The sequence below is a fragment of the Parageobacillus sp. NEAU-HV-2 genome (assembly GCF_059115485.1).
Genome location: NZ_JBXUJJ010000014.1, coordinates 1 through 55,852 on the forward strand (window position 1 = coordinate 1; position 55,852 = coordinate 55,852).

At 44.2% G+C, this 55,852-nt stretch carries 71 protein-coding genes, 2 rRNA genes and 2 other annotated features (1 of these 75 cut by a window edge); of the genes, 72 read left to right on the forward strand and 1 reads right to left on the reverse strand.

The genetic code is table 11. The features are described from left to right. The 71 genes from AC1WMD_RS16455 to salA all read left to right on the forward strand — a co-directional run. Positions 1-230, forward strand: a 23S ribosomal RNA gene (locus AC1WMD_RS16455); the annotation flags it as partial. 346 nt (positions 231-576) lie between these two features. Further along, a 5S ribosomal RNA gene (rrf, locus tag AC1WMD_RS16460) occupies positions 577-693 on the forward strand. Positions 694-933: 240 nt separating this feature from the next. Beyond that, positions 934-1,395 carry a CtsR family transcriptional regulator gene (locus AC1WMD_RS16465; RefSeq protein WP_043903292.1) on the forward strand — a complete coding sequence of 154 codons (462 nt, stop codon included), beginning with the start codon at positions 934-936 and terminating at the stop codon, positions 1,393-1,395. A 14-nt stretch (positions 1,396-1,409) separates the two neighbouring features. Then, positions 1,410-1,958 (forward strand): protein-arginine kinase activator protein McsA, encoded by a 549-nt coding sequence (mcsA, locus tag AC1WMD_RS16470; protein ID WP_043903293.1) that lies wholly within the window; start codon positions 1,410-1,412, stop codon positions 1,956-1,958. A gap of 4 nt (positions 1,959-1,962) precedes the next feature. After that, a complete protein-coding gene (gene mcsB / locus AC1WMD_RS16475) occupies positions 1,963-3,051 on the forward strand; it encodes a protein-arginine kinase McsB (RefSeq protein ID WP_043903294.1) in 1,089 nt (362 codons plus the stop codon). Beyond that, the gene (gene clpC, locus AC1WMD_RS16480; RefSeq protein ID WP_043903295.1) at positions 3,051-5,486 is read left to right on the forward strand and encodes an ATP-dependent protease ATP-binding subunit ClpC; all 2,436 of its coding nucleotides are present in this window, start codon (positions 3,051-3,053) and stop codon (positions 5,484-5,486) included. Before mcsB ends, clpC begins: the two co-directional genes overlap by 1 nt. An 81-nt stretch (positions 5,487-5,567) precedes the next feature. Next, positions 5,568-6,941 carry a DNA repair protein RadA gene (gene radA / locus AC1WMD_RS16485; protein WP_494258039.1) on the forward strand — a complete coding sequence of 458 codons (1,374 nt, stop codon included), beginning with the start codon at positions 5,568-5,570 and terminating at the stop codon, positions 6,939-6,941. Positions 6,942-7,053: 112 nt separating this feature from the next. After that, on the forward strand, positions 7,054-8,148 hold the full coding sequence (locus tag AC1WMD_RS16490) for a PIN/TRAM domain-containing protein (RefSeq protein ID WP_043903297.1): 1,095 nt from the start codon (positions 7,054-7,056) through the stop codon (positions 8,146-8,148). Positions 8,149-8,170: 22 nt separating this feature from the next. Beyond that, complete coding sequence (gene ispD / locus AC1WMD_RS16495) at positions 8,171-8,857, forward strand: 2-C-methyl-D-erythritol 4-phosphate cytidylyltransferase (protein WP_494258040.1); 687 nt, start codon at positions 8,171-8,173, stop codon at positions 8,855-8,857. A gap of 16 nt (positions 8,858-8,873) precedes the next feature. Further along, positions 8,874-9,350, forward strand: coding sequence for a 2-C-methyl-D-erythritol 2,4-cyclodiphosphate synthase (gene ispF / locus AC1WMD_RS16500; RefSeq protein WP_043903299.1), 477 nt, complete (start codon positions 8,874-8,876; stop codon positions 9,348-9,350). 103 nt (positions 9,351-9,453) lie between these two features. Further along, positions 9,454-10,914: a glutamate--tRNA ligase gene (gene gltX, locus AC1WMD_RS16505; RefSeq protein ID WP_043903300.1), complete on the forward strand. Its 1,461-nt coding sequence runs from the start codon at positions 9,454-9,456 to the stop codon at positions 10,912-10,914. 45 nt (positions 10,915-10,959) lie between these two features. After that, positions 10,960-11,193 (forward strand) — a binding site (T-box leader). Positions 11,194-11,278: 85 nt separating this feature from the next. Next, the gene (gene cysE, locus AC1WMD_RS16510) at positions 11,279-11,950 is read left to right on the forward strand and encodes a serine O-acetyltransferase (protein WP_043903301.1); all 672 of its coding nucleotides are present in this window, start codon (positions 11,279-11,281) and stop codon (positions 11,948-11,950) included. Further along, on the forward strand, positions 11,928-13,328 hold the full coding sequence (cysS, locus tag AC1WMD_RS16515) for a cysteine--tRNA ligase (RefSeq protein ID WP_043903302.1): 1,401 nt from the start codon (positions 11,928-11,930) through the stop codon (positions 13,326-13,328). The genes cysE and cysS overlap by 23 nt, the downstream gene beginning before the upstream one ends. Positions 13,329-13,334: 6 nt before the next feature. Beyond that, the gene (locus AC1WMD_RS16520) at positions 13,335-13,754 is read left to right on the forward strand and encodes a Mini-ribonuclease 3 (RefSeq protein WP_043903303.1); all 420 of its coding nucleotides are present in this window, start codon (positions 13,335-13,337) and stop codon (positions 13,752-13,754) included. 2 nt (positions 13,755-13,756) lie between these two features. Continuing rightward, complete coding sequence (gene rlmB, locus AC1WMD_RS16525; protein ID WP_043903304.1) at positions 13,757-14,494, forward strand: 23S rRNA (guanosine(2251)-2'-O)-methyltransferase RlmB; 738 nt, start codon at positions 13,757-13,759, stop codon at positions 14,492-14,494. A gap of 3 nt (positions 14,495-14,497) precedes the next feature. Beyond that, on the forward strand, positions 14,498-15,010 hold the full coding sequence (locus AC1WMD_RS16530; protein WP_043903305.1) for an NYN domain-containing protein: 513 nt from the start codon (positions 14,498-14,500) through the stop codon (positions 15,008-15,010). Positions 15,011-15,103: 93 nt separating this feature from the next. Continuing rightward, entirely contained in the window at positions 15,104-15,730 is a 627-nt protein-coding gene (gene sigH / locus AC1WMD_RS16535) for an RNA polymerase sporulation sigma factor SigH (protein ID WP_043906457.1), read from the forward strand. A 94-nt stretch (positions 15,731-15,824) separates the two neighbouring features. Next, positions 15,825-15,974 (forward strand): 50S ribosomal protein L33, encoded by a 150-nt coding sequence (gene rpmG, locus AC1WMD_RS16540; protein ID WP_494258041.1) that lies wholly within the window; start codon positions 15,825-15,827, stop codon positions 15,972-15,974. Positions 15,975-16,013: 39 nt separating this feature from the next. Then, the gene (secE, locus tag AC1WMD_RS16545; protein ID WP_043903306.1) at positions 16,014-16,196 is read left to right on the forward strand and encodes a preprotein translocase subunit SecE; all 183 of its coding nucleotides are present in this window, start codon (positions 16,014-16,016) and stop codon (positions 16,194-16,196) included. Positions 16,197-16,324: 128 nt separating this feature from the next. Next, positions 16,325-16,858, forward strand: coding sequence for a transcription termination/antitermination protein NusG (gene nusG, locus AC1WMD_RS16550; protein WP_043903307.1), 534 nt, complete (start codon positions 16,325-16,327; stop codon positions 16,856-16,858). 270 nt (positions 16,859-17,128) lie between these two features. Then, positions 17,129-17,554 carry a 50S ribosomal protein L11 gene (gene rplK / locus AC1WMD_RS16555; RefSeq protein WP_017434030.1) on the forward strand — a complete coding sequence of 142 codons (426 nt, stop codon included), beginning with the start codon at positions 17,129-17,131 and terminating at the stop codon, positions 17,552-17,554. Positions 17,555-17,662: 108 nt separating this feature from the next. Further along, positions 17,663-18,364 (forward strand): 50S ribosomal protein L1, encoded by a 702-nt coding sequence (gene rplA / locus AC1WMD_RS16560; protein WP_043903308.1) that lies wholly within the window; start codon positions 17,663-17,665, stop codon positions 18,362-18,364. A 48-nt stretch (positions 18,365-18,412) separates the two neighbouring features. Further along, positions 18,413-18,566, forward strand: a sequence feature (ribosomal protein L10 leader region). A 44-nt stretch (positions 18,567-18,610) separates the two neighbouring features. After that, positions 18,611-19,111 carry a 50S ribosomal protein L10 gene (rplJ, locus tag AC1WMD_RS16565; protein ID WP_043903309.1) on the forward strand — a complete coding sequence of 167 codons (501 nt, stop codon included), beginning with the start codon at positions 18,611-18,613 and terminating at the stop codon, positions 19,109-19,111. Between the two features lie 48 nt (positions 19,112-19,159). Further along, entirely contained in the window at positions 19,160-19,528 is a 369-nt protein-coding gene (gene rplL / locus AC1WMD_RS16570) for a 50S ribosomal protein L7/L12 (protein ID WP_043903310.1), read from the forward strand. 100 nt (positions 19,529-19,628) lie between these two features. Then, positions 19,629-20,231, forward strand: a complete 603-nt coding sequence (locus tag AC1WMD_RS16575; protein ID WP_494258049.1) for a class I SAM-dependent methyltransferase — start codon at positions 19,629-19,631, stop codon at positions 20,229-20,231. 222 nt (positions 20,232-20,453) lie between these two features. Beyond that, the gene (gene rpoB / locus AC1WMD_RS16580) at positions 20,454-24,023 is read left to right on the forward strand and encodes a DNA-directed RNA polymerase subunit beta (RefSeq protein ID WP_494258042.1); all 3,570 of its coding nucleotides are present in this window, start codon (positions 20,454-20,456) and stop codon (positions 24,021-24,023) included. 106 nt (positions 24,024-24,129) lie between these two features. Next, positions 24,130-27,729 carry a DNA-directed RNA polymerase subunit beta' gene (gene rpoC / locus AC1WMD_RS16585; protein ID WP_043903312.1) on the forward strand — a complete coding sequence of 1,200 codons (3,600 nt, stop codon included), beginning with the start codon at positions 24,130-24,132 and terminating at the stop codon, positions 27,727-27,729. 130 nt (positions 27,730-27,859) lie between these two features. Further along, the gene (locus AC1WMD_RS16590; RefSeq protein ID WP_043903313.1) at positions 27,860-28,108 is read left to right on the forward strand and encodes a 50S ribosomal protein L7ae-like protein; all 249 of its coding nucleotides are present in this window, start codon (positions 27,860-27,862) and stop codon (positions 28,106-28,108) included. Positions 28,109-28,207: 99 nt separating this feature from the next. Beyond that, entirely contained in the window at positions 28,208-28,630 is a 423-nt protein-coding gene (gene rpsL / locus AC1WMD_RS16595; RefSeq protein WP_043903314.1) for a 30S ribosomal protein S12, read from the forward strand. A gap of 39 nt (positions 28,631-28,669) precedes the next feature. Then, the gene (gene rpsG / locus AC1WMD_RS16600) at positions 28,670-29,140 is read left to right on the forward strand and encodes a 30S ribosomal protein S7 (protein ID WP_043903315.1); all 471 of its coding nucleotides are present in this window, start codon (positions 28,670-28,672) and stop codon (positions 29,138-29,140) included. Positions 29,141-29,297: 157 nt separating this feature from the next. Then, positions 29,298-31,376 (forward strand): elongation factor G, encoded by a 2,079-nt coding sequence (gene fusA, locus AC1WMD_RS16605; protein WP_043903316.1) that lies wholly within the window; start codon positions 29,298-29,300, stop codon positions 31,374-31,376. Positions 31,377-31,516: 140 nt separating this feature from the next. Next, the gene (gene tuf / locus AC1WMD_RS16610) at positions 31,517-32,704 is read left to right on the forward strand and encodes an elongation factor Tu (protein WP_043903317.1); all 1,188 of its coding nucleotides are present in this window, start codon (positions 31,517-31,519) and stop codon (positions 32,702-32,704) included. A 314-nt stretch (positions 32,705-33,018) separates the two neighbouring features. After that, entirely contained in the window at positions 33,019-33,327 is a 309-nt protein-coding gene (gene rpsJ / locus AC1WMD_RS16615; protein WP_003247558.1) for a 30S ribosomal protein S10, read from the forward strand. Positions 33,328-33,347: 20 nt separating this feature from the next. Continuing rightward, entirely contained in the window at positions 33,348-33,983 is a 636-nt protein-coding gene (gene rplC, locus AC1WMD_RS16620; RefSeq protein WP_043903318.1) for a 50S ribosomal protein L3, read from the forward strand. Positions 33,984-34,012: 29 nt separating this feature from the next. Then, positions 34,013-34,636 carry a 50S ribosomal protein L4 gene (rplD, locus tag AC1WMD_RS16625; protein ID WP_043903319.1) on the forward strand — a complete coding sequence of 208 codons (624 nt, stop codon included), beginning with the start codon at positions 34,013-34,015 and terminating at the stop codon, positions 34,634-34,636. Beyond that, on the forward strand, positions 34,636-34,923 hold the full coding sequence (gene rplW, locus AC1WMD_RS16630) for a 50S ribosomal protein L23 (protein ID WP_043903320.1): 288 nt from the start codon (positions 34,636-34,638) through the stop codon (positions 34,921-34,923). Before rplD ends, rplW begins: the two co-directional genes overlap by 1 nt. Before the next feature lie 27 nt (positions 34,924-34,950). Beyond that, positions 34,951-35,781, forward strand: coding sequence for a 50S ribosomal protein L2 (gene rplB, locus AC1WMD_RS16635; protein WP_043903321.1), 831 nt, complete (start codon positions 34,951-34,953; stop codon positions 35,779-35,781). A gap of 57 nt (positions 35,782-35,838) precedes the next feature. Next, the gene (rpsS, locus tag AC1WMD_RS16640) at positions 35,839-36,117 is read left to right on the forward strand and encodes a 30S ribosomal protein S19 (protein WP_003247570.1); all 279 of its coding nucleotides are present in this window, start codon (positions 35,839-35,841) and stop codon (positions 36,115-36,117) included. 18 nt (positions 36,118-36,135) lie between these two features. Beyond that, positions 36,136-36,477 carry a 50S ribosomal protein L22 gene (rplV, locus tag AC1WMD_RS16645; protein ID WP_012748888.1) on the forward strand — a complete coding sequence of 114 codons (342 nt, stop codon included), beginning with the start codon at positions 36,136-36,138 and terminating at the stop codon, positions 36,475-36,477. A gap of 3 nt (positions 36,478-36,480) precedes the next feature. Continuing rightward, positions 36,481-37,137: a 30S ribosomal protein S3 gene (rpsC, locus tag AC1WMD_RS16650; RefSeq protein WP_017434013.1), complete on the forward strand. Its 657-nt coding sequence runs from the start codon at positions 36,481-36,483 to the stop codon at positions 37,135-37,137. Positions 37,138-37,139: 2 nt separating this feature from the next. Beyond that, complete coding sequence (rplP, locus tag AC1WMD_RS16655; protein WP_043903322.1) at positions 37,140-37,574, forward strand: 50S ribosomal protein L16; 435 nt, start codon at positions 37,140-37,142, stop codon at positions 37,572-37,574. After that, positions 37,564-37,764, forward strand: coding sequence for a 50S ribosomal protein L29 (gene rpmC, locus AC1WMD_RS16660; protein ID WP_043903323.1), 201 nt, complete (start codon positions 37,564-37,566; stop codon positions 37,762-37,764). Before rplP ends, rpmC begins: the two co-directional genes overlap by 11 nt. A 20-nt stretch (positions 37,765-37,784) precedes the next feature. Continuing rightward, positions 37,785-38,048 carry a 30S ribosomal protein S17 gene (gene rpsQ / locus AC1WMD_RS16665; protein WP_003247581.1) on the forward strand — a complete coding sequence of 88 codons (264 nt, stop codon included), beginning with the start codon at positions 37,785-37,787 and terminating at the stop codon, positions 38,046-38,048. A gap of 50 nt (positions 38,049-38,098) precedes the next feature. Then, positions 38,099-38,467: a 50S ribosomal protein L14 gene (gene rplN / locus AC1WMD_RS16670; protein ID WP_043903324.1), complete on the forward strand. Its 369-nt coding sequence runs from the start codon at positions 38,099-38,101 to the stop codon at positions 38,465-38,467. A 37-nt stretch (positions 38,468-38,504) separates the two neighbouring features. Then, a complete protein-coding gene (rplX, locus tag AC1WMD_RS16675; protein ID WP_043903325.1) occupies positions 38,505-38,816 on the forward strand; it encodes a 50S ribosomal protein L24 in 312 nt (103 codons plus the stop codon). A gap of 27 nt (positions 38,817-38,843) precedes the next feature. Next, entirely contained in the window at positions 38,844-39,383 is a 540-nt protein-coding gene (rplE, locus tag AC1WMD_RS16680; RefSeq protein ID WP_043903326.1) for a 50S ribosomal protein L5, read from the forward strand. A 34-nt stretch (positions 39,384-39,417) separates the two neighbouring features. After that, complete coding sequence (locus tag AC1WMD_RS16685) at positions 39,418-39,603, forward strand: type Z 30S ribosomal protein S14 (protein ID WP_003247599.1); 186 nt, start codon at positions 39,418-39,420, stop codon at positions 39,601-39,603. 33 nt (positions 39,604-39,636) lie between these two features. Beyond that, positions 39,637-40,035 carry a 30S ribosomal protein S8 gene (rpsH, locus tag AC1WMD_RS16690; RefSeq protein ID WP_017434008.1) on the forward strand — a complete coding sequence of 133 codons (399 nt, stop codon included), beginning with the start codon at positions 39,637-39,639 and terminating at the stop codon, positions 40,033-40,035. Positions 40,036-40,066: 31 nt separating this feature from the next. Next, positions 40,067-40,603: a 50S ribosomal protein L6 gene (rplF, locus tag AC1WMD_RS16695; protein ID WP_043903327.1), complete on the forward strand. Its 537-nt coding sequence runs from the start codon at positions 40,067-40,069 to the stop codon at positions 40,601-40,603. Positions 40,604-40,635: 32 nt separating this feature from the next. Then, positions 40,636-40,998, forward strand: a complete 363-nt coding sequence (rplR, locus tag AC1WMD_RS16700; protein ID WP_043903328.1) for a 50S ribosomal protein L18 — start codon at positions 40,636-40,638, stop codon at positions 40,996-40,998. A 19-nt stretch (positions 40,999-41,017) separates the two neighbouring features. Beyond that, positions 41,018-41,518, forward strand: coding sequence for a 30S ribosomal protein S5 (gene rpsE / locus AC1WMD_RS16705; RefSeq protein WP_043903329.1), 501 nt, complete (start codon positions 41,018-41,020; stop codon positions 41,516-41,518). 13 nt (positions 41,519-41,531) lie between these two features. Then, positions 41,532-41,720: a 50S ribosomal protein L30 gene (rpmD, locus tag AC1WMD_RS16710; protein WP_043903330.1), complete on the forward strand. Its 189-nt coding sequence runs from the start codon at positions 41,532-41,534 to the stop codon at positions 41,718-41,720. 23 nt (positions 41,721-41,743) lie between these two features. Next, complete coding sequence (gene rplO / locus AC1WMD_RS16715) at positions 41,744-42,184, forward strand: 50S ribosomal protein L15 (protein WP_043903331.1); 441 nt, start codon at positions 41,744-41,746, stop codon at positions 42,182-42,184. After that, the gene (secY, locus tag AC1WMD_RS16720; RefSeq protein WP_494258043.1) at positions 42,184-43,476 is read left to right on the forward strand and encodes a preprotein translocase subunit SecY; all 1,293 of its coding nucleotides are present in this window, start codon (positions 42,184-42,186) and stop codon (positions 43,474-43,476) included. Before rplO ends, secY begins: the two co-directional genes overlap by 1 nt. Positions 43,477-43,527: 51 nt before the next feature. Further along, on the forward strand, positions 43,528-44,178 hold the full coding sequence (locus AC1WMD_RS16725; protein ID WP_043903333.1) for an adenylate kinase: 651 nt from the start codon (positions 43,528-43,530) through the stop codon (positions 44,176-44,178). After that, the gene (map, locus tag AC1WMD_RS16730; RefSeq protein WP_043903334.1) at positions 44,178-44,924 is read left to right on the forward strand and encodes a type I methionyl aminopeptidase; all 747 of its coding nucleotides are present in this window, start codon (positions 44,178-44,180) and stop codon (positions 44,922-44,924) included. Before AC1WMD_RS16725 ends, map begins: the two co-directional genes overlap by 1 nt. A 103-nt stretch (positions 44,925-45,027) precedes the next feature. Continuing rightward, positions 45,028-45,246, forward strand: coding sequence for a translation initiation factor IF-1 (gene infA / locus AC1WMD_RS16735; RefSeq protein ID WP_003247618.1), 219 nt, complete (start codon positions 45,028-45,030; stop codon positions 45,244-45,246). A 34-nt stretch (positions 45,247-45,280) separates the two neighbouring features. Then, positions 45,281-45,394 (forward strand): 50S ribosomal protein L36, encoded by a 114-nt coding sequence (gene rpmJ, locus AC1WMD_RS16740; RefSeq protein ID WP_003247619.1) that lies wholly within the window; start codon positions 45,281-45,283, stop codon positions 45,392-45,394. A gap of 20 nt (positions 45,395-45,414) precedes the next feature. After that, complete coding sequence (gene rpsM, locus AC1WMD_RS16745) at positions 45,415-45,780, forward strand: 30S ribosomal protein S13 (protein ID WP_008881920.1); 366 nt, start codon at positions 45,415-45,417, stop codon at positions 45,778-45,780. A gap of 25 nt (positions 45,781-45,805) precedes the next feature. After that, positions 45,806-46,195: a 30S ribosomal protein S11 gene (gene rpsK, locus AC1WMD_RS16750; RefSeq protein WP_017433998.1), complete on the forward strand. Its 390-nt coding sequence runs from the start codon at positions 45,806-45,808 to the stop codon at positions 46,193-46,195. Positions 46,196-46,368: 173 nt separating this feature from the next. Next, positions 46,369-47,313 (forward strand): DNA-directed RNA polymerase subunit alpha, encoded by a 945-nt coding sequence (locus AC1WMD_RS16755; RefSeq protein ID WP_017433997.1) that lies wholly within the window; start codon positions 46,369-46,371, stop codon positions 47,311-47,313. A 137-nt stretch (positions 47,314-47,450) separates the two neighbouring features. Further along, on the forward strand, positions 47,451-47,813 hold the full coding sequence (gene rplQ / locus AC1WMD_RS16760) for a 50S ribosomal protein L17 (protein WP_494258044.1): 363 nt from the start codon (positions 47,451-47,453) through the stop codon (positions 47,811-47,813). A gap of 123 nt (positions 47,814-47,936) precedes the next feature. After that, positions 47,937-48,776, forward strand: a complete 840-nt coding sequence (locus AC1WMD_RS16765; RefSeq protein ID WP_494258045.1) for an energy-coupling factor ABC transporter ATP-binding protein — start codon at positions 47,937-47,939, stop codon at positions 48,774-48,776. Continuing rightward, positions 48,752-49,627, forward strand: a complete 876-nt coding sequence (locus AC1WMD_RS16770) for an energy-coupling factor ABC transporter ATP-binding protein (RefSeq protein WP_043903337.1) — start codon at positions 48,752-48,754, stop codon at positions 49,625-49,627. Before AC1WMD_RS16765 ends, AC1WMD_RS16770 begins: the two co-directional genes overlap by 25 nt. Then, a complete protein-coding gene (locus tag AC1WMD_RS16775; RefSeq protein WP_494258046.1) occupies positions 49,617-50,414 on the forward strand; it encodes an energy-coupling factor transporter transmembrane component T family protein in 798 nt (265 codons plus the stop codon). Before AC1WMD_RS16770 ends, AC1WMD_RS16775 begins: the two co-directional genes overlap by 11 nt. Before the next feature lie 13 nt (positions 50,415-50,427). Continuing rightward, positions 50,428-51,177, forward strand: a complete 750-nt coding sequence (truA, locus tag AC1WMD_RS16780; protein WP_494258047.1) for a tRNA pseudouridine(38-40) synthase TruA — start codon at positions 50,428-50,430, stop codon at positions 51,175-51,177. 152 nt (positions 51,178-51,329) lie between these two features. Continuing rightward, the gene (rplM, locus tag AC1WMD_RS16785; protein WP_043903340.1) at positions 51,330-51,767 is read left to right on the forward strand and encodes a 50S ribosomal protein L13; all 438 of its coding nucleotides are present in this window, start codon (positions 51,330-51,332) and stop codon (positions 51,765-51,767) included. A 21-nt stretch (positions 51,768-51,788) separates the two neighbouring features. Next, positions 51,789-52,181, forward strand: a complete 393-nt coding sequence (rpsI, locus tag AC1WMD_RS16790) for a 30S ribosomal protein S9 (RefSeq protein WP_043903341.1) — start codon at positions 51,789-51,791, stop codon at positions 52,179-52,181. 122 nt (positions 52,182-52,303) lie between these two features. Next, positions 52,304-52,744, forward strand: a complete 441-nt coding sequence (locus AC1WMD_RS16795) for a YbaK family protein (RefSeq protein WP_043903342.1) — start codon at positions 52,304-52,306, stop codon at positions 52,742-52,744. Positions 52,745-52,810: 66 nt separating this feature from the next. Further along, on the forward strand, positions 52,811-53,521 hold the full coding sequence (gene cwlD / locus AC1WMD_RS16800) for an N-acetylmuramoyl-L-alanine amidase CwlD (protein WP_494258048.1): 711 nt from the start codon (positions 52,811-52,813) through the stop codon (positions 53,519-53,521). A 96-nt stretch (positions 53,522-53,617) separates the two neighbouring features. Then, positions 53,618-54,634: an iron-sulfur carrier protein/transcriptional regulator SalA gene (salA, locus tag AC1WMD_RS16805; protein WP_043903344.1), complete on the forward strand. Its 1,017-nt coding sequence runs from the start codon at positions 53,618-53,620 to the stop codon at positions 54,632-54,634. Positions 54,635-54,677: 43 nt separating this feature from the next. On the opposite strand, the gene gerD is transcribed toward salA, so the two are convergent. Further along, positions 54,678-55,307, reverse strand: coding sequence for a spore germination lipoprotein GerD (gene gerD / locus AC1WMD_RS16810; protein ID WP_043903345.1), 630 nt, complete (start codon positions 55,305-55,307; stop codon positions 54,678-54,680). 140 nt (positions 55,308-55,447) lie between these two features. On the opposite strand from gerD, the gene AC1WMD_RS16815 reads away from it, so the two are divergent. Further along, positions 55,448-55,852: the 5' portion of a KinB-signaling pathway activation protein gene (locus AC1WMD_RS16815; protein ID WP_043903346.1), read on the forward strand. 201 nt of this gene lie beyond the right edge of the window; 405 of the gene's 606 nt are visible here — the first part of the coding sequence; its start codon is at positions 55,448-55,450; the stop codon falls past the right edge of the window.

Sequence of the window (55,852 nt, forward strand, 5' to 3'; positions counted from 1 at the left end):
GATGGACGCACCGCTGGTGTACCAGTTGTCCCGCCAGGGGCACCGCTGGGTAGCTATGTGCGGAAGGGATAAGCGCTGAAAGCATCTAAGCGTGAAGCCCCCCTCAAGATGAGATTTCCCATCGCGTAAGCGAGTAAGATCCCTCGAAGATGACGAGGTCGATAGGTCCGAGGTGGAAGCGTGGCGACACGTGCAGCTGACGGATACTAATCGATCGAGGACTTAACCACGAAAAGCGCAGGCGACTGGTTAGCCCCGCTGGGCGCTGGAAGACCTGCGAGGAGGCTGTCGCCGCCACAGCAGGTCTGAAGCGACCCAAGGGGCTAGGAGCCGGAGCTAGACATCAGAAAAGCGGAGGACGCCCGCCTATCGGCGAGGTGCGCTGGAGGGCCCGTGAGGAGGCTGTCGCCGCCGCAACGGGACCGAAGCGTCGCGAGCCGATGGCGTCCGGAGCTAGACAGCGCGCAGGCGCCCGGCTTCTTCCCAACAAACGGTTATCTAGTTTTGAAGGAATGAACTCCTTCTTGACAAAATCGATCAGATGAATATAATTATTTATGTCAATTGAACAACTTGCCTAGTGACAATGGCGGAGAGGAAACACCCGTTCCCATCCCGAACACGGAAGTTAAGCTCTCCAGCGCCGATGGTAGTTGGGGCCAGCGCCCCTGCAAGAGTAGGTCGTTGCTAGGCAGGATAAAGAAGCATGTCTTTCTTGTGAAGGGCATGCTTCTTTTTTTACCTCATTTGCTTATGTTTCCTTTCCTTGACCGTATGTAAAAACGATGTTGATGTTTCATTTTTTGCAAAAAAGGATATCCTATAACTAGTCGTTTTTATCGGTAACTCTTGCATTTTTTTATAATACACTATATAGTAGAAGTAAGGTCAAATATAGTCAAAGTCAACTTTGGTTGCTAAGGAGGAGGTAGAGTGCCAAACATTTCCGATATTATCGAGCAATATTTAAAACAAGTATTAAATATGAGCGACAAAGATATTGTCGAGATTAAACGCAGTGAAATTGCTAATAAATTTCAGTGTGTTCCATCACAAATTAATTATGTCATCAATACAAGATTTACGCTCGAGAGAGGATATATTGTCGAGAGCAAACGCGGAGGCGGCGGCTATATTCGCATTATGAAAGTGAAAACGAAAAGCGAGGCGCAATTAATTAATCAATTGTTGGAATTAGTGGGACACCGCATCAGCCAATCCAATGCGGAAGATATTATTGAACGCCTTGTCGAAGAAAAAGTCATCTCTGAGCGAGAAGCAAAAATTATGTTAAGCGTGATGGATCGCTCTGTTTTATATATCGATTTGCCTCAGCGGGATGAGTTACGGGCGCGCATGCTCAAAGCGATGCTAACATCGCTGAAATACAAATAGGGGAGGAGACCGCGTTGATATGTCAAGAGTGTAAACAAAGACCAGCGACGATGCATTTCACGAAAATTATCAACGGCGAAAAAACCGAATTTCATCTTTGTGAACAATGCGCGAAAGAGCATGGCGATATGTTTATGTTTTACGAAAACGATGCTTTTTCTTTAAACAATCTATTAGCTGGATTACTTAATTTCCAGGCACCGATGAAAAAAATGACCGCCAATACGTTCTCAAGCCCGGATATTTTACAATGTGAAACATGTAAAATGACCTACGATCAGTTCACCCAAATCGGGCGTTTTGGCTGCTCCAACTGTTATCAGACATTTGCGCGATATTTGCCCCCAATATTAAAAAGACTTCATAGCGGAAATACGACCCATTCTGGAAAAATACCGAAACGAAAAGGCGGAGTGCTTCATCTGCGCAAACAACTCTCCATCCTAAAACAAAAACTGCAAGAATTTGTAGCAAGAGAAGAATTTGAAAAGGCGGCAGAAGTCCGCGACCAAATTCGTTCTTTGGAATATCAGCTGCGTCAGCATGGAGAGGGGGAAATGTAGCGGTATGTCATTTGAAAAGTTTTTTAATACGGCCGTTAGTTCTTGGATGAGCCAAGAAGGTCCTGATTCCGATATTGTGTTAAGCAGCCGTATCCGTTTGGCACGAAACATCGTTGACTTCCGTTTTCCAACCGTGTTTAGCAACGAAGAAGCACAGCAAATTGTTTCCTTGTTTGAACGAACATTTGCCTATCGTTCTCACCGTTCAGTCGGTCGTTTTGAATTGTTGAAAATGTCGGAGCTTCAACCGATTGAAAAAAGGGTATTAGTAGAAAAACACTTAATTAGCCCACACTTAGCAGAAGATTCGCCATTTGGTGCTTGCTTGCTTTCGGAAAATGAAGAAGTGAGTATTATGATCAACGAAGAAGACCACATTCGCATTCAATGCTTATTTCCAGGGCTGCAATTAACCGAAGCATTAGAAGCAGCGAATGAGCTCGATGATTGGATTGAAGAATATGTGAATTATGCCTTTGATGAAAAACTCGGCTATTTAACAAGCTGCCCGACCAACGTTGGGACAGGGATGCGCGCCTCTGTGATGATGCATCTTCCCGCCCTCGTTTTAACGCAGCAAATCAATCGCATTATTCCAGCTATTAATCAATTAGGATTGGTAGTACGCGGAACATACGGAGAAGGTAGTGAGGCTTTAGGGAATATATTTCAAATATCAAATCAAATTACATTAGGAAAATCAGAAGAAGATATTGTCGAAGATTTACAAAGCGTCGTTCAACAATTAATCACCCAGGAAAGAATGGCAAGGGAGGCATTAGTCAAAACTTTAAACATACAATTAGAAGACAGAGTATTTCGCTCCTATGGAATATTGGCCAACTGCCGGATGATTGAATCGAAAGAAGCGGCGCAATGTTTGTCCGACGTGCGTTTAGGAATTGATTTAGGATATATTAAAAATATTTCACGCAATATTTTAAATGAGCTAATGATTTTGACACAGCCTGGGTTTTTGCAACAATATGCCGGCGGTGTACTAAGACCGGAGGAGAGGGACGTTCGCCGTGCGGCATTAATACGGGAACGTCTGAAAATGGAAGAGAGAAAAAATATGGAGGGTGATGAATAATGATGTTTGGCAGGTTTACAGAACGGGCGCAAAAAGTATTGGCGCTGGCCCAAGAAGAAGCCATCCGTCTTGGCCATAATAATATTGGCACGGAGCATATCTTACTAGGTCTAATTCGCGAAGGAGAAGGAATCGCAGCGAAAGCATTAATGGCGCTCGGCCTTGGACCAGAAAAAATTCAAAAAGAAGTGGAGTCGCTGATTGGCCGCGGACAAGAAGTTTCCCATACGATCCACTATACGCCGCGGGCGAAAAAGGTTATTGAATTATCGATGGATGAAGCAAGAAAATTAGGTCATTCCTATGTAGGTACCGAACATATTTTGCTCGGTCTTATTCGTGAAGGCGAAGGGGTGGCGGCCCGTGTGCTGAACAACTTGGGAGTCAGCCTGAATAAGGCGCGCCAACAAGTATTGCAGCTGCTCGGAAGCAGCGAATCGGTTTCGGGCCATTCGGGAAGCGGCGCTTCTCACGTCAGCACGCCAACATTAGATAGTTTGGCCCGTGATTTAACGGCGATTGCCCGTGAAGGTCGATTGGACCCTGTTATTGGCCGAAGCAAAGAAATTCAGCGCGTAATTGAAGTGTTAAGCCGGCGCACGAAAAATAACCCGGTGTTGATCGGGGAGCCTGGTGTAGGGAAAACGGCGATCGCTGAAGGGCTTGCACAGCAAATTGTCAACAATGAAGTGCCGGAAACGCTCCGCGATAAGCGGGTGATGACGCTGGATATGGGAACGGTCGTAGCCGGTACGAAATATCGCGGTGAGTTTGAAGATCGTTTGAAAAAAGTGATGGATGAAATTCGTCAGGCAGGGAATATCATTCTGTTCATTGACGAGCTTCATACCTTGATTGGCGCCGGCGGGGCAGAAGGCGCGATCGACGCATCGAACATTTTAAAACCGGCGCTTGCCCGTGGCGAACTGCAATGTATCGGTGCGACGACATTGGATGAATACCGCAAATATATCGAAAAGGACGCAGCACTAGAGCGCCGCTTCCAGCCGATTTATGTTGACGAGCCGACGGTGGAAGAATCGATTCAAATTTTACAAGGATTGCGCGACCGTTATGAAGCGCATCACCGCGTTTCTATTTCCGATGAAGCGATCGTTCAGGCAGTCAAATTATCTGACCGCTATATTACGGATCGTTTCCTCCCGGATAAAGCAATTGACTTAATTGATGAAGCTTGCTCGAAAGTCCGTCTTCGTTCCTTTACTGCACCGCCGAAATTAAAAGAACTGGAACAAAAACTGGAAGAAGTCCGGAAAGAAAAAGATGCAGCGGTACAAAGCCAAGAATTTGAAAAGGCGGCTTCCTTGCGCGATATGGAACAGCGACTGCGTGAAGAACTAGAAGAGACAAAACGGGCATGGAAAGAAAAACAAGGCCAAGAAAATTCGGAAGTAACGGTCGAAGACATTGCCATGGTCGTATCGAGCTGGACAGGAATCCCAGTTGCAAAATTGGCGCAAACAGAAACCGAGCGTTTGCTGAAACTAGAGGAAATTTTACATTCGCGTGTTGTTGGGCAAGATGAGGCCGTCAAAGCCGTAGCAAAAGCGGTGCGCCGCGCCCGTGCTGGATTAAAAGATCCGAAACGTCCAATCGGCTCATTTATTTTCCTTGGACCGACAGGGGTTGGAAAAACGGAGCTGGCCAGAGCGCTTGCCGAAGCGATGTTCGGCGACGAAGACGCCCTTATCCGCATCGATATGTCGGAATACATGGAGAAACACTCGACGTCCCGTTTAATCGGATCGCCTCCTGGCTATGTCGGATATGAAGAAGGCGGCCAGCTGACCGAAAAAGTGCGCCGCAAACCGTACTCAGTTGTATTGCTCGATGAAATGGAAAAAGCCCATCCGGATGTATTTAACATTTTGTTGCAAGTGTTAGAAGACGGTCGTTTAACTGATTCGAAAGGAAGAACAGTAGACTTCCGCAATACGATTATCATCATGACGTCGAATGTCGGCGCGAACGCGTTAAAACGGAATAAATACGTCGGCTTTAACGTCCAAGATGAAGAACAGAAGTATAAAGACATGAAAGGAAAAGTGATGGACGAGTTAAAGAAAGCGTTCCGTCCGGAGTTTTTAAACCGAATTGATGAAATTATCGTCTTCCATTCGCTCGAAAAACAACATTTAAAACAAATTGTTAAACTGATGGCAGACACATTGATCAAACGCCTAAAAGAGCAAGATATTGATTTAGAACTGACGGATGCGGCGATTGAAAAAATTGCCTCAGAAGGATATGACCCAGAGTACGGTGCCCGCCCACTGCGCCGCGCTCTACAAAAACATATCGAAGACCGTTTGTCGGAAGAGCTGTTAAAAGGAACGATTGCAAAAGGACGAAAAGTCGTTGTCGATGTTAAAGATGGAGAATTTGTTGTATTATCAGAACAAGCGGTAATGTAATCAAAGTTTTTACGAAAGGTATGCGGCAGCTCCATTGCCCATACCTTTTTGTTTCAATGTAAAAAAAGAGAGGGTTTTTCGATGGGAAAAAAGAAAACGAAATTTGTTTGTCAAGAATGCGGCTATGAATCAGCAAAATGGCTTGGAAGATGTCCGGGATGCAATACTTGGAATTCAATGGTTGAAGAAATCGAGCGAATAAAGCCGGCAACAAGAGGCGTATTTGTCCATTCTGCGCCTGATGCCATGGCTAAACCTGTGCCGATTACTACCGTAACAACCACACAGGAGCCGCGCATGCAAACGAATATGTCGGAATTTAACCGCGTATTAGGCGGAGGAATTGTAAGAGGTTCGCTCGTGTTAATCGGCGGGGATCCTGGTATTGGAAAGTCAACGCTTCTGTTACAAGTTTCTGCGCAGCTTGCCGCGATGCAGCATAAAGTATTGTATATATCAGGCGAAGAATCGATTAAGCAAATGAAGTTACGCGCTGACCGTCTCCATGTTGTCTCCGATCAATTGTATGTGTTAGCAGAGGCAGATTTGGAATATATTGTAGAAGCAATAGAAAATATCCACCCTGCTTGTGTGATCATTGACTCTATTCAAACAGTGTATCGCGCTGATATTACATCTGCTCCAGGAAGTGTGGCGCAAGTGCGCGAATGCACGGCAGAATTAATGAAAATCGCGAAAACGAAAGGAATTGCCATTTTTATCGTCGGGCATGTGACGAAAGAAGGGGCCATTGCCGGACCGCGAATTTTAGAGCATATGGTTGATACCGTTCTTTATTTCGAAGGGGAGCGGCATCATACGTATCGCATTTTGCGGGCGGTAAAAAACCGGTTTGGTTCTACAAATGAAATTGGCATTTTCGAAATGAGGGATGTAGGGCTTGCTGAAGTCGAAAATCCTTCGGAAGTGTTTTTAGAAGAACGCTCCCGCGGTGCAGCGGGTTCAACCGTTGTCGCGGCGATGGAAGGAACTCGTCCTGTATTAGTCGAAATTCAAGCGTTAGTATCTCCAACGAGCTTTGGCAATCCGCGACGGATGGCGACCGGTATTGACCATAACCGTGTTTCTTTATTGATGGCGGTGTTAGAGAAGCGGGTTGGTATGCTTTTGCAAAACCAAGATGCCTATTTGAAAGTAGCAGGAGGAGTCAAATTGGATGAACCGGCGATTGATTTGGCGATCGCCGTCAGCATTGCCTCCAGCTTCCGCGACCAGCCGACGAATCCGTCCGATGTGATTATCGGCGAGGTCGGTTTGACCGGGGAAGTGCGCCGCGTTTCCCGCATTGAACAGCGCGTACAAGAGGCTGTGAAATTAGGCTTTTCTCGTATTATTATTCCAAAAAATAATTTAATGGGCTGGAATCCTCCTAAGCATATAACGGTTATTGGTGTATCCCACGTTTCGGAGGCGCTCGAATATACGTTGCAGTAAAATCGTTACGAGCCTATGTCAAATGTTTAAAAAAACATTAAAAACTATGCTATCATTGGTTTCAAACATTGGAAACTGTTTATAATGTTAATAGGGAGGTGAAGATCAACACATGGTAAAACGGATCGTGCAACTATTTTTTCTTGTTGTCGGAGGAACATTAGGTGCAGTTTTTTTGCCTGATTTATTGCGGCTTATGCACATAAGCGATGTCCCGCTGTTAAATAATTCCTATACATTGGCAATATTAGGGGCAATTATTTTCTTTATGTTGACTTTTTGGCTAGTCGATTATGTGGTTGATATGATTCGTTGGGTGGAAGAATCGCTCGTTAAAGTACCTGTTGCCGATTTGTTGTTTGGCAGTTTAGGGCTTATTTTTGGTCTTATTATCGCATTTTTAGTTGTCATGCCGCTGCAATCGTTTCACATTCAAGTCGTCAATACGGTTCTGCCAATCTTTTTGACGATTTTACTTGGCTATTTAGGGTTTCGCGTTGGTTTTAACAAACGGCATGAATTAATGAATTTATTTTCGCTTTCTAACCGAATGGCAAAGAAAAAAAGCGGAGAAGGAGAAGCAGAGCCGCCAAAGGGTGGTTCAGTGAAAATTTTAGATACGAGCGTTATTATTGACGGTCGGATTGCGGACATTTGCCAAACTGGTTTTTTAGAAGGACCGATTGTCATTCCGCGCTTTGTGCTAGAAGAATTGCAACATATTGCCGATTCTTCCGATGTGCTGAAACGCAACCGCGGCCGCCGCGGGCTGGACATTTTAAACCGCATCCAAAAAGAATTAGATATAAAAGTAGAAATTTATGAAGGCGATTTTGATGATATTCAGGAAGTCGACAGCAAGCTGGTAAAGTTAGCGAAATTGATATCAGGGATTGTCGTTACGAACGATTTTAATTTAAATAAAGTATGTGAGCTGCAAAATGTGCGTGTTCTTAATATTAACGATTTAGCCAATGCGGTGAAACCGGTCGTTCTACCTGGGGAAGAATTAAACGTCCATGTAATCAAAGATGGCAAAGAGCATAATCAAGGAGTAGCGTATTTAGATGATGGCACAATGATCGTTGTCGAGGATGGAAAAGAGTACATTGGCAAACGGGTTGACGTATTGGTGACGAGCGTGTTACAAACATCTGCAGGGAGAATGATTTTTGCCAAGTTAAAGCTGTTGCAAAAAGCGCTATAAACAATGAATAGGGGAAACGGCAATGAAGTATGAGGTAGTTATTCCAGCAGCTGGGCAAGGAAAGCGAATGAGAGCGGGAGTGAATAAACAGTTCATTGAGCTTCGTCATGAACCGTTGATCGTGCGCACATTGAAAGTGTTTGACAGCGATGAATGGTGCGACGGCATCATTGTGGTGATTAACGAAGCGGAAAGATCTCAATTTGAACAATTATTTTCCCGCTTTCATCTCAACAAAATCATCGCACTGGTCAACGGTGGCCAAGAGCGGCAACATAGCGTGTACAATGGACTAAAAGCGCTCAAAAACAGCAATATTGTCCTGATTCACGACGGCGCCCGTCCATTCGTTACCGTGGAGCACATTCATGAATTAGTAACAGCGGCAAACGAGTACGGCGCAGCGGTTCCAGCGGTTCGCGTCAAAGATACGATTAAGAAAGTCCACGGACAGTTTGTGAAAGAGACGATGGAACGTTCTAGCTTGTGGGCTGTACAAACTCCACAAGCTTTTCATGTTTCTCTCATTTTACAGGCACATGAGCAAGCAAAAAAGGAAGGTTATATCGGCACGGATGATGCCAGCCTTGTCGAGCGAATCGGCGGAAAAGTAAAGATTGTGGAAGGCGATTACCGCAATATTAAATTAACGACACCGGATGATCTATTGTTTGCGGAAGCGATTTTATCGAGCCGCACCAGTTTGTAATGGGAGGGGGAACAACATGTTTCGCATTGGTCAAGGATTTGATGTGCATCAGCTTGTTAATGGGCGTCCTTTAATTATCGGTGGCGTTCGCATTCCATACGAAAAAGGGCTGCTTGGCCATTCCGACGCCGATGTATTGCTGCATGCGGTTGCGGACGCTTGTCTAGGAGCGATCGGTGCCGGCGACATCGGAAAGCATTTCCCGGATACGGACAACCGCTATAAAGACGCGGATTCCGCTTTATTATTAAAACATGTATGGGAGCTAGTCAAACAGCAAGGATACGTGCTTGTGAACGTCGATTGCACGATTATTGCGCAAAAGCCGAAAATGGCGCCATATATTCAACAAATGAAAGAGAAAATTGCCGAATTATTAGAAGGAGAGCCGTCACAAGTCAATGTAAAAGCAACAACGACGGAAAAGTTGGGCTTTACCGGACGGGAAGAAGGAATTGCCGCGCAGGCGGTCGTATTATTGCAAAAGCGGTAAGTTTCTGTTATTGACTGTATAGCGGAAAACAATCATTTTGAACTTTGCCGCGATAGAATGTACAATAGTGATACAAGCTTGATTATATTGGAGGTTATCGACGATGGCACAAGAAGTACGAGTGCGCTATGCACCAAGTCCAACCGGCCATTTACATATTGGCGGGGCGCGGACAGCATTGTTTAACTATTTATTTGCCCGTCATCATAACGGAAAATTTATTGTACGCATTGAGGATACAGATATTGAACGCAACGTAGAAGGCGGCGAACAATCGCAGCTGGAAAATTTAAAATGGCTCGGTATTGATTATGATGAATCCGTCGATAAAGACGGGGGATATGGTCCGTATCGCCAAACAGAACGTCTTGATATATACCGTAAATATATCGATGAACTTTTAGAAAAAGGACATGCTTATAAATGTTTCTGTACGCCGGAAGAGCTCGAAAAAGAGCGGGAAGCGCAAAGAGCAGCAGGCATCGCCGCGCCGCAATACAGCGGGAAATGCCGCCATTTAACGAAAGAACAAGTCGCCCAGTTGGAAGCGGAAGGAAAGCCGTATACGATCCGCATCAAAGTTCCTGAAGGAAAGACATACGAATTTGAAGATATGGTGCGCGGAAAAGTGACGTTTGAATCGAAAGATATCGGCGACTGGGTCATTATGAAAGCGAACGGCATCCCGACATACAATTTCGCCGTTGTCATCGATGATCATTTAATGAAAATCACGCATGTGTTCCGCGGTGAGGAGCACTTATCGAACACGCCGAAACAATTGATGGTATACGACTATTTCGGTTGGGAGCCGCCGCAATTTGCCCATCTAACCTTGATTGTAAATGAGCAGCGCAAAAAGCTTTCGAAACGCGATGAGTCGATTATTCAATTTGTTTCGCAGTATAAAGAGCTTGGCTATCTGCCGGAAGCGATGTTTAACTTTTTTGCCCTGTTAGGCTGGTCGCCGGAAGGAGAAGAAGAAATTTTCTCGAAAGAAGAACTTATCCGTATTTTTGATGTTTCCCGGTTGTCCAAATCACCGTCGATGTTCGATACGAAAAAGCTAACATGGATGAATAACCAATATATTAAAAATCTAGATTTAGACCGACTGGTGGAAATTTCTTTGCCGCATTTAATTAAAGCAGGACGCCTGCCGGAGCAAATGAGTGAAGAACAGCGGCAATGGGCACGCGATTTAATTGCCCTATATCAGGAGCAAATGAGTTATGGGGCGGAAATTGTAGAGCTATCGGAGCTGTTCTTTAAAGAAGAGATTGAGTATAATGAAGAGGCGAAACAGGTGTTGGCGGAAGAGCAAGTTCCGGATGTATTAAAAGCATTTTTAGAAGAAGTGAAGCAGCTTGAGCCATTTACGGCAGATAATATTAAAGCGGCGATTAAATCGGTGCAAAAGGCGACAGGACAAAAAGGGAAAAAATTGTTTATGCCAATCCGCGTCGCTGTAACCGGGCAAACCCACGGACCGGAATTGCCATTTGCGCTCCAATTACTAGGAAAAGAAAAAGTAATCAACCGATTAGAAAAAGTCATTGATTAACCATTTTTGTACGCTTTTCATATAGTAGGTAAAAATGAAAATATGGAAAAAGCGTTGACGAGGAGAAGTAGGAAACATTGGCATCCCAGAGAGAATCACCTTGGCTGGAAGTGATTCATGACCGATGTTCTCCGAAATGCCCCTCGGAGCCTCCTTTCGAACCGGAACAGAGACGTTCTGTAGTAGATGGGAGCGGAGTTTCTCCGTTATCAGACTAGAGCGAGCTAAACGAATCGTTTAGCTAAACAGAGTGGAACCGCGCCTAGAAGCGTCTCTGTGTCTTTGGCACAGAGGCGCTTTTTTCAATAGAAAACAAAACTGTTATCGATATAATACATTTTGATCATGGAGGAGGGAGGACTATATGTTTAAAACACTGAAGGAAGATATTGAAGTGATTTTTGAGCAAGACCCGGCGGCAAGAAGCTATTTAGAGGTGATTTTAACATACTCCGGTTTGCATGCGATTTGGGCGCACCGCATTGCCCATGCGTTATACAAACGAAAATTTTATTTTCTCGCTCGCTTGATTTCGCAAATCAGCCGCTTTTTTACCGGTATTGAAATTCACCCGGGAGCGAAAATCGGGCGCCGTTTTTTCATCGACCATGGTATGGGAGTGGTCATTGGCGAAACGTGCGAAATTGGCGATAATGTAACTGTATACCAAGGCGTGACATTAGGGGGAACTGGGAAAGAGAAAGGGAAGCGCCATCCGACGATCAAAGATAACTGCTTAATTGCGGCAGGAGCAAAAGTGCTTGGCTCGATTACGATCGGGGAAAACTCGAAAATTGGCGCCGGTTCGGTCGTCTTAAAAGACGTTCCGCCAAACTCGACCGTTGTCGGGATTCCGGGACGGGTGGTTGTCCGTGACGGGGTGAGAGTGAAAAAAGACTTAAACCATACCGATTTGCCAGATCCAGTAGCTGATCGCATTAAAGAGCTGGAAGCGGAAATCGCCAAATTGCGTAGCGAAATGGAGAGCTTAAAACAGGAAAGGAAGAGCGAACATGAGCAGCATTCGGCTTTATAATACGTTAACAAGAAAAAAAGAAACGTTTGAGCCGCTCGAACCGAATAAGGTGAAAATGTACGTATGCGGTCCGACGGTATATAACTATATTCATATCGGCAACGCCCGCGCTGCGATCGTATTTGATACGATTCGCCGCTACCTAGAGTTCCGCGGCTATGAAGTGACATACGTATCCAATTTTACCGATGTCGATGACAAATTAATTAAAGCAGCGCGGGAGCTAGGGGAAGATGTACCGACGATTGCCGAGCGGTTTATTCAAGCGTATTTTGAAGATATTACCGCTCTTGGCTGCAAAAAAGCGAACGTGCATCCGCGCGTCACCGAAAATATTGATATCATTATTGCGTTTATTCAAGCGTTAATCGATAAAGGGTATGCGTATGAAGTCGACGGCGATGTGTATTACCGTACGAGAAAATTTGCGGAGTACGGCAAACTCTCTCACCAGTCTATTGACGAGCTAAGAGCGGGAGCGCGCATCGAAATCGGGGAAAAGAAAGACGATCCGCTTGACTTTGCGTTATGGAAAGCAGCAAAAGAAGGGGAAATTTGCTGGGACAGCCCATGGGGAAAAGGCCGCCCTGGATGGCATATCGAATGCTCGGCCATGGCACGCAAATATTTAGGAGATACGATTGATATTCATGCGGGCGGCCAGGATTTGACATTCCCTCATCATGAAAATGAGATCGCCCAATCGGAAGCGTTGACGGGAAAACCGTTTGCGAAATATTGGCTGCATAACGGATATTTAAATATTAACAATGAAAAAATGTCAAAGTCGCTTGGCAACTTCGTGCTCGTTCATGATATTATCCGGCAAATTGATCCGCAAGTGTTGCGGTTCTTTATGCTTTCGGTTCATTACCGCCATCCGATCAACTATAGCGACGAGCTGTTAGAAAGCGCGAAAAAAGGATTAGAACGGTTAAAAACGTCCTATTTTAACTTAAAACATCGCTTGCAAAGCAGCACCAACTTAACCGATGATGACGAGCAATGGCTCGATCGGATTCAAAAGCAGCATGAGGCGTTTATCCGCGAAATGGACGACGATTTTAATACAGCTAATGGAATCGCCGTGTTGTTTGAGTTGGCGAAACAAGCGAATTTATATTTGCATGAGAAAAACACATCGGAACGCGTTATTCATGCGTTTTTACGTGAATTTGAACAGTTGCTTGATGTACTTGGCATTACGCTGCAAGAGGAAGAATTATTAGATGAGGAAATTGAAGCGCTCATCGAAAAACGGAATGAAGCGAGAAAAAATCGCAATTTCGCCTTAGCTGATCAAATTCGTGATCAATTAAAAGCGAAAAACATCATTTTAGAAGATACGCCGCAAGGAACAAGATGGAAAAGAGGATAAGAAGGGATGAGCTTGCTACAGCCGATCAAAGATGTCAAACAGCTAAACGGATTAGCGCTTGCTTACATCGGTGATGCCGTCTACGAAGTATACGTACGGCATCACCTTCTTGCCAATGGCAGCGTGAAACCGCACCAGCTTCATCGCCAAGCAATTCAATACGTATCTGCCAAAGCGCAGGCTAAAGTGTTGCTAGCTTTATTGGAAAAGGAATTATTAACGGAAGAAGAACAAGCCGTCGTCCGCCGCGGGAGAAACGCCAAATCCGGCACGATTCCGAAAAATACGGACGTGCAGACATACCGGTATAGCACGGCGTTTGAAGCATTGATTGGCTATCACTTTTTAGGGAAAAATGAAAAGCGGGTGGAAGAGCTAATTCGTTGTTCATTTGCGATTATTGAAAGTAAGGAAAGGACGTTGTAACGATGGATTTTATTATTGGGAGAAACCCGGTGATGGAGGCGTTGAAGTCGCAGCGGGAAATCAATAAAATTTGGATCGCGGAAGGGGTGCAGCGCCACTCCGTGCAGCCGATTATTCAGCTCGCCAAACAAAACGGCGTACTTGTGCAATACGTTCCGAAAAAAAAGCTCGATCAAATGGTAGAAGGGACACACCAAGGAGTGGTGGCTCAAGTTGCAGCATACCGTTACTACGAAGTCGATGATTTATTCGCCCGGGCATCGGAAAAAGGAGAACCACCGTTTTTTCTTATTCTTGATGAACTAGAGGATCCGCATAATTTAGGATCTATTATGCGAACGGCCGATGCTGTAGGGGCGCATGGCATCATTATTCCGAAACGGCGTTCTGTCGGCTTGACGGCGACGGTAGCGAAAGCTTCCACAGGAGCGATCGAGCATATTCCCGTTGCGAGAGTGACAAATCTAGCGAGAACGATCGACGAATTAAAAGAGCGTGGGGTATGGATTGTCGGGACTGATGCGAAAGCAAAAGACGACTACCGCTCCTTTGACGGAACAATGCCATTGGCTCTCGTAATTGGTAGTGAAGGAAAAGGAATCAGCAGACTTGTTTTAGAAAAATGTGATTTTCTCCTTCGTCTGCCGATGAGAGGACATGTGACATCATTGAATGCCTCCGTCGCTGCAAGTCTTCTCATGTACGAGGTGTATCGCAAGCGATATCCTTTAGGAGAATAAATGATGAATATTTTAATCGTCGATGGCTATAACATGATCGGTGCCTGGCCGGAACTCCGCAAACTAAAAGAAGAAAATGACCTTGCCGCGGCAAGGGATTTGCTGATTGACAAAATGGCGGAGTATCAAGGATTTACGGGAGACCGAGTAATCATTGTTTTTGACGCACACCTCGTACAAGGGAATGAGAAAAAATATAAAAACCATCAAGTCGAAGTAATATTTACAAAAGAACATGAAACAGCGGATGAACGCATTGAACGGTTGGCCAAAAGCTTAATCAATGTACGAACAAAGGTGTATGTTGCTACATCGGATTATACGGAGCAATGGACGATTTTTAGTCAAGGAGCGTTGCGCAAGTCCGCCCGTGAGCTTTTAGCAGAAATGGAGACGATCGAAAAAGATATTTCCAAAAAACTGCAAGACATACAACAAAAGACCCCAATGTCCAAAGTCCCGTTAACCGAAGAAGTTGCTAAAATTTTCGAAAAATGGAGAAGAGGGCAAAAATGAGTGGTTGACGCTGTAAAAATTTGTACTGTATAATAAATTCTAGCGATTTATGCGGTCGGGGGGATCAGCGTGGGCCATTGCTTCAAGGAAAAAATGTATAATGATTACAAAAATATGGAAGATGAGCGGCTAGTAGAGTTAGTACATCAAGGGGATGGGGATGCGTTAGATTTTTTAATTCATAAATACCAAAATTTTGTACGTGCCAAAGCCCGCTCTTACTTTTTAGTCGGCGCCGATCGGGAAGATATTGTTCAGGAAGGGATGATCGGTCTATACAAGGCGGTTCGCGACTTTAAAGGGGACAAGCTCTCCTCCTTTAAGGCGTTTGCAGAACTTTGTATCACAAGGCAGATGATTACGGCCATTAAAACGGCAACAAGGCAAAAACATATTCCGCTGAATTCATACGTTTCCTTGGATAAGCCTATCTATGATGATGAATCAGACCGCACGTTGATGGATGTCATTTCCGGCACAAAAGCGACGGATCCGGAAGAGCTTATTGTCAATCGCGAAAAAGTAGACGATATTGAGGTCAAAATGGCGGAACTTCTTAGCGATTTAGAGAGAAAAGTGCTTGCTTTGTATTTGGATGGACGTTCGTACCAAGAAATTTCTGAAGAATTGAACCGCCATGTCAAATCGATTGATAACGCTCTTCAGCGTGTTAAAAGAAAGCTGGAAAAATATTTAGAGTACCGCGAAATCAGCCTTTAAGATTTCTAGCATAGAGACACAAATCTGACGTTGACAGTGAAAATGAGGGTGTGGTAAATTTTTATGGACATCTTTATAGAACGGTGGGACATTCATGCGGAAAAAAGTGATTTTGGCTTGTAGTAAATGCGGCAGTCGAAATTATGTGACGATGAAAAAAATAGACCATGTAACAGAGCGCTTTGAAACGAATAAATTTTGTAAAATTTGCAACATGCATACACCCCACCGTGAGACGAAATAGTGCTATGTGGGCAGCTTTCTTTGTTGGAGGTTACTAATCATGCAGCGAATCATCAACTTTTTCAAAGAAGTAGTACGAGAAATGAAAAAAGTAAGTTGGCCAAATCGGAAGGAATTAGTTAATTATACAGCTATCGTATTAGCTACCGTTGCGTTTTTTACGGTATTTTTTGCCGTTATTGATTTAGGTATTTCCGAATTAATTCGTGTTGTTTTTGAATAAGTCTGCTGCCGATATGATATAATGAAAGATAATAATGTGAACGTCTGGCCCGGTAACGGGTTTTTGTTTTGCTTAAAAAAGGAAATGAAACCGATTTGGGGAGGGAAAGGACAGTTAAGTCCTAATCGATGGAAAAAAATTGGTATGTGATTCATACGTATTCTGGTTATGAAAATAAAGTGAAGGCCAACTTAGAAAAACGCGTCGAATCCATGGGGATGCAGGATAAAATTTTTCGCGTTGTCGTTCCCGAAGAAACAGAAACAGATGTGAAAAATGGCAAAAGAAAGACGACGAAAAAGAAAGTATTTCCAGGCTATGTGCTAGTGGAAATGGTGATGACCGATGATTCCTGGTATGTGGTGCGCAATACCCCTGGGGTAACGGGATTTGTCGGTTCAAGCGGGGCTGGCTCTAAACCAACGCCATTGATGGAAGAAGAAGTAAAAATGATTTTAAAACGGATGGGCATGCCATTGACAGACATCGAAATAGATTATGAACTAAATGAAACGGTAAGGGTAAAAGAAGGTCCTTTTACCAACTTTACTGGCAAAATAGAAGCGATCGATGTGGATAAGCGAAAAGTGAAAGTGCTTGTCAATATGTTCGGCCGCGAAACACCGGTGGAGTTGGAATTTTCACAGATTGAAAAAATATGATGGAAAATAACTTGCAATCAAAATCGAAAAGTGATAATATTTTAAAGTCAGTATGTCTCATAAACCGAGGCATATGCTAGAGCCTGCCGATTTCGATCGTGCAGGAGTTCAGAAGCAATGAACTTATACAAAAGTATAAGGGAGCGTTGCGGATTTTTAACACGCAGATCCTCTCAACCGAAACGGGAGATATGGAAAAAGGCTATTATGCCTTATGAGTGGGAGGGACAATCCCTAATACCACATCACGGACTTAAGGAGGTGTGTCTCGTGGCAAAAAAAGTTGTGAAAGTCGTCAAACTGCAAATTCCTGCAGGGAAAGCGAATCCGGCACCGCCAGTTGGTCCTGCATTAGGTCAAGCCGGTGTTAATATTATGGCGTTTTGTAAGGAGTTCAATGCTCGTACAGCAGACCAAGCGGGTTTAATTATTCCAGTTGAAATCACGGTTTTTGAAGACCGTTCATTTACATTTATCACAAAAACTCCGCCAGCTGCAGTATTGCTGAAAAAAGCGGCCGGCATTGAATCCGGTTCTGGTGAACCAAACCGTAATAAAGTAGCAACAATCAAACGCGACAAAGTGCGCGAGATTGCGGAAATGAAAATGCCGGATTTAAACGCAGCAAGCATTGAGGCTGCGATGCGCATGGTTGAAGGTACAGCCCGCAGCATGGGTATTGTTATCGAAGACTAATGTGCATAGTGTTGGCTGAGGAGGTTGCGACTACAAGGAGTGATCCTTTTCGCAACCTTTATTCGTGGGAGGTTATTCCGCTAAAACCACAATGAGGAGGAATGTTTTATGCCAAAAAGAGGAAAAAAATACTTAGAAGCATTGAAGCTTGTAGACCGCTTCAAAGCGTATCCAATCACAGAAGCGATTGAACTGGTGAAAAAAACGAACATTGCTAAATTTGATGCTACAGTGGAAGTTGCGTTCCGTTTAGGCGTCGATCCGAAAAAAGCGGATCAACAAATTCGTGGCGCGGTTGTATTGCCTCATGGTACAGGGAAAGTACAACGTGTATTAGTATTCGCTAAAGGGGAAAAAGCGAAAGAAGCGGAAGCAGCTGGCGCCGACTACGTTGGCGATACAGAATATATCAACAAAATCCAACAAGGCTGGTTTGATTTTGACGTTGTTGTCGCAACACCTGACATGATGGGTGAGGTTGGTAAATTAGGACGTATTTTAGGTCCAAAAGGATTAATGCCAAACCCGAAAACTGGTACCGTTACATTTGATGTAGCAAAAGCGGTGCAAGAAATTAAAGCTGGTAAAGTCGAATATCGCGTTGACAAAGCCGGCAACATCCATGTGCCGATTGGCAAAGTGTCGTTTGACAACGAGAAACTGGCAGAAAACTTCGCTACGATTTACGAAGCGATTTTAAAAGCAAAACCAGCCGCAGCAAAAGGTACGTACGTGAAAAACGTAACGGTTACTTCGACGATGGGACCTGGCATCAAAGTAGACCCATCTACAGTAGCGGTAGCGCAATAAAATATTGACTTCTTTCAATCCTTTTAGTAAAATATCTTTTGTCTGAAAAAATGAATATCATTTGTACCGTAGACAGTAGGTGCTCTTAGGAGCTTAATTTCCTACCGAGGTATTTGTACGATAGAAAAACGCGTTCAAGGTCGTTTTGCGCGTTTTACGATACCTCCATGTCTACGTGGCATGGAGGTTTTTTGCTGATGCGGTATAAGTGGTGTTTTCATTTTATCTTCTACAGGAGGTGTAAAAATGAGCAGCGCGATCGAACTCAAAAAACAAATCGTAGCAGAGATAGCTGAAAAATTCCGCGCCAGCAAATCTACGGTTATCGTAGACTACCGTGGCTTAAACGTAGCGGAAATTACAGAACTCCGTAAGCAGCTCCGCGAAGCGGGCATTGAGTTCAAAGTATATAAAAACACATTAACCCGCCGCGCGCTAGCAGAAGTTGGATTAGAAGGATTAAACGACGTACTTACTGGACCAAATGCGATTGCATTTAGCAATGAAGATGTCGTAGCGCCGGCGAAAATTTTAAGTGAATTTGCCAAAAGCCATGAAGCGCTTGAAATTAAAGCAGGTGTCATTGAAGGCAACATTGCAACGCTTGAAGAAATCAATGCGCTTGCAAAACTTCCTTCTCGCGAAGGCTTGCTTTCTATGTTGCTTAGCGTTCTTCAGGCGCCAATTCGCAACTTTGCGCTTGTTACAAAAGCAGTTGCGGAGAAAAAAGAAGAGCAAGGCGCATAATCTCGTATCCATATATGCATAAAATTATAAATTAAGGAGGAACTGACAATGACAAAAGAACAAATCATTGAAGCGGTTAAAAATATGACAGTATTAGAATTAAATGAATTAGTAAAAGCAATTGAAGAAGAGTTCGGCGTAACTGCTGCTGCTCCTGTAGTAGTTGCTGGCGGTGCTGCTGCTGGCGGCGAAGCTGCTGCTGAAAAAACAGAATTCGATGTTATCCTTGCTGACGCTGGTGCGCAAAAAATTAAAGTTATCAAAGTTGTTCGTGAAATCACTGGTCTTGGCTTAAAAGAAGCAAAAGACTTAGTTGATAACACTCCAAAACCAATTAAAGAAGGCGTTTCGAAAGAAGAAGCAGAAGAAATCAAAGCAAAACTTGAAGAAGTTGGCGCTAACGTAGAAGTAAAATAATCGCTGTTTACAAGAAAAAAAGCCCGCTGGTTTCAGCGGGCTTTTTTACTGCAAAAATGGGTATGATGGAAGATAGATGAGCGAAAGAAAGGTGATGAATTTGAGCGAACATTATTATTCTTCCACCCCGTCATCGGAACGCCATCCTCATACGTGGACGTTTGTATTGCGGGGCAACAAGCTTGTATTTACCACGGACAGCGGTGTATTTTCCAAACGAGAAGTCGATTTTGGCACGCGGCTGTTGATTGAAACGTTTACAGAACCGGATATAGAGGGCGGCTTTTTAGATATCGGCTGCGGATATGGTCCGATTGGCTTGGCGATTGCAAAGTCTTTTCCACACCGTCATGTAGACATGGTGGATATTAACAAGCGCGCGATCGAGCTGGCTATTGAAAATAAACAGGCCAACGATATTACAAATGTAACGATTTATGAAAGTGATTTATTTGAGCAAGTAGGCGATAAAAAATTTGCCGCAATTTTAACCAATCCGCCGATTCGCGCCGGAAAACGCGTTGTTCATACGATTTTCGAACAAAGCGCTGACCATCTTTGCGAAAATGGAGAGCTATGGGTTGTGATTCAGAAAAAGCAGGGGGCGCCTTCCGCGTTAAAAAAGCTGCAAGAAGTATTTTCGCATGTAGAAGTGGTGACGAAGAAAAAAGGATATTATATCATAAAGGCGAAAAAATGTTGACAGTGTTTTTTGGTTGTGATAACATTATACAATGCTAAATGTGTACATTTCCCTAGTAGGATAGGACGTATAATTTTGGTTATAATGGAAAAAATGATAAAATCAATAAATAGGTGAAAATATGGTTTTCTATCATAGAAACCATTTTCTTTTTTTCTCCATGAAAAGCATGGCTCCATGTTTACCTTCCAATTTGATTAATGTTTTTGAGGGGTGAATCACTTGACAGGCCGACTAGTTCAATATGGACGACACCGCCAACGAAGAAGTTACGCGCGCATTAGTGAAGTGCTCGAATTGCCGAATCTTATTGAGATTCAAACTTCCTCTTACAAATGGTTTCTTGATGAAGGATTGCGGGAAATGTTCCGCGAAATTTCCCCGATCGAAGACTTTTCCGGTAATCTTTCTCTGGAATTTATTGATTATAGTTTAGGGGAGCCGAAATACACGGTAGAAGAAGCGAAAGAACGCGATGTTACATATGCTGCACCGCTTCGCGTAAAAGTGCGTTTGATTAACAAAGAGACAGGTGAAGTAAAGGAACAAGATGTGTTTATGGGTGATTTCCCGTTAATGACAGAAACAGGAACGTTTATCATTAACGGGGCAGAGCGGGTTATTGTATCCCAGCTTGTCCGCTCCCCGAGCGTGTACTACAGCGACAAAGTGGATAAAAACGGAAAACGCGGCTATTCGGCGACCGTGATTCCGAACCGCGGCGCTTGGCTAGAATACGAAACTGACGCCAAAGATGTCGTATATGTTCGCATTGATCGCACACGTAAACTACCAGTTACGGTGCTTCTTCGTGCGCTCGGGTTTGGTTCCGATCAAGAAATTATTGATTTAATCGGCGACAATGAATATTTGCGCAACACGCTTGAAAAAGATAATACGGATAGCACCGAAAAAGCGCTCATTGAAATTTACGAGCGCCTGCGCCCGGGTGAACCACCGACAATTGAAAATGCGAAAAACTTGTTAATCTCTCGCTTTTTTGATCCGAAACGCTATGATTTAGCAAGCGTCGGACGTTATAAGATTAATAAAAAGCTTCATATTAAAAATCGCCTGTTTAACCAACGTCTTGCCGAAACATTAATCGATCCGGAAACAGGCGAGATTATTGCGGAAAAAGGAGCAATCATTGACCGCAGAACGTTAAATCGTTTGATGCCATACCTTGAAAACGGCATTGGCTTGCAAACTTATAAACCTGCCGGAGGCGTAGTAGAAGAACCGATTTCTGTGCAGTCGATTAAAATTTACTCGCCAAATGATCCGGACAACGAACAAGTGATCAATGTCATCAGCAATGGCTATATTGCTGAAGATGTCAAACATATTACCCCAGCCGATATTATCGCTTCGATCAGCTATTTCTTTAACTTGCTGCATGGGGTTGGCGATACGGATGATATCGACCATTTAGGAAACCGTCGTCTTCGTTCGGTCGGTGAATTGCTGCAAAACCAATTCCGTATCGGTTTATCGCGTATGGAACGGGTTGTTCGCGAGCGCATGTCCATTCAAGATACAAACACGATTACACCGCAGCAATTGATCAACATTCGGCCAGTCATTGCTGCGATTAAAGAGTTTTTCGGAAGCTCGCAGCTTTCGCAATTTATGGACCAAACGAACCCGCTTGCCGAATTAACGCATAAGCGCCGTCTTTCGGCGTTAGGACCAGGCGGGCTGACGCGTGAGCGCGCAGGGTTTGAGGTGCGCGACGTTCACTACTCCCACTATGGACGGATGTGTCCGATTGAAACGCCTGAGGGTCCAAACATTGGATTAATTAACTCGCTATCGACTTATGCGAAAGTCAATAAATTCGGGTTCATTGAAACGCCGTATCGTCGCGTCGACCCGGAAACAGGAAGAGTAACCGATCAAATTGATTACTTAACGGCTGACGAAGAGGACAACTATGTCGTGGCTCAAGCGAACGTCCCGCTCGCGGAAGATGGAACGTTCTTAGAAGAAAATGTGGTTGCACGTTTCCGCGGGGAAAACATTGTCGTCAAACGCGACCGCGTTGACTATATGGACGTTTCGCCAAAGCAAGTTGTATCGGCAGCAACGGCGTGCATTCCGTTCTTAGAAAACGACGACTCGAACCGTGCGCTGATGGGTGCGAACATGCAACGCCAAGCGGTTCCACTGTTAGAACCGGAAGCGCCAATTGTCGGTACAGGAATGGAATATGTATCAGCGAAAGACTCCGGTGCCGCTGTTATTTGTAAACATCGCGGTATTGTCGAGCGGGTAGAGGCGAAAGAAATTTGGGTTCGCCGTCTCATTGAAGTAGACGGAAAGGAAGTAAAAGGAGACCTTGACAAATATCGTCTGTTGAAATTTGTCCGCTCGAACCAAGGAACTTGCTACAATCAGCGTCCAATTGTGAAAAAAGGTGACATTGTTGAAAAAGGTGAAATTTTAGCAGATGGTCCGTCGATGGACAAAGGTGAGCTTGCGCTTGGCCGCAACGTGCTTGTCGCTTTTATGACTTGGGACGGCTATAACTATGAAGACGCGATTATTATGAGCGAACGCCTTGTCAAAGAGGACGTATACACATCGATCCACATCGAGGAATATGAAGCGGAATCCCGCGACACAAAACTAGGACCAGAGGAAATTACGCGCGATATTCCAAACGTCGGGGAGGATGCACTAAAGAATTTAGATGAACGCGGAATTGTCCGCATCGGCGCTGAAGTAAAAGACGGCGACTTGCTCGTCGGAAAAGTAACGCCAAAAGGAATGACGGAGCTTACAGCTGAAGAACGGTTGTTGCACGCCATCTTCGGGGAAAAAGCGCGCGAGGTTCGCGATACATCGCTGCGCGTTCCGCATGGCGGCGGTGGTATCGTTCTTGACGTAAAAGTGTTTAACCGCGAAGACGGCGATGAGCTTCCTCCTGGCGTCAATCAGCTTGTCCGCGTGTATATCGTGCAAAAACGGAAAATTTCCGAAGGCGATAAAATGGCGGGCCGCCACGGAAACAAAGGGGTTATTTCCCGCATCTTGCCGGAAGAAGATATGCCGTTCTTGCCGGATGGCACACCGATTGATATTATGTTAAACCCGTTAGGTGTCCCGTCGCGGATGAACATTGGGCAAGTGTTTGAGCTGCATCTCGGGATGGCCGCGAAAAAACTCGGTCTTCATATTGCGTCGCCGGTATTTGACGGCGCTACGGAAGAAGACGTATGGAACATCCTGGAGGAAGCGGGGATGCCACGGGATGCAAAAACAGTTCTATACGATGGCAGAACGGGAGAGCCGTTTGATAACCGCGTATCGGTCGGTATTATGTATATGATTAAGCTGGCGCACATGGTTGACGATAAGCTTCATGCTCGCTCAACGGGGCCATACTCGCTTGTTACGCAGCAGCCGCTCGGTGGGAAAGCGCAATTTGGTGGACAACGTTTCGGTGAAATGGAAGTATGGGCGCTCGAAGCTTACGGTGCTGCGTATACATTGCAAGAAATACTTACCGTCAAATCAGACGATGTGGTTGGCCGCGTGAAGACATACGAAGCGATTGTCAAAGGAGAAAACATACCGGAGCCAGGTGTGCCGGAGTCGTTTAAAGTGTTAATTAAAGAATTGCAAAGCTTAGGCATGGATGTAACGATTTTAACGAGCGATGAACAAGAAATTAATATGGAAAACTTCGATGAGGACGAAGACCATGCTGCCGATGCGATTGTTTCGGAAGTGAAGCCGGCAGAAAAAGAAAAAGCAGCTGAAAAAGACGCCGTCACGAAGGAATAAGCTTAACCGATAGTGATGGGGGAATGTTCCTCCATCACTATCAAGGTGTTATCCAACAAACAAGCAATTGAGGCAAAACCGATGGATAAAGAGGGAGGTATACCCCTTGCTAGATGTAAATAAATTTGAGTACATGAAAATCGGGCTCGCTTCACCGGAGAAAATCCGCTCCTGGTCGTACGGTGAAGTAAAAAAACCGGAAACGATTAACTATCGTACATTGAAGCCGGAAAAAGACGGATTGTTTTGCGAGCGCATTTTCGGGCCAACTAAAGACTGGGAATGCCATTGCGGAAAATATAAGCGCGTACGTTATAAAGGTGTTGTCTGCGACCGCTGCGGTGTCGAAGTGACTCGCTCGAAAGTCCGCCGCGAACGGATGGGACATATTGAACTAGCCGCTCCTGTTTCTCATATTTGGTATTTTAAAGGCATCCCAAGCCGTATGGGGCTTGTGTTGGATATGTCGCCGCGGGCGCTAGAGGAAGTAATTTATTTCGCCTCCTACGTGGTGACCGACCCAGGCGATACGCCTTTAGAGAAGAAACAGTTACTTTCCGAGAAAGAATATCGCGCCTATCGCGAAAAATACGGGCAATCATTCCAAGCTTCCATGGGGGCGGAAGCCATTAAAAAGCTTCTCCAAGATATCGACTTAGATAAAGAAGTAGCAACGTTAAAAGAAGAGCTGAAAACGGCGCAAGGACAGCGGCGCGCCCGTATTATCAAGCGCTTGGAAGTGTTAGAGGCGTTCCGCAACTCAGGCAACGATCCTGCGTGGATGGTGCTTGATGTACTTCCGGTTATCCCGCCTGAATTGCGGCCGATGGTGCAATTAGACGGCGGACGCTTTGCGACATCGGACTTGAACGATTTGTACCGCCGCGTGATTAACCGAAACAATCGTTTGAAACGCTTGTTGGATCTCGGCGCACCGAACATTATTGTGCAAAACGAAAAACGGATGCTGCAAGAAGCGGTGGACGCGCTGATTGACAATGGCCGCCGCGGCCGTCCGGTGACAGGACCTGGGAACCGTCCATTAAAATCATTGTCCCACATGTTAAAAGGGAAACAAGGACGATTCCGGCAAAACTTGCTTGGTAAGCGCGTTGACTATTCCGGCCGTTCCGTTATTGTTGTCGGCCCGAACTTAAAAATGTATCAATGTGGCTTGCCGAAAGAAATGGCGCTTGAGCTCTTTAAACCGTTTGTTATGAAAGAGCTGGTGGAACGCGGATTGGCGCATAACATTAAAAGCGCGAAACGGAAAATTGAGCGTGTTCATCCAGAAGTATGGGACGTATTAGAAGATGTCATTAAAGAACATCCAGTGCTTTTGAACCGTGCTCCAACGCTTCACCGTTTAGGCATTCAAGCGTTTGAGCCAACGCTTGTTGAAGGCCGCGCAATTCGCTTGCATCCGCTTGTATGTACGGCGTATAACGCGGACTTTGACGGAGACCAAATGGCGGTTCACGTTCCGCTCTCGGCGGAAGCACAAGCGGAAGCGCGCTTGCTCATGCTGGCTGCGCAAAATATTTTGAACCCGAAAGACGGAAAGCCGGTTGTTACACCTTCGCAAGACATGGTTTTAGGAAACTATTACTTAACGATGGAGCGCGAAGGGGCCATCGGCGAAGGTATGGTATTTAAAGATACGAACGAGGCGCTGCTTGCATATCATAATGGATATGTTCATTTGCATTCGCGCATTGCTGTTCATGCCGGCTCATTGAAAAACGAAACGTTCACCGAAGAGCAAAACAACAAATTATTGCTCACTACCGTCGGCAAATTGATTTTCAACGAAATTTTGCCAAACTCGTTCCCTTACATTAATGAGCCGACGACAGAAAACATTGAAGGGCGGACGCCGGATAAATATTTCCTTGATAAAGGCGTAAATGTGAAAGAAGAGATTCGCAAACGCGAACTTGTGTCGCCGTTTAAGAAAAAAGTGCTTGGACAAATTATCGCGGAAGTATTCAAGCGGTTTAAAATTACGGAAACGTCGAAGATGCTTGACCGCATGAAAGATTTAGGTTTCCAATATTCGACGAAAGCCGGTATTACGATCGGCGTCGCCGATATCGTAGTATTGCCGGAAAAACAAGAAATTCTTGACGAAGCACAAGCGAAAGTCGATACCGTATTGAAGCAGTTCCGCCGCGGTTTAATTACCGATGAAGAGCGCTATGAACGTGTCATTTCGATTTGGAGCGCAGCGAAAGACAAAATTCAAGACAGACTAATGAAATCGTTGGATAAACGCAACCCAATCTTTATGATGAGCGATTCTGGAGCGCGCGGTAACGCTTCGAACTTTACGCAGCTTGCCGGAATGCGCGGTCTCATGGCCAACCCGGCAGGACGCATCATTGAGTTGCCGATTAAGTCGTCGTTCCGTGAAGGATTAACGGTATTGGAATACTTTATTTCTACGCACGGGGCGCGCAAAGGGCTGGCGGATACGGCTCTGAAAACAGCGGACTCTGGCTATCTCACGAGACGGCTTGTCGACGTGGCGCAAGATGTGATTGTCCGCGAAGAAGATTGCGGTACAGATCGCGGTATTCTTGCAAGAGCGTTGACAGACGGCACAGAAGTGATCGTCAAATTAGAAGAGCGCCTTGTCGGCCGCTATGCGCAAAAAACGGTGAAACATCCGGAAACAGGCGAAATACTCGTTCGCAAAGATGAAATGATCACCGAAGATATTGCGAATGAGATCATTAAAGCAGGTATTACAGAAGTATGGATTCGCTCTGCCTTTACATGCAATACGCGGCATGGCGTATGTAAAAAATGCTATGGCCGCAACTTGGCGACAGGCGCCGATGTCGAAGTCGGCGAAGCGGTCGGTATTATCGCGGCCCAGTCGATCGGGGAGCCTGGTACGCAGTTGACGATGCGTACGTTCCATACAGGCGGTGTTGCCGGCGACGACATCACCCAAGGTTTGCCGCGTGTTCAAGAGCTGTTTGAAGCGCGTAATCCGAAAGGGCAAGCCGTCATTTCGGAAATTGATGGCGTTGTTGTTTCCATTAGCGAAACGCGTGATCATCAATATGAAATTGTTGTCAAAGGCGAAGTTGAAACGCGTTCATATGTTGCCCCTTACAACGCAAGACTAAAAGTTGAAGAAGGACAGCAAGTAGAGAGAGGTCAAGAGCTGACGGAAGGCTCGATCGATCCAAAACAGCTGTTAAGAGTCCGCGACGTTACATCGGTTCAAGAATACTTGCTGCGTGAAGTGCAAAAAGTATACCGGATGCAAGGGGTAGAAATTAGCGACAAACATATTGAAGTGATGGTTCGGCAAATGCTGCGCAAAGTGCGCGTCATTGATGCAGGGGACACGGACGTGCTGCCAGGAACGCTGTTGGATGTGCATCAATTTACAGACGTCAATGAAAAAGCGATTTTGGAAGGAAAACGTCCGGCAACAGCTCGGCCAGTATTGCTTGGTATTACAAAAGCATCGCTTGAAACAGACTCGTTCTTATCGGCTGCATCGTTCCAAGAAACAACGCGCGTGTTGACCGATGCGGCGATTAAAGGAAAACGCGATGAATTGCTTGGCTTAAAAGAAAACGTCATTATCGGTAAGCTTGTTCCAGCAGGAACAGGAATGGCGCGCTATCGTAAAGTCAAGCCGGTGGTCAAGAAAGAACAGGAAAGCGATGCCGTTACATCTAAATAATCTCTCGTTGCCAGCAAAGGACCTCCTTTGCTGGCAATAAATTGATCGAAAATATAGTTGACAATGTCTTGCAAAAATGATAGTATAACAAAGGTGTTCCAAAAACCTGGTACTTTGGAGGATATGTTACATGTCTTATGAAAAAGTATTACAGGCTGGAAAAATTGTTATTGGAACGAAACAAACAGTAAGAGCTCTGAAAGAAGGAAAAGCGCTCGAAGTCATCATTGCCGAAGATGCGGATCCATCCATTGTTGATAAGGTGATGGAAGCTGCAAAAGAGGCAAACGTTCCTGTTACGAAAGTAGATTCGATGAAAAAGCTTGGGAAAGCGTGCAAAATTCAAGTAGGAGCAGCTGCTGTAGCGATTCTTCGGTAAAAACCATTTTGGTTTTTATCTTAAAAACTTCGTTTGTATAAATAATGAACCGCCTGGATATGTGGGCTTAAGTTTATATGTGAAAGGAGGACATTCAATATGCCTACAATTAACCAATTAGTCCGTAAAGGACGCGAGAAAAAAGTAGTAAAATCCAAATCTCCTGCGTTAAATAAAGGGTACAACAGCTTTAAAAAAGTACAAACAAACGTTGCTTCGCCACAAAAACGCGGCGTTTGCACACGTGTTGGCACGATGACTCCGAAAAAGCCAAACTCTGCGCTTCGTAAATATGCGCGTGTTCGTTTATCGAACGGTATTGAGGTAACGGCTTACATCCCTGGTATCGGCCACAACTTGCAAGAACACAGCGTTGTATTAATTCGTGGCGGACGTGTAAAAGACTTGCCAGGGGTACGTTATCACATCATTCGTGGTGCCCTCGATACAGCAGGTGTGGCAAACCGTATGCAAGGACGTTCGAAATACGGTGCGAAAAAACCAAAAGAATCGAAAAAATAATAAAGTAAATCGGATTTTTTACTGAAAGGAGGAAAAACTATGCCACGTAGAGGTCCAGTTGCAAAACGAGACGTACTACCAGACCCAATTTACAATTCGAAACTAGTAACCCGTCTAATCAATAAAATTATGGTAGACGGAAAAAAATCAAAAGCGCAAAAAATTCTTTACACGGCATTTGATATTATCCGCGAACGTACGGGTAAAGATCCTATGGAAGTATTTGAACAAGCATTAAAAAATGTTATGCCTGTTTTGGAGGTTCGCGCACGCCGCGTCGGTGGGGCAAACTACCAAGTTCCTGTTGAGGTTCGTCCAGATCGCCGTGTGTCGTTAGGGCTCCGTTGGTTAGTGCAATATTCCCGTCTTCGCGGCGAAAAAACGATGGAAGAGCGTCTTGCGAATGAAATTATGGACGCGGCCAACAACACTGGTGCAGCGGTGAAAAAACGCGAAGATACGCACAAAATGGCGGAGGCAAACAAAGCGTTTGCACATTATCGTTGGTAATGATCGGTTAACGATCTGCATTAAGGAAATAGGTGATGGTGGCAAAATCAGCTTGCCGCCTATTCACCTATATTCCTATATTATGATTTTGTATTGTTTTATATTGGCTTGATTATTATACATGATACTTATTTGAAGGAAGGAGAAAATAACCACCATGGCAAGAGAGTTCTCCTTAGAAAACACTCGAAACATTGGGATTATGGCGCACATTGACGCCGGTAAGACAACAACAACAGAGCGCATCTTGTTCTACACAGGACGTGTTCATAAAATCGGTGAAGTCCATGAAGGCGCGGCTACAATGGACTGGATGGAGCAAGAACAAGAGCGCGGGATTACGATTACGTCTGCGGCGACAACAGCGCAATGGAAAGGTCATCGCATCAATATTATCGATACGCCAGGGCACGTAGACTTTACGGTAGAGGTAGAGCGTTCCCTTCGCGTGCTTGACGGTGCGATTACTGTTCTTGACGCGCAATCCGGTGTAGAACCGCAAACGGAAACAGTCTGGCGCCAAGCGACTACATACGGAGTTCCACGTATTGTATTCGTCAACAAAATGGATAAAATCGGCGCGGACTTCCTATATGCTGTAAAAACGCTTCATGACCGCTTGCAAGCAAACGCGCATCCAGTGCAATTGCCAATCGGCGCGGAAGACCAATTCTCCGGCATTATTGACCTTGTCGAAATGTGCGCTTACCATTATCATGATGAACTTGGCAAAAATATTGAGCGCATTGAAATTCCGGAAGACTACCGCGATATGGCGGAAGAATATCATAACAAGCTTGTTGAAGCGGTTGCCGAATTAGATGAAGAACTGATGATGAAATATTTAGAAGGGGAAGAAATTACAAAAGAAGAATTAAAAGCAGCGATTCGCAAAGCGACGATCAGCGTAGAATTCTTCCCTGTATTCTGCGGCTCCGCATTTAAAAACAAAGGTGTTCAATTGCTGTTAGATGGGGTCGTAGATTATTTGCCGTCTCCAGTCGATATTCCGCCAATTAAAGGGGTCGTACCGGATACGGAAGAAGAAGTTGTTCGTGAAGCAAAAGACGACGCTCCATTTGCGGCGTTGGCATTTAAAATTATGACAGACCCTTATGTTGGTAAATTAACGTTCTTCCGTGTGTACTCTGGCACGCTTGATTCTGGTTCATATGTTATGAACTCGACGAAACGCAAACGCGAACGTATCGGTCGTCTCCTACAAATGCATGCGAACCACCGTCAAGAAATTTCGACAGTATATGCCGGTGACATCGCGGCAGCTGTAGGTTTAAAAGATACAACAACAGGCGATACTCTATGTGATGAAAAGAGCCTTGTTGTATTAGAATCAATGGAATTCCCAGAACCAGTTATTTCGGTAGCAATTGAACCGAAATCCAAAGCAGACCAAGATAAAATGAGCCAAGCATTGCAAAAGTTACAAGAAGAAGACCCGACATTCCGCGCTCATACAGATCCAGAAACTGGCCAAACGATCATTTCTGGTATGGGTGAGCTCCACCTAGACATCATCGTTGACCGTATGCGCCGTGAATTCAAAGTGGAAGCGAATGTTGGTGCTCCACAAGTTGCATACCGTGAAACGTTCCGCCAATCGGCGCAAGTCGAAGGAAAATTTATCCGTCAATCCGGTGGTCGTGGTCAATACGGTCACGTTTGGATCGAATTCTCGCCAAACGAACGCGGAAAAGGGTTCGAATTTGAAAATGCGATTGTCGGTGGGGTTGTTCCGAAAGAATATATACCGGCAGTCCAAGCAGGTCTTGAAGAAGCAATGCAAAACGGGGTTCTTGCCGGATATCCAGTGGTCGACATTAAAGCGAAACTATTTGATGGTTCTTACCATGATGTCGACTCGAGTGAAATGGCGTTCAAAATCGCAGCTTCTTTAGCATTGAAAAACGCTGCGACTAAATGTGACCCTGTACTGCTTGAGCCAATCATGAAAGTCGAAGTAGTTATTCCAGAAGAATATCTTGGCGATATTATGGGCGACATCACTTCTCGCCGCGGCCGCGTTGAAGGAATGGAAGCCCGCGGTAATGCACAAGTCGTCCGCGCGATGGTTCCGCTTTCGGAAATGTTTGGATATGCTACTTCACTACGCTCTAATACACAAGGACGCGGAACGTTCTCGATGGTATTTGACCACTATGAAGAAGTTCCGAAAAACATTGCAGACGAAATCATCAAAAAAAATAAAGGTGAATAATTGATTTCTCTGCATAGTTTCGCTATAAATACTTATGTAAGAAACTTGGGAACAAATACAATCTGTATTTGTTCCCAGGCATCCTATAATTTATATAACCATATAAAAATTATATTCTAATTTTAAGGAGGATATTTCTCATGGCTAAAGCGAAATTCGAACGTACGAAACCACACGTCAACATTGGTACTATCGGCCACGTTGACCATGGTAAAACGACGTTGACTGCTGCGATTACAACGGTTCTTGCTAAGCAAGGTAAAGCAGAAGCTCGTGCTTATGACCAAATCGACGCAGCTCCAGAAGAACGTGAACGCGGTATCACAATCTCTACTGCGCACGTTGAGTATGAAACTGACGCTCGTCACTATGCGCACGTTGACTGCCCTGGCCACGCAGACTACGTGAAAAACATGATCACAGGTGCAGCGCAAATGGACGGCGCAATCCTTGTTGTATCTGCAGCTGACGGCCCAATGCCGCAAACTCGCGAACACATTCTTCTTTCTCGCCAAGTAGGTGTACCATACATCGTTGTATTCTTAAACAAATGCGACATGGTAGACGATGAAGAATTGTTAGAACTAGTTGAAATGGAAGTTCGCGATCTATTATCTGAATATGACTTCCCTGGCGATGAAGTACCTGTTATCAAAGGTTCTGCATTAAAAGCGCTTGAAGGCGATCCTGAATGGGAAGCAAAAATCATTGAATTGATGAACGCGGTTGACGAATACATTCCAACTCCGCAACGTGAAATCGACAAACCATTCATGATGCCAATTGAAGACGTATTCTCGATCACTGGCCGTGGTACGGTAGCAACTGGCCGTGTAGAACGCGGTACGTTAAAAGTTGGTGACGCGGTAGAAATCGTTGGTCTTGCTGACGAGCCAAAATCTACAACAGTTACTGGTGTAGAAATGTTCCGCAAGCTTCTTGACCAAGCAGAAGCTGGTGACAACATCGGTGCGCTTCTTCGCGGGGTATCTCGTGATGAAGTAGAACGCGGTCAAGTACTTGCGAAACCAGGCTCTATCACACCACATACAAAATTTAAAGCACAAGTTTACGTTTTAACAAAAGAAGAAGGTGGACGTCATACTCCATTCTTCTCTAACTACCGTCCACAATTCTACTTCCGTACAACAGACGTTACAGGTATCATCACGCTTCCAGAAGGCGTAGAAATGGTTATGCCTGGCGACAACGTTGAAATGACTGTAGAATTAATCGCGCCAATCGCGATCGAAGAAGGTACAAAATTCTCGATCCGTGAAGGCGGACGTACAGTAGGCGCAGGTTCTGTATCTGAAATCATCGAATAATGGCGCTTGCGTCCTATCTCGAAAACAAGCAGGTTTGCTGATCGGCAAACCTGCTTTTCTTTTTTATGTAATTTTTCGACAGGTTGAAAATGGACAGTTGGCTATGTATAATTAAGAAGTGCGTAGAAAAACGAAGAAATAGCTTGCAATCTCGTTTACATATCTGTATAATATACAATGTTGGTCTTTGACCGCTTTGACTGCGATGAAGTGGAAGGTTGCTGACACACCCGGTCGCTTTGCCATGGCGAGTGTGCAGGAAATTTCCATGGAGAATGTCTATTTTGAAAATAGGCGAAGAAGGAGGGAAAACAATGGCAAAAGAAAAAATTCGTATCCGTTTAAAAGCTTACGATCATCGAATTCTTGATCAATCTGCGGAAAAAATCGTAGAAACAGCAAAACGTTCCGGCGCAAAAGTATCCGGTCCGATTCCGTTGCCAACGGAAAGAACTGTTTATACGATTTTGCGCGCTGTTCACAAGTACAAAGATTCTCGTGAACAATTCGAAATGCGTACACACAAACGCTTGATCGATATCGTAAACCCTACTCCACAAACAGTAGATTCTTTAATGCGCCTTGATTTGCCATCTGGCGTTGATATTGAAATTAAACTTTAATTAAACAGGAGGTGTGACGAATGACCAAAGGAATCTTAGGGAGAAAAATCGGTATGACGCAAGTATTCGCGGAAAACGGCGATTTAATTCCTGTAACCGTCATTGAAGCAGCTCCAAACGTGGTATTGCAAAAGAAAACGATGGAAAAAGACGGTTATGAGGCAATCCAATTAGGTTTTGAGGATTTAAGCGAAAAACGCGCCAATAAGCCGCAAATCGGCCACGCTGCGAAAGCGAATACTGCACCTAAGCGCTTCATCCGCGAAATCCGCGGCGCAAATATTGATGAATATGAAGTTGGTCAGGAAGTCAAAGTAGATATTTTTTCTGAAGGCGATATTGTCGATGTGACTGGAATTTCAAAAGGGAAAGGATTCCAAGGTGCGATCAAACGTCATGGTCAATCTCGCGGACCAATGGCACACGGTTCTCGTTATCATCGCCGTCCAGGTTCGATGGGTGCGATTGCGCCAAACCGCGTATTTAAATCGAAAGAATTGCCAGGCCGCATGGGTGGCGAACGTGTAACGATCCAAAACTTGAAAATCGTGAAAGTGGATCCGGAACGCAACCTTCTTCTTATCAAAGGAAACGTACCTGGTCCAAGAAAAGGTTTAGTGATCGTAAAAAGCGCAGTAAAAGCGAAAGCAAAATAACATTTTGCTAGGAAAGGAGGAACTATCCAATGCCAAAAGTAGCATTGTATAACCAGAACGGAGAAACAATCGGTGAAATTGAACTGAACGATTCCGTTTTTGGTATTGAGCCAAATAAATATGTGTTATTCGAAGCGGTCATTATGCAACGTGCTTCGTTGCGTCAAGGAACGCATAAAACAAAAAATCGTGCGGAAGTAAGTGGCGGCGGCCGCAAACCATGGCGCCAAAAAGGAACAGGTCGCGCTCGTCAAGGTTCGATTCGCGCTCCACAATGGCGGGGTGGTGGTACAGTATTTGGTCCAGTTCCGCGCAGCTACAGCTATAAGTTGCCGAAAAAAGTCCGTCGCTTAGCAATTAAATCGGCATTATCTTCTAAAGTTCTCGAAAACAACATTGTTGTTTTAGACAGCTTAACATTAGAAGCGCCAAAAACAAAAGAAATGGCGAAAATCTTAAATAATCTTTCTGTTGATCGCAAAGCGCTAATTGTAACCGATGATGTGAACGAAAATGTTGCACTATCTGCGCGCAATATTCCAGGCGTTACGGTGGTTACAGCGAACGGCATTAACGTTCTTGATGTGCTAAACCATGATAAGCTCGTAATCACGAAAGCGGCCGTGGAGAAAGTAGAGGAGGTGCTTGCATAATGAAAGATCCTCGCGATATTATTAAGCGCCCCATCATCACGGAAAACACGATGAATTTAACAGCGCAAAAAAAATACACGTTTGAAGTAGATGTAAAAGCTAATAAAACTGAAGTAAAAGACGCTGTTGAAAAAATCTTTGGCGTAAAAGTAGAGAAAGTCAACATTATGAACTATAAAGGAAAATTTAAACGCGTTGGCCGTTACAGCGGTTATACAAACCGTCGCCGCAAAGCGATTGTAACGTTAACGCCAGACAGCAAAGATATCGAACTGTTCGAAGTATAAGTTTAAAAGCGAAGGAGGGAAACCAACATGGCGATTAAAAAATATAAACCGACATCCAACGGTCGTCGTGGCATGACAGTGCTTGATTTTTCAGAAATCACAACAGATCAGCCGGAAAAATCGCTGCTCGCGCCATTAAAGAAAAAAGCGGGTCGCAACAACCAAGGGAAAATTACAGTACGCCATCAAGGCGGCGGTCATAAACGTCAATACCGTATCATTGACTTTAAACGCGACAAAGATGGAATTCCAGGCCGCGTTGCTACAATCGAGTACGATCCAAACCGTTCCGCAAACATCGCGTTAATTCACTATGCAGACGGTGAAAAACGTTATATTATTGCACCGAAAAACCTTAAAGTAGGCATGGAAATTATGTCTGGACCAGATGCAGACATCAAAGTCGGCAATGCATTGCCGCTTGAAAACATTCCAGTTGGTACGCTTGTGCACAATATCGAGCTGAAACCAGGAAGAGGCGGACAGTTAGTTCGTGCAGCTGGTACATCCGCACAAGTGCTTGGGAAAGAAGGAAAATATGTCATCATTCGTCTTGCATCTGGCGAAGTGCGCATGATTTTAGGTACTTGCCGGGCAACGGTTGGTGAAGTAGGTAACGAACAGCATGAACTGGTCAACATCGGTAAAGCAGGTCGTGCTCGTTGGTTAGGTATTCGTCCAACGGTTCGCGGTTCGGTTATGAACCCTGTTGATCACCCACACGGTGGTGGTGAAGGTAAAGCGCCAATCGGACGCAAATCACCAATGACTCCTTGGGGCAAACCAACACTTGGCTTTAAAACACGCAAAAAGAAAAATAAATCGGATAAATTCATTATCCGCCGTCGTAAAAAATAACGGGGTTGAACTACGGTTCTTAAGAACCGTAGCACAATCACGAAGGGAGGTTCATTTATGGGTCGCAGCTTAAAAAAAGGTCCGTTTTGTGATGAGCATTTAATGAAAAAAATCGAAAAATTAAATGAAACTGGACAAAAACAAGTGATTAAAACATGGTCTCGTCGTTCCACAATTTTCCCGCAATTTGTTGGTCATACGATCGCCGTATATGATGGACGCAAGCATGTACCAGTTTATATTACAGAAGACATGGTCGGACACAAACTTGGCGAGTTCGCACCGACGCGTACGTTCCGAGGCCATGCTGGCGACGATAAGAAAACAAAACGTTAATGAGAGGAGGTCCAACACATGCAAGCTAAAGCTGTCGCAAGAACAGTGCGTATTGCTCCTCGTAAAGCACGTTTAGTGATTGATTTAATTCGAGGAAAAGAAGTTGGTGAGGCAGTTGCCATTCTTCGCCACACACCAAAAGCTGCTTCTCCGATTATTGAAAAAGTGCTAAAATCCGCAGTGGCAAACGCTGAACATAACTATGACATGGACGTGAACAAACTAGTCATTACGGAAGCATATGTGGACGAAGGTCCAACGCTGAAACGTTTCCGTCCGCGCGCAATGGGACGTGCAAGCGCGATTAATAAACGCACAAGCCATATCACCATCGTTGTTTCAGAAAAGAAGGAGGGATAATAAGTGGGTCAAAAGGTGAATCCGGTCGGTCTCCGCATCGGCATTATTCGTGACTGGGACTCTAGATGGTACGCTGAAAAAGATTATGCGGACCTTTTGCATGAGGATCTAAAAATCCGTGAGTATATTAATAAACGTTTGCAAGATGCTGCAGTATCTCGCATTGAAATCGAACGTGCGGCAAACCGTGTTAATGTTACGATTCATACGGCTAAACCAGGCATGGTCATCGGTAAGGGCGGCTCGGAGGTAGAAGCGCTCCGTAAAGCGTTAACGCAATTAACTGGTAAACGCGTTCACATTAACATCGTTGAAATCAAAAAACCAGATTTAGATGCGAAACTAGTTGCGGAAAACATTGCGCGTCAACTTGAAAACCGCGTTTCGTTCCGTCGTGCGCAAAAACAAGCCATTCAACGTGCTATGCGCGCAGGTGCAAAAGGGATTAAAACGATGGTATCTGGTCGTCTCGGCGGTGCTGATATCGCTCGTTCGGAACATTACAGCGAAGGAACTGTTCCACTCCATACACTTCGCGCTGACATCGATTATGGAACGGCAGAAGCGGATACAACATACGGAAAAATCGGCGTAAAAGTATGGATTTATCGTGGAGAGGTCCTTCCGACAAAAAAGAAAACTGAGGAAGGAGGAAAATAATTATGTTAATGCCAAAACGCGTAAAATATCGCCGTGAACATCGCGGACGCATGAAAGGTCGCGCAAAAGGCGGCACGGAAGTACATTTTGGTGAATACGGATTGCAAGCGTTGGAATCCGCTTGGATTACCAACCGTCAAATCGAGGCAGCTCGTCGTGCGATGACTCGTTATATGAGACGTGGCGGTAAAGTGTGGATTAAAATTTTCCCTTCTAAACCATATACAGCAAAACCGTTGGAAGTGCGGATGGGTTCCGGTAAAGGTGCTCCTGAAGGTTGGGTAGCTGTCGTTAAACCAGGTAAAGTAATGTTTGAAATTGGCGGTGTTTCGGAGGAAGTAGCGCGTGAAGCATTGCGTCTTGCTTCTCACAAACTTCCGATTAAATGCAAATTCGTAAAACGCGAAGAAATTGGTGGTGAAGCAAATGAAAGCTAAGGAAATTCGTGATCTTACCACTGCCGAAATTGAACAAAAAATTAAAGCATTAAAAGAAGAGTTATTCAACCTTCGCTTCCAATTAGCAACAGGACAATTAGAAAACACAGCACGCATTCGCCAAGTACGTAAAGATATCGCACGCATGAAAACGATCATCCGTGAAAGAGAGATCGCTGCCAATAAATAATTTGAGAGGAGGTTTGCGACATGAGTGAACGCAATCAACGCAAAGTATACGTAGGCCGCGTTGTATCCGACAAAATGGACAAAACGATTACCGTTCTTGTTGAGACATACAAAAAGCATCCGCTTTACGGCAAACGCGTGAAATATTCGAAAAAATATAAAGCGCATGACGAAAATAACATTGCAAAAGTTGGCGATATCGTAAAAATTATGGAAACTCGCCCACTTTCGGCAACAAAACGTTTCCGTTTAGTGGAAATTGTTGAAAAAGCAGTTATTGTTTAATCATCACAAGGTTTGGTTCGGTGATATAATTCCGAAAGGAGGTTTCGTCGATGATTCAACAAGAATCTCGTTTAAAAGTAGCTGATAACTCAGGTGCACGGGAAGTGCTTGTTATTAAAGTTTTAGGTGGTTCTGGTCGCCGCTACGCAAACATTGGCGATGTCGTTGTTGTGACGGTCAAGGATGCGACACCAGGTGGCGTTGTTAAAAAAGGTCAAGTCGTAAAAGCAGTGGTTGTCCGTACAAAACGCGGTGTTCGCCGTTCGGATGGTTCTTACATTCGCTTTGACGAAAATGCTTGCGTCATCATTCGCGATGACAAAAGCCCGCGCGGTACGCGTATTTTCGGACCAGTCGCTCGTGAATTGCGCGATAAAGACTTTATGAAAATCATTTCCTTAGCTCCAGAAGTAATTTAACGGACAGGAAAAGCCTTTTAAGGAGGTGCGAACTGCAATGCATGTAAAAAAAGGTGATAAAGTACAAGTAATCTCCGGTAAAGATAAAGGAAAACAAGGCGTTATTCTGGCGGCATTTCCTAAGAAAAACCGCGTGATTGTTGAAGGTGTCAATATCGTCAAAAAACATGCGAAACCATCACAAGCAAATCCACAAGGCGGTATTATTACAAAAGAGGCACCGATTCACGTATCGAAAGTAATGCCTTTAGATCCAAAAACGGGGACTCCAACCCGCGTTGGATATAAGATTGTCGACGGCAAAAAAGTACGTTATGCGAAAAAATCCGGTGAGATTTTAGATAAATAATCGTGATGTCAGAAAGGAGGTACTCTTATGAACCGCCTGAAAGAGAAATATGTAAATGAAGTGGTACCTGCTCTTATGAGCAAGTTTAACTATAAATCTATAATGCAAGTCCCAAAAATTGAAAAAATCGTCATCAACATGGGTGTTGGCGATGCAGTACAAAATCCGAAAGCACTTGACAACGCAGTAGAAGAATTAACATTAATCGCTGGTCAAAAACCAGTTGTAACTCGCGCGAAAAAATCAATTGCTGGTTTCCGCCTTCGTGCAGGAATGCCGATCGGCGCGAAAGTAACATTGCGCGGAGAACGCATGTATGAGTTTTTAGATAAACTGATTTCCGTATCGCTTCCACGCGTCCGTGACTTCCGGGGCGTATCGAAAAAATCGTTTGATGGCCGCGGCAACTACACGCTAGGAATTAAAGAACAATTAATTTTCCCTGAGATCGACTATGATAAAGTCAATAAAGTGCGCGGTATGGATATCGTCATTGTTACGACAGCCAACACGGACGAAGAAGCACGTGAACTTTTAACATTGCTCGGCATGCCATTCCAAAAATAATGAATCCCATCCGTAAAGCAAGGGAGGCGAAATCGTGGCTAAAAAATCAATGATCGCGAAACAAAAACGTACGCCAAAGTTTAAAGTAAGAGCGTATACCCGCTGCGAACGCTGCGGCCGTCCGCATTCCGTTTATCGCAAATTTAAACTTTGCCGTATTTGTTTCCGTGAACTAGCATATAAAGGTCAACTTCCAGGTATTAAAAAAGCAAGCTGGTAATAAACCCATGAATTGGGAAGGAGGTAAAACATAATGGTGATGACAGATCCAATTGCAGATATGCTTACTCGCATTCGTAATGCGAACATGGTACGTCACGAGAAGCTTGAAGTGCCGGCTTCGAAAATGAAACGTGAAATCGCGGAAATTTTAAAACGCGAAGGCTTTATTCGTGATTACGAATACATTGAAGACAACAAGCAAGGCATTCTTCGCATTTTCTTAAAATACGGTCCAAATAACGAACGTGTAATCACTGGCTTAAAACGCATCAGCAAACCAGGTTTGCGCGTTTATGTTAAAGCCCATGAAGTGCCTCGTGTATTGAACGGATTAGGAATCGCAATTCTTTCTACATCGCAAGGCATTTTAACGGATAAAGAAGCACGTCAAAAAGGAACTGGCGGCGAAGTAATCGCATACGTATGGTAATTCATTTTGTTAAGAATGGAGGTGTTTGTACATGTCACGTGTCGGTAAAAAGCCAATTGAAATTCCTTCTGGTGTAACAGTAACGGTGAACGGCAATACCGTTACAGTAAAAGGGCCAAAAGGTGAATTAACTCGCACTTTTCATCCAGATATGACAATCAAAGTAGAAGATAATGTGATCACAGTTACTCGCCCAAGCGACGAGAAACATCATCGTGCGCTTCATGGTACAACTCGCAGCTTGCTTGCAAACATGGTAGAAGGCGTATCGAAAGGATACGAAAAAGCGCTCGAGCTCGTTGGTGTCGGATACCGTGCGGCGAAACAAGGCAAAAAACTTGTCCTTAGCGTCGGTTATTCTCATCCGGTAGAAATGGAACCGGAAGAAGGATTAGAAATTGAAGTTCCTTCGCAAACAAAAATCATTGTAAAAGGTGCAGATAAACAACGTGTTGGCGAACTTGCTGCGAACATTCGCGCAGTGCGTCCACCTGAGCCATACAAAGGTAAAGGAATTCGCTACGAAGGTGAAGTTATACGTCTTAAAGAAGGTAAAACTGGTAAATAACGCGGCTTAGCGAAATGAAAGGAGTGACATAAATGATCACGAAAGTTGATAGAAACGCAGTTCGTAAAAGAAGACACGCACGCGTTCGTAAAAAAATATTTGGAACTGCTGAACGTCCACGCTTAAATGTGTTCCGTTCCAATAAACACATTTATGCGCAAATTATTGATGACATGAAAGCAGTAACGATTGTCAGCGCTTCTACATTAGATAAAGAATTTGACTTAGAATCGACTGGAAATATTGAAGCGGCTAAAAAAGTCGGTGAATTAGTAGCAAAACGGGCATTGGAAAAAGGTATTAAAAAAGTGGTATTTGACCGCGGCGGATACTTATACCATGGACGGGTAAAAGCACTTGCCGATGCTGCTCGTGAAGCTGGCTTGGAATTTTAATCATAAAGGAGGGACAAAGATGCGTCGTATCGATCCAAATAAACTTGAACTCGAAGAGCGCGTAGTAGCGGTGAACCGTGTTGCAAAAGTAGTAAAAGGTGGACGTCGTTTACGCTTTTCTGCATTAGTCGTTGTCGGCGATAAAAACGGTCATGTCGGTTTTGGTACAGGGAAAGCACAAGAAGTTCCGGATGCGATTCGCAAAGCGATTGAAGATGCAAAGAAAAATTTAATTGAAGTGCCGATGGTTGGCACAACGATCCCTCACGAAGTGATCGGCCATTTTGGCGCCGGAAAAATCATTTTAAAACCTGCATCCGAAGGTACAGGGGTTATCGCCGGTGGTCCGGCACGTGCCGTATTGGAGTTAGCAGGTATCAGCGATATTCTTTCCAAATCGATCGGTTCAAACACGCCAGTAAACATGGTGCGCGCTACAGTGGACGGATTAAAACAATTAAAACGTGCTGAAGATGTAGCGAGATTGCGCGGCAAAACAGTTGAGGAACTGTTAGGATAAGGAGGGAAATACAGTGGCAAAAAAATTAGCGATTACCCTCACTCGCAGCGTTATCGGTCGTCCGGAAGATCAACGGATTACCGTTAAAACATTAGGCTTACGGAAAATGCATCAAACTGTCATTCATAACGATAATCCTGCGATTCGCGGGATGATTAACAAAGTTGCACACCTTGTCCAAGTAAAAGAAATTGAAGAATAACGATCATAAGGAGGTGCTTCGCCATGAAACTTCATGAATTACAACCAGCGCCGGGTTCCCGGAAAGAACGTAATCGTGTCGGTCGCGGTATTGGTTCTGGTAACGGCAAAACGTCCGGCAGAGGTCAAAAAGGTCAAAACGCCCGCTCTGGCGGTGGGGTACGAATTGGTTTTGAAGGTGGTCAAACTCCTTTATTCCGTCGTCTTCCAAAACGCGGTTTTACCAACATCAATCGTAAAGAATATGCGATTGTCAACCTTGATAAATTAAATCGTTTTGAAGACGGAACAGAAGTAACACCTGAGTTGCTGCTTGAAACAGGAGTTATCAGCAAATTAAAATCGGGCGTGAAAATTTTAGGCAAAGGACAAATTGAGAAAAAATTAACGGTAAAAGCTCACAAATTCTCCTCTTCGGCGAAAGAGGCAATCGAAGCTGCTGGCGGTAAAACTGAGGTGATTTAATGTTTCGGACAATCTCCAACTTTATGCGCGTCGGTGATATAAGAAAAAAAATTATCTTTACTCTTCTTATGCTCGTTGTGTTCCGAATTGGAACATTTATCCCCGTTCCGAATGTGAATGCGGACGTCTTAAAAGTGCAGGATCAGCTAAACGCTTTTGGCGTTCTCAACATATTCGGCGGCGGGGCATTGAAAAACTTCTCCATTTTTGCGATGGGCGTCATGCCATATATTACAGCATCCATCATCATACAGCTGTTGCAGATGGATGTTGTTCCTAAATTTACGGAGTGGTCAAAACAAGGTGAGGTTGGACGACGTAAATTAGCTCAGTTTACCCGCTATTTTACGATCGTTTTAGGTTTTATTCAGGCGCTTGGAATGTCGTATGGTTTTAACCGTATGGCGTCAGGAGCGCTCATAAAAGACCCTGGCATACCAACCTATTTATTAATCGCAACGGTTTTAACAGCCGGAACGGCATTTCTTATGTGGCTTGGTGAACAAATCACTGCCAAAGGTGTAGGAAACGGCATTTCGATTATTATTTTTGCTGGGATCGTTTCCGGTATCCCTGCTGTGCTCAACCAAATTTACGCGCAGCAATTTGAAAATGTTGGCGAAGATTTGTTTTTGCGTATTGTGAAGCTTCTGCTTGTTGCGTTAGCGGTAGTTGCCGTTATCGTTGGCGTTATTTACATCCAACAAGCATTGCGGAAAATTCCGATTCAATATGCTAAACGACTGGAAGGACGGAGCCCAGTTGGCGGGCATTCCACCCATTTGCCGCTGAAAGTCAATCCAGCGGGAGTTATTCCAGTGATTTTTGCTGTGTCGTTTCTTATTGCTCCACCGACAATTGCATCGTTCTTTGGATCGAATGATGTAACATTGTGGATTCGAAAAACATTTGACTATGCACACCCAGTTGGTATGGTCATTTACGTGCTATTAATTATCGCCTTTACGTATTTCTATGCCTTTGTTCAAGTCAATCCTGAACAAATGGCGGACAACTTGAAAAAACAAGGTGGTTATATCCCAGGGATACGTCCAGGGAAAAATACACAGGAGTATGTCACCAAAATTTTATACCGGCTTACCTTTGTCGGTTCGATATTCTTAGCAGCAATCGCGATTCTTCCTGTGTTCTTTGTCAATTTTGCTAATTTACCGCCTTCCGCTCGTATCGGCGGGACCAGTTTGCTCATTGTCGTCGGTGTTGCGCTCGAGACAATGAAACAGCTAGAAAGCCAGCTTGTGAAACGTCACTATCGAGGTTTTATTAAATAAAGAGGTTAGGAGCAACCGCCTCTTGCCTCTTAGAGCTGAGGGGGAGCGAGGATGAATTTAGTACTAATGGGTTTGCCTGGTGCCGGAAAAGGTACTCAAGCGGAAAAAATTGTTGAAACATACGGAATTCCGCATATTTCCACTGGTGATATGTTCCGTGCGGCCATTAAAGAGGGGACACCATTAGGATTGCAAGCAAAAGAATATATGGATCGCGGCGATCTTGTTCCGGATGAAGTAACCATCGGCATCGTTCGCGAACGTTTAAGCAAAGACGATTGTCAAAAAGGGTTTTTGCTAGACGGATTCCCACGGACGGTTGCCCAAGCGGAAGCGTTAGAAAACATTCTTGCCGAATTAAACCGCTCGATTGATTATGTCATTCATATTCATGTAGATAAAGATATTTTAATGGAACGGCTGACAGGAAGAAGAATTTGCAAAAATTGTGGCGCAACGTACCATCTAGTATTTAATCCGCCGGCAAAGCCAGGCGTTTGCGATAAATGCGGCGGCGAACTATACCAACGCGCCGATGATAACGAAGAGACGGTAGCCAACCGGCTCGAAGTAAACGTCAAACAAACGCAGCCGCTGCTGGATTTTTACGAGAAAAAAGGATACCTACGCCACATCAACGGACAGCAAGATATTGAAAAAGTATTCGCCGATATTCGTGAGCTTCTCGGAGGATTACAATAATGATTATTTGCAAAACTCCGCGTGAAATTGAAATCATGCGCGAGGCCGGGAAAATCGTGGCGCTGACCCGAAAAGAGTTAGAAAAACATATTCGTCCTGGGATTACAACGAAAGAGTTAGATGCGATTGCTGAAAAAGTGATACGCCAATACGGTGCCATTCCTTCGTTTAAAGGATACAACGGATTTCCAGGAAGCATTTGCGCTTCTGTCAATGAAGAGCTTGTTCACGGAATTCCTGGCGACCGGGTATTAAAAGAAGGCGATATTATTAGCATTGATGTCGGGGCCCAATATAATGGTTATCATGCTGACTCTGCATGGACGTATCCTGTTGGAGAAATTGCAGAAGAAACGAAAAAACTTCTTGAAGTAACGGAAAAATCCTTATATATAGGATTAGAGGAAGCAAAACCAGGTGCTCGTTTGTCCAATATTTCGCACGCGATTCAAACATATGTGGAATCTCATCATTTTTCGATTGTTCGCGAGTATGTTGGACATGGAATTGGTCAAGACTTACATGAAGACCCGCAAATTCCGCATTATGGTCCGCCGAATAAAGGACCGCGTTTAAAACCAGGAATGACGTTGTGTATTGAACCGATGGTCAATGCGGGCAGCCGCTATGTAAAAACACTTGCTGATAACTGGACCGTCGTTACAGTAGACGGAAAGATGTGTGCCCATTTTGAGCATACGATCGCCATTACAGAAAATGGCTATGAAATTTTGACAACCCTCTAATATAATCATGATGGACACGGATTGTAGAGCTGTTGGCGAATATGGTGTTCATTCAGTTTTTCGTAACACTATGTTACTCATTCGAAGGAGGGAGAGCCGCTCGATGGCTAAGGACGATGTAATTGAAGTGGAAGGTACTGTAGTCGAAACATTGCCAAACGCGATGTTTCGTGTAGAATTAGAAAATGGTCATACTGTATTGGCGCATGTTTCTGGTAAAATTCGCATGCATTTCATTCGGATTTTACCTGGAGATAAAGTTACGGTAGAATTATCTCCGTATGATTTGACACGCGGTCGAATCACGTATCGTTATAAATAATGAAAGCACTCCGTTTGACAGGGAGGTAAAAGACATGAAAGTAAGACCATCTGTAAAACCTATTTGCGAAAAATGCAAAGTTATTCGTAGACGTGGTAAAGTTATGGTGATTTGCGAAAATCCAAAACATAAACAACGACAAGGGTAATCTTTAAGGAGGTGTACAATATGGCACGTATTGCAGGTGTAGATATTCCTCGTGACAAACGTGTAGTCATTTCGTTAACATATATCTACGGAATCGGCAAACCAACCGCACAAAAAATCTTGAAAGAAGCAGGCGTTTCCGAAGATACACGCGTTCGTGACTTGACAGAAGAAGAATTAGGAAGAATTCGCGAGATCGTCGGCCGCTTGAAAGTGGAAGGAGATCTTCGTCGCGAAGTATCGTTAAATATTAAACGTTTAATGGAGATCGGATGCTATCGTGGCCTTCGCCACCGTCGCGGCTTGCCAGTTCGCGGTCAAAATACGAAAAACAATGCTCGCACACGTAAAGGTCCACGCCGTACTGTAGCGAACAAGAAAAAATAATTAAGCAAAGGAGGTAATTCCACGAATGGCACGTAAAACAAATACACGCAAACGCCGTGTAAGAAAAAATATTGATACGGGTATTGCTCATATTCGTTCCACTTTTAACAATACGATCGTAACGATTACAGATGTTCACGGAAATACGATTGCTTGGTCCAGCGCTGGAGCGTTAGGTTTTAAAGGTTCCCGTAAATCGACACCATTTGCGGCGCAAATGGCAGCGGAAGCAGCCGCAAAAGCTTCGATGGAACATGGAATGAAAACAGTAGAGGTAAACGTAAAAGGACCTGGTGCTGGCCGTGAGGCAGCGATCCGTGCATTGCAAGCAGCTGGATTGGAAATTACAGCGATTAAAGACGTAACTCCTATCCCGCACAATGGATGCCGTCCGCCAAAACGTCGCCGTGTGTAATATCCCTGTATAGAATTTGTATCCTTGTCAATAATGGGATATGATAAGTATCATTATATACAGGGAAAACATTAGCCATTTACACATTTGGGAACTTATTCATGGGGGAATTTCGATTAGGCGTGTATCGTTTGGTCGGGGTCTCGACGTTTTGAAGGAGGGTATAATAATCGATGATTGAAATTGAAAAACCGAAAATCGAAACGGTTGAAATCAGCGAAGATGCCAAATACGGCAAATTCGTCGTCGAACCGCTTGAGCGTGGATATGGTACAACTTTGGGTAACTCCTTACGTCGTATCCTATTATCTTCACTCCCTGGTGCTGCTGTGACATCGGTACAAATAGATGGTGTACTGCATGAGTTCTCAACGATTGATGGCGTCGTAGAAGATGTGACAGCAATCATTTTGAACATAAAAAAATTAGCGTTAAAGATTTATTCCGATGAAGAAAAAACGTTGGAAATTGATGTACAGGGTGAAGGAGTTGTCACAGCTGCTGATATTACTCACGATAGCGATGTGGAAATTTTAAACCCGGACCTTCATATTGCTACGTTGGCAGAAGGCGGACGTTTGCGCATGAGAATGACCGCCAAACGGGGACGTGGGTATGTTCCAGCTGAGGCCAACAAGCGCGAGGATCAGCCAATAGGCGTTATCCCTATCGATTCGATTTATACACCTGTTTCACGCGTTTCTTATCAAGTAGAGAATACGCGTGTCGGACAAGTGACGGACTATGATAAGTTAACCATTGATGTGTGGACAGATGGAAGCATTGGACCGAAAGAAGCCATTTCTCTCGGTGCGAAAATTTTAACCGAGCACTTAAATATTTTCGTCAGCCTGACAGATGAAGCGCAAAATGCGGAAATCATGGTGGAAAAAGAAGAAGATCAAAAAGAAAAAGTGCTCGAAATGACTATTGAAGAGCTTGATCTTTCCGTCCGTTCCTACAACTGCTTGAAACGTGCCGGCATCAACACGGTTCAAGAACTGACGCAAAAAACAGAAGAAGATATGATGAAAGTGCGCAATCTTGGTCGCAAATCTCTCGAAGAAGTAAAAGCGAAGCTGGCTGAACTCGGACTTAGCCTGCGGAAAGATGACTAGTTAACGTTGTTTAACTAGTATTTTCATGTTACAAAAGTATATACCACGAAAGCCCGTAACTTAAGTCATTGGGATGAAGTGGAAAACGGTTTTTGCATCGGAGATCATGCAAAAATGTTAAAAAGGAGGGACACTTTATGTCATACAGAAAATTAGGACGTACAAGCGCTCAACGTAAAGCATTGCTTCGCGATTTAGCAACAGATTTAATCATTAATGAGCGTATTGAAACAACAGAGGCGCGTGCGAAAGAATTGCGCTCAGTGGTTGAAAAAATGATCACGCTTGGCAAGCGCGGTGATTTGCATGCACGTCGTCAAGCGGCAGCATTCATCCGCAACGAAGTAGCAAACAGTGAAACAGGTCAAGACGCGCTGCAAAAGCTGTTCAGCGATATTGCACCGCGTTATCAAGATCGCCAAGGCGGTTATACTCGGATTATGAAACTTGGTCCTCGCCGCGGCGATGGAGCACCAATGGTGATCATTGAACTAGTGTAAAGCAGTTCTGTTGACTAACAAGGGCGAGACAGTTTCTTTTGAACTGGATCTATGCCCTTTTTTTATTTTCCTTTTTTGTAGTAGAGTAGAGATGAGAGATAGAAGAGACAAGGAGAAGGAATTATGGCAGAAACCATTTTATCGGTCGAAAAGCTATGTTTTCGCTATCCAAATCAATCTGATTATGCTGTGCAAAATGTAACATTTCAAGTGAAGCGCGGGGAGTGGCTGGCGATCGTCGGACACAACGGGTCGGGAAAATCGACGATTGCTAAGCTGCTGGTCGGATTGTTAAAGCCGGAAAGCGGTGTGATTAAGCTGTTTCACCACGTTCTGGATGAGCAGACGGTTTGGGAAATCCGCCGTCGCGTTGGCATGGTGTTCCAAAATCCAGATAATCAGTTTGTCGGAACAACGGTAGAAGATGATGTCGCTTTTGCTCTGGAAAACAACGGGGTTCCTCGCGACGAGATGGTCAAAAGAGTCCATGAAGCGATTCGGAAAGTTCATATGGAAGAGTTTTTGCATCATGAGCCGCATCACCTTTCCGGCGGTCAAAAGCAACGCGTGGCAATCGCGGGCATTTTGGCGCTGCGACCAGACCTCATCATTTTAGATGAGGCAACATCGATGCTAGATCCGAAAGGAAGGCAGGAAGTATTAGACACGGTCCGTGATTTAAACAAAAAACAACGCATCACTGTGTTGTCCATTACCCATGATTTAGAGGAAGTTGCTAAGGCCGACCGCGTTATTGTCATGAATAAAGGGGAAATAATGACAGAAGGAACACCGAAACAAATTTTTGCGCTTGGGACAAAACTAGAGCGAATTGGTTTAGATTTGCCGTTTGCGGTAAAAGTAAGAGACCGGCTAAAGCAGTGTGGAATCCCGCTATCTTCAAGCTACTTTACGTTAGAGGAGTTGGTAGAAGAATTATGGACATTATATTCCAAAAGGTAGAACATGTATATAATGCCAACTCACCGTTTGCCCGTCGAGCGTTATACGACGTGGACATCATGATTGAAAGCGGTTCTTATGTGGCGGTTATTGGTCATACTGGTTCAGGAAAATCGACGTTGCTTCAGCATCTAAACGGTTTGCTTCAGCCGACAAGCGGAACCGTAAAGGTTGGAAACCAAACGATTACCAGTAAAAAACGCCAAAAAGATTTAAAACCGCTGCGCAAAAAAGTCGGCATCGTCTTTCAATTTCCGGAACATCAGCTATTTGAAGAGACGGTAGAAAAAGATATATGTTTCGGGCCGATGAATTTTGGCATACCTGAGGGGGAAGCAAAAAAGAAGGCAAGAGAGCTAATTAAGCTAGTCGGGCTTCCAGAAGATGTATTAAACAAGTCTCCGTTTGATTTAAGCGGTGGGCAAATGCGCCGTGTTGCCATTGCCGGGGTACTGGCGATGGAACCGGATGTCATTGTTTTAGATGAACCGACGGCTGGATTAGACCCGCGCGGGCGTAAAGAAATCATGGAAATGTTCTACCGCCTTCATCGTGAAAAGCAGCTGACGACCGTGTTAGTTACCCATAGTATGGAAGACGCCGCTATGTATGCAGATTATATGATTGTCATGCATCAAGGAACCGTATGGAAAAGGGGAACGCCGGAGCAAATTTTCCAAGACAGCGATGATTTGGCGAAAATCGGTCTCAGCGTGCCAGAAACGGTGCGGCTAAAACTGGAATTGGAAAAACGGTTAGGAATTACTTTGCCGTCCCCATGTTTAACGATCGAACAAACAGTAGATGCGGTGCGAAAATTATTTTCGAAGGTGAACGCTCATGATGAATAGCATGATTATTGGCAAATATGTACCTGGCAATTCCGTCATTCACCGCATGGACCCTCGTGCTAAACTGTTAATCATCTTTATGTACGTATTTATTGTCTTTTTAGCGAATAATAGCGTTACGTATGCTGTATTAACGGTATTTACATTTGGTTTTCTCGCGTTGTCGCGCATCCCGTTATCGTTTGTGATTAGAGGTTTAAAGCCGATTATATGGATTATCGTCTTTACTTTTTTGCTGCATGTCTTTATGACAAAAGAAGGGGATGTGCTGTACCACATCGGTTCCTTTTCGATTTACGAAGGCGGCGTCAAGCAAGGAATTTTTATTTCGCTGCGTTTTCTACTGCTTATTATCATTACTACTTTATTAACCTTAACCACCACCCCGATCGAAGTGACTGACGGAGTGGAAAGCCTGCTGGCGCCGCTAAAAAAAATGCGCGTTCCTGTCCATGAACTGGCGCTAATGATGTCTATTTCTCTTCGTTTTATCCCGACGCTAATGGAAGAGACGGAGAAAATTATGAAAGCACAAACAGCCCGCGGCGTCGATTTTACTGGAGGCCGATTTTCGGAAAGAATGAAAGCGATTGTATCGCTGCTTGTTCCGCTATTTATCAGTTCGTTTAAACGCGCTGAAGAACTGGCAACCGCGATGGAAGCGCGCGGCTACCGCGGCGGCGAAGGAAGAACGAAATTTCGCCAGTTGGTATGGAAATGGACCGATACCGTTTTTCTAATAGCAGTATTTCTGCTGGCTGTTGCGTTGTTCTTATTACGTTCATAGCGAGGAGAAAATGATGAATAATAAACGGATGAAATGTACGCTTGCCTATGATGGTACGTATTTTTCCGGCTATCAAGTTCAGCCTGGCAAGCGCACGGTGCAAGGGGAGCTTGAAAGAGTGCTGACACAAATGCATAAGGGCCAAACGGTGCGTGTAACAGCTTCAGGAAGGACGGATGCCGGTGTTCATGCATGCGGGCAAGTGATTCATTTCGATACGGCTTTATCGCTTTCGCCCCAACAATGGAAAAAAGCGTTAAATGCTCTATTGCCGGATGATATTGTGATTAAACATGTGCAGGAAGTAGATGCTTCCTTTCATGCCCGTTTTGCTGCCAAGGCAAAAGAATATCGGTATAAAGTGCGAAACGCCAAAGAGCCCGATGTGTTTTTGCGTCATTACTGCTATCATTATCCGTATGCACTGGATATCGAAGCAATGAAACAAGCGTTGCGATTCATCGAGGGGACACATGATTTTACGAGCTTTTGTTCCGCAAAAACCGACGTCGATGATCGTATACGCACTATTTATCAAGCGGACGTGACCGTCGATGAGGAAATGTTGGAATTCCGTCTGGTTGGCAACGGATTTTTGTATAATATGGTGCGGATTATCGTCGGGACTGTTTTGGAGGTTGGGCAAGGAAAGCGGGGCGCAGACAGCATTTCCGCTATTTTGGAAGCAAAAGACCGGCGTTATGCTGGCCCGACTGCTCCGCCTCAAGGACTGTATTTATGGAAAGTATATTATGACAACTAGTCCTGGTGTAACATTTTCTTGACATTGATATGCTAAAGAGATATTATATCATATGGTATGTATTTTTCCACGATTAGCCCCGGAAAGTAATCGTGTTGAGATAAATTCTATAGTAAATTGCATGTTTATTTTTTATTTTAGGAGGGAATAGAATGCGTACAACTTACATGGCGAAGCCAAATGAAGTAGAACGTAAATGGTACGTTGTTGACGCTGCTGGCAAAACGTTAGGACGCCTTGCAAGTGAAGTAGCAGCAATTTTGCGCGGCAAACATAAGCCGACATTCACACCACACGTAGATTGCGGCGATCATGTCATCGTGATCAATGCAGATAAAGTGGAATTAACCGGGAAAAAATTAACGAAAAAATTATATTATCGCCATAGCTTGCATCCAGGCGGATTAAAAGTAAGAACGGCATTGGAAATGCGTACAAACTATCCAGAGCAAATGATTGAGAGAGCGGTACGCGGAATGCTTCCAAAAGGCCGTCTAGGTCGTCAAATGTTTAAAAAACTGCACGTATATCGTGGAAGCGAACATCCACATCAAGCGCAAAAACCAGAAGTTTATGAAATTCGCGGATAATTGATAAAGGAGGGTATTATTTTGGCACAGGTACAATATTATGGCACAGGTCGTCGCAAAAGCTCTGTTGCGCGCGTACGCCTCGTTCCAGGCGACGGACGTATTATCGTGAACAACCGTGACATTCGTGAGTATATCCCAACGGAAGCGTTAATCGAAGTGGTAAAACAACCGCTAGTGTTAACAGAAACGTTAGGAAATTATGATGTATTAGTAAACGTAAAAGGCGGCGGATTTGCTGGCCAAGCAGGTGCGATTCGTCACGGCATCGCCCGTGCGTTATTGCAAGTAGACCCGGATTATCGCCAAGTATTAAAACGCGCAGGATTATTAACACGCGATGCTCGCGTGAAAGAACGGAAAAAATACGGTCTCAAGGGTGCTCGTCGCGCTCCGCAATTCTCCAAACGTTAATCGTATTTTTCCACAAATCTCAGCCATATCGGCTGGGATTTTTTTCTTTTCCCCATCTTTTTTCTTCACGCATGTTTAGGATGAATCGTTAAAAACTACATCCTAAAGGAGCGTGAAAGAACATGAATGTCATTACTTCATTTAAGGAGAAAAAACGGGAAAAACAAATACTATACGAACGAAAAATGTTGCGCGAGCTGTCGTTAGAAAAGTTAAAAACGAAAGTCATTGAACATTTTGGCCCTTTTTACCATATGTATCGCTTATTCCCATCCGTTATTGAGGAAGGATGTATCGATATCGCGATTGAAGCGTATTTGCTTGGTGCCAACTACAGCCGGTTTGGTTATTATGGGGAGCCGGCAGAAAGCGTAAGAAGACGATGTGCGCAAGAGGAAAAATATTTGATCGGTACATTATTCGATTTCCTTTGCTTTTGGGGGGATATCGATGACGGATTGGCAAGCGAATCGCTTTATTATACATGCGAGCATTATATCATTTATTGGTGGACAGAAGGATTTGAAAAAGGAAAAAAACGCCGGCGCTTGAAACTTCACTAAAAGAAGTTCTATTTTTGACTCTTGTCCCATATAAGATAGAGAAGGGGAAACGCAGGAGGAGAAACAATGAAAGGGAAATGGTTGGGTGCTCTCGTCATTAGTTTTACAATTATTGTTGTTTTTTTCCAATACCTTTTTTCTGATCCCACTTCAACAAAATCATGGAATCTTCCGCTATCTGGAAGGATTATCATTTTAGACCCTGGTCACGGCGGACCAGATGGCGGAGCGGTTGGCGGCGATGTGGTGGAAGAAGAAGTGGCGCTGAAAGTGGCGATGAAATTGCGCGACTACTTGCAGCAGCAAGGAGCGCTCGTGCTGATGACAAGAGAAACGGACAGCGATCTCGCTGATAAAGACACGCGCGGCTACAGCCGTCGGAAAACAGAAGATTTGCGAAAGCGCGTCACCTTTATTAATGAATCAGAAGCGGATTTATTTATTAGCATCCATCTCAATGCGATCCCTTCTCCGCGTTGGCGTGGTGCGCAGACTTTTTATTATGGTTCATTGATAGAAAATGAACGGCTTGCTAGGTTTATCCAGAGTGAACTGCGGCGTAATCTCGAAAATACAAACCGTGTAGCCAAAATAATTGATACCGTTTATTTGTTAAAATATGCGAAAAAACCTGGCGCGCTCGTGGAAGTAGGCTTTTTATCCAATCCGGAAGAGAGGGAACTTTTAGCTTCCGATCATTATCAAACAAAACTCGCCGCCTCGATATATAAAGGAGTACTGCGATATTTTTCCAATGAAAAAAATCCCCCGGAGTAGGGGATTCCTTTTTTTTACATAATGGCTATGCGATCATTATGTATGATATAGTAAAAATATGAAACGCAATACATACATAAGGGCTGGTGATGATCGATGCTTACGGAGAACGAGGTTAGAGCGCTGCTTGAAAACATCAAAGATCCGTTTTTAAACAAAACGTTTAAGGAAACAAATGCGATCCAAGAAATTAAAATTAAGGAAGACAAAAACCATGTTAGTGTCAAAATTGCATTAGCCAAAACGGGAACAGCAGAACAGCTTCGGGTGCAAACAACGGTTGTCCAACTATTAAAGGATGCGGGCGCTGCCTCGGTAGGCTTGCGGTTTGCACAGCTTCCTGAGGAAGTAGTGGAAAAATATGAAGCGAACCAATCAAAAACAACTTACATTGCGATTGCCAGCGGAAAAGGTGGGGTCGGAAAGTCGACCGTTTCCGTCAATTTGGCTGTTTCTCTCGCCCGTCTTGGCAAAAAGGTAGGGCTTATTGATGCCGATATTTATGGGTTTAGCGTTCCGGACATGATGGGCATTGTCGAACGTCCGACGGTGCGCGGCGATAAAATTATTCCAGTGGAACGTTTTGGCGTAAAAGTCATTTCCATGGCCTTTTTTGTCGAAGATAATGCCCCTGTTATTTGGCGCGGTCCAATGTTAGGAAAAATGTTAAATAACTTTTTCAAAGAAGTGGAATGGGGCGACCTAGACTATCTATTATTGGATTTACCTCCTGGAACAGGGGATGTGGCGTTAGATGTCCATACGATGCTCCCATCGTGCAAAGAAATCATCGTTACTACTCCGCATCCAACAGCGGCGTTTGTGGCGGCGCGCGCAGGGGCAATGGCGCTTCGTACCGAGCATGAAATCATCGGTGTGATTGAGAATATGTCCTATTTTGAAAGCCGCAAAACAGGCGAAAGAGAATATGTATTCGGCAAAGGCGGGGGCGAGAAGCTTGCCAAGGAGTTGCAAACGGAACTATTAGGCCAATTGCCGCTGCAGCAACCAGACTGGAATGATGACGATTTTGCTCCATCGGTGTATGCCGAGGATCATCCGATTGGAAAAATATATATGGACATTGCCCGTAAAATTATCGAAAAATGTTAAATTAAATAAAAAAGGAGAGCATCTCTAATGAGATGTTCTCCTTTTAGCTTCCTCCCTGTCCTTGCTGATTGCCGCTGCTTTCTTCTCCCTCTCCGCCTTTTTCATCTTCGCCTTGTTTTTTCGTTTCCTGCTGTATGTTTTCAGCCGATTTGATTAATATGTCTTGAATTTTTGCTTGGAACAATGGGCTGTTCAGCGTTTCGGTGATGACTTGTTGCAGATGTTTGCGAAATTCCTTGCTTTTTAACACATCTATCATAGCCTTTTCCATTTCTGGATTTTTCAAAATATCTATCATCATCCCTTGGTATTCCGGGTCTTTCATCAAGGCTTTGATCGTTTTTTCATGCTCCGTTTTTAAGCTTTTGGCAAAGCTTTCCGCAAATTTGGGATCTTGTAATGCTTTCTCCCAAAATTTCACTCCTTGTTCGGAAGTCAGTATTTGTTGAAGCGTTTCTTTAATGACGGTTTGCTCCATGACGAGCTGTTGTTTCATTTTTTCATCCGTCATGATTTCTTGAATCGCCTTTTTCCCCTCATCTGTTTTCAAAATATCAACGACCATTTTTTTTGTTTCGTCGTAATCAGGGGGTGGCGAACTAATTTCTTGAGGAGCACAAGAGCTAAGGATAAGGAAATAGCTCAATAATAGGAGCAATGTGCTTTTTTTCATGTAGGTAAGCTCCTTTCTGCAAAAGTCCCTTACCCTTAATATGAATTTTCGCCCAAAAAATATGCATTTGCTTTATTCCTAAGTCGTTGATAAAATTTAAAGCGAATCGAATCATGTTGAGAATAATGGAGGATGGAGTTGTGAACAGCCGTAAATGGGTGCGTTTATTTTTAACAACATTAGCGATCGGGGGAATCACGGCAGCAATTATAGGAATTATTTTTAATTGGGGTGAATACCAAAAGCTGCTGTTGCAATTGGACATAGTGGAAATTCTCGCTGTATTGATGTGGCACATTGGTGTCGGCTTTATTTTTAGTGTCGTTAGTCAAGCAGGTTTTTTTGCTTATTTAACCATCCATCGCTTTGGGCTCGGAATTTTCCGCTCTGCTTCACTGTGGAACGCTGTACAAATGGTGTTAATTTTGTTAGTACTGTTTGATCTAGTATATTTCCGTTATCAAGCGTTTGCGGCAAAGGGGGAGTCTGTCGTTAGTTACATATTAGTGGCTTTATTTATTTTAGTGATCGGGCTTGTTGTAGCG

Coding starts and splice junctions, on each gene's coding strand:
- rplF (WP_043903327.1), top strand. CDS start 40,067: ATGTCACGTGTCGGTAAAAAGCCAATTGAAATTCCTTCTGGTGTAACA.
- rpmC (WP_043903323.1), top strand. CDS start 37,564: ATGAAAGCTAAGGAAATTCGTGATCTTACCACTGCCGAAATTGAACAA.
- rplN (WP_043903324.1), top strand. CDS start 38,099: ATGATTCAACAAGAATCTCGTTTAAAAGTAGCTGATAACTCAGGTGCA.
- AC1WMD_RS16775 (WP_494258046.1), top strand. CDS start 49,617: ATGATGAATAGCATGATTATTGGCAAATATGTACCTGGCAATTCCGTC.
- rpsS (WP_003247570.1), top strand. CDS start 35,839: ATGGGTCGCAGCTTAAAAAAAGGTCCGTTTTGTGATGAGCATTTAATG.
- cysE (WP_043903301.1), top strand. CDS start 11,279: ATGTTTAAAACACTGAAGGAAGATATTGAAGTGATTTTTGAGCAAGAC.
- ispD (WP_494258040.1), top strand. CDS start 8,171: ATGAAGTATGAGGTAGTTATTCCAGCAGCTGGGCAAGGAAAGCGAATG.
- gltX (WP_043903300.1), top strand. CDS start 9,454: ATGGCACAAGAAGTACGAGTGCGCTATGCACCAAGTCCAACCGGCCAT.
- rpmG (WP_494258041.1), top strand. CDS start 15,825: ATGCGGAAAAAAGTGATTTTGGCTTGTAGTAAATGCGGCAGTCGAAAT.
- AC1WMD_RS16795 (WP_043903342.1), top strand. CDS start 52,304: ATGAATGTCATTACTTCATTTAAGGAGAAAAAACGGGAAAAACAAATA.
- map (WP_043903334.1), top strand. CDS start 44,178: ATGATTATTTGCAAAACTCCGCGTGAAATTGAAATCATGCGCGAGGCC.
- rplE (WP_043903326.1), top strand. CDS start 38,844: ATGAACCGCCTGAAAGAGAAATATGTAAATGAAGTGGTACCTGCTCTT.
- tuf (WP_043903317.1), top strand. CDS start 31,517: ATGGCTAAAGCGAAATTCGAACGTACGAAACCACACGTCAACATTGGT.
- rplP (WP_043903322.1), top strand. CDS start 37,140: ATGTTAATGCCAAAACGCGTAAAATATCGCCGTGAACATCGCGGACGC.
- AC1WMD_RS16770 (WP_043903337.1), top strand. CDS start 48,752: ATGGACATTATATTCCAAAAGGTAGAACATGTATATAATGCCAACTCA.
- sigH (WP_043906457.1), top strand. CDS start 15,104: ATGTATAATGATTACAAAAATATGGAAGATGAGCGGCTAGTAGAGTTA.
- AC1WMD_RS16490 (WP_043903297.1), top strand. CDS start 7,054: ATGGTAAAACGGATCGTGCAACTATTTTTTCTTGTTGTCGGAGGAACA.
- rplJ (WP_043903309.1), top strand. CDS start 18,611: ATGAGCAGCGCGATCGAACTCAAAAAACAAATCGTAGCAGAGATAGCT.
- rplD (WP_043903319.1), top strand. CDS start 34,013: ATGCCAAAAGTAGCATTGTATAACCAGAACGGAGAAACAATCGGTGAA.
- truA (WP_494258047.1), top strand. CDS start 50,428: ATGAATAATAAACGGATGAAATGTACGCTTGCCTATGATGGTACGTAT.
- rplA (WP_043903308.1), top strand. CDS start 17,663: ATGCCAAAAAGAGGAAAAAAATACTTAGAAGCATTGAAGCTTGTAGAC.
- infA (WP_003247618.1), top strand. CDS start 45,028: ATGGCTAAGGACGATGTAATTGAAGTGGAAGGTACTGTAGTCGAAACA.
- secE (WP_043903306.1), top strand. CDS start 16,014: ATGCAGCGAATCATCAACTTTTTCAAAGAAGTAGTACGAGAAATGAAA.
- AC1WMD_RS16755 (WP_017433997.1), top strand. CDS start 46,369: ATGATTGAAATTGAAAAACCGAAAATCGAAACGGTTGAAATCAGCGAA.
- rpmJ (WP_003247619.1), top strand. CDS start 45,281: ATGAAAGTAAGACCATCTGTAAAACCTATTTGCGAAAAATGCAAAGTT.
- rpsH (WP_017434008.1), top strand. CDS start 39,637: ATGGTGATGACAGATCCAATTGCAGATATGCTTACTCGCATTCGTAAT.
- rlmB (WP_043903304.1), top strand. CDS start 13,757: ATGGATTTTATTATTGGGAGAAACCCGGTGATGGAGGCGTTGAAGTCG.
- radA (WP_494258039.1), top strand. CDS start 5,568: ATGGGAAAAAAGAAAACGAAATTTGTTTGTCAAGAATGCGGCTATGAA.
- rplM (WP_043903340.1), top strand. CDS start 51,330: ATGCGTACAACTTACATGGCGAAGCCAAATGAAGTAGAACGTAAATGG.
- ispF (WP_043903299.1), top strand. CDS start 8,874: ATGTTTCGCATTGGTCAAGGATTTGATGTGCATCAGCTTGTTAATGGG.
- AC1WMD_RS16765 (WP_494258045.1), top strand. CDS start 47,937: ATGGCAGAAACCATTTTATCGGTCGAAAAGCTATGTTTTCGCTATCCA.
- cysS (WP_043903302.1), top strand. CDS start 11,928: ATGAGCAGCATTCGGCTTTATAATACGTTAACAAGAAAAAAAGAAACG.
- rplB (WP_043903321.1), top strand. CDS start 34,951: ATGGCGATTAAAAAATATAAACCGACATCCAACGGTCGTCGTGGCATG.
- rplC (WP_043903318.1), top strand. CDS start 33,348: ATGACCAAAGGAATCTTAGGGAGAAAAATCGGTATGACGCAAGTATTC.
- rplQ (WP_494258044.1), top strand. CDS start 47,451: ATGTCATACAGAAAATTAGGACGTACAAGCGCTCAACGTAAAGCATTG.
- rpsE (WP_043903329.1), top strand. CDS start 41,018: ATGCGTCGTATCGATCCAAATAAACTTGAACTCGAAGAGCGCGTAGTA.
- AC1WMD_RS16520 (WP_043903303.1), top strand. CDS start 13,335: ATGAGCTTGCTACAGCCGATCAAAGATGTCAAACAGCTAAACGGATTA.
- secY (WP_494258043.1), top strand. CDS start 42,184: ATGTTTCGGACAATCTCCAACTTTATGCGCGTCGGTGATATAAGAAAA.
- rplW (WP_043903320.1), top strand. CDS start 34,636: ATGAAAGATCCTCGCGATATTATTAAGCGCCCCATCATCACGGAAAAC.
- rpsL (WP_043903314.1), top strand. CDS start 28,208: ATGCCTACAATTAACCAATTAGTCCGTAAAGGACGCGAGAAAAAAGTA.
- rplO (WP_043903331.1), top strand. CDS start 41,744: ATGAAACTTCATGAATTACAACCAGCGCCGGGTTCCCGGAAAGAACGT.
- cwlD (WP_494258048.1), top strand. CDS start 52,811: ATGAAAGGGAAATGGTTGGGTGCTCTCGTCATTAGTTTTACAATTATT.
- rpsJ (WP_003247558.1), top strand. CDS start 33,019: ATGGCAAAAGAAAAAATTCGTATCCGTTTAAAAGCTTACGATCATCGA.
- rpsK (WP_017433998.1), top strand. CDS start 45,806: ATGGCACGTAAAACAAATACACGCAAACGCCGTGTAAGAAAAAATATT.
- salA (WP_043903344.1), top strand. CDS start 53,618: ATGCTTACGGAGAACGAGGTTAGAGCGCTGCTTGAAAACATCAAAGAT.
- gerD (WP_043903345.1), bottom strand. CDS start 55,307: ATGAAAAAAAGCACATTGCTCCTATTATTGAGCTATTTCCTTATCCTT.
- rpsG (WP_043903315.1), top strand. CDS start 28,670: ATGCCACGTAGAGGTCCAGTTGCAAAACGAGACGTACTACCAGACCCA.
- AC1WMD_RS16530 (WP_043903305.1), top strand. CDS start 14,498: ATGAATATTTTAATCGTCGATGGCTATAACATGATCGGTGCCTGGCCG.
- clpC (WP_043903295.1), top strand. CDS start 3,051: ATGATGTTTGGCAGGTTTACAGAACGGGCGCAAAAAGTATTGGCGCTG.
- fusA (WP_043903316.1), top strand. CDS start 29,298: ATGGCAAGAGAGTTCTCCTTAGAAAACACTCGAAACATTGGGATTATG.
- rplR (WP_043903328.1), top strand. CDS start 40,636: ATGATCACGAAAGTTGATAGAAACGCAGTTCGTAAAAGAAGACACGCA.
- mcsB (WP_043903294.1), top strand. CDS start 1,963: ATGTCATTTGAAAAGTTTTTTAATACGGCCGTTAGTTCTTGGATGAGC.
- rpsM (WP_008881920.1), top strand. CDS start 45,415: ATGGCACGTATTGCAGGTGTAGATATTCCTCGTGACAAACGTGTAGTC.
- rplV (WP_012748888.1), top strand. CDS start 36,136: ATGCAAGCTAAAGCTGTCGCAAGAACAGTGCGTATTGCTCCTCGTAAA.
- nusG (WP_043903307.1), top strand. CDS start 16,325: ATGGAAAAAAATTGGTATGTGATTCATACGTATTCTGGTTATGAAAAT.
- rplL (WP_043903310.1), top strand. CDS start 19,160: ATGACAAAAGAACAAATCATTGAAGCGGTTAAAAATATGACAGTATTA.
- AC1WMD_RS16725 (WP_043903333.1), top strand. CDS start 43,528: ATGAATTTAGTACTAATGGGTTTGCCTGGTGCCGGAAAAGGTACTCAA.
- AC1WMD_RS16590 (WP_043903313.1), top strand. CDS start 27,860: ATGTCTTATGAAAAAGTATTACAGGCTGGAAAAATTGTTATTGGAACG.
- rpsQ (WP_003247581.1), top strand. CDS start 37,785: ATGAGTGAACGCAATCAACGCAAAGTATACGTAGGCCGCGTTGTATCC.
- rplX (WP_043903325.1), top strand. CDS start 38,505: ATGCATGTAAAAAAAGGTGATAAAGTACAAGTAATCTCCGGTAAAGAT.